Genomic DNA, 57,671 nt, shown 5'->3' on the forward strand with positions numbered 1-57,671 from the left:
CTTCAGTACTGGTCTGCTCGCCGAACATCATGGAGCCGAGAGTCAACGTAGAAACCCGCAGGCCGGATTGGCCAAGAATGCGATAAGTCATGCTCGATATCCTTTTCAATGAGTGGAAGGGAAAAACAGAATGTTTCCAAACATAGAACCTCGCCACGTCGCGGTCCATTACAAATGCAGGGTATTTATGAATGGCTCTGGGCCATTCGACACCCTTGACGGCCAGCACCGCTACCGTAGACTGCCGCCTTTAGTCGGGAGTAAAGGCTATGCGCCACTTGCGTTGTTGGGCTTACGGATTTGCCTGTCTTGCTGGCTTGGCACAGGCAGACACTTCCCAATCGAATGATCCATTGTTGGACAGTGCTCCCCCCAGCGCGCAGACCGTGACCACCGGCGAAGCCCGTGGCGTCTTGCGGGCTCGTGATCAGGCGGTGCTTGCCAGCGAATTGTCCGGGCGAATCGTCGACATGCCGTTCAGCGAAGGCGAGGCCTTCAACAAGGGCGATACCCTGGCGCGCTTCGACTGTGCCGCTTATCAGGCCCAGCTCAATGCCGCCCAGGCAGGCATTCGCGGCGCCAGTGAAGAGTTGGCGCACAACAAACAACTGGCCTCGCTCAACTCCGTTGGCCGTTTCGAAGTGGCGCGAGCCGAAGCCAAACTGGCTGAAGTGCAGGCTCAAGCGCAGGTCTATCAGGTTCAGGTCAAGCGCTGTAGCGTGGTCGCGCCATATGATGGTCAAGTAGTGCTACGCAAGGCGCAGCGCTATGAAAGCGTTTCGGCTGGCGCGCCGCTGATGGAAATTGTCGACAACCGCACCCTGGAAATTCACCTGTTGGTGCCGTCGCGCTGGATGTCACGACTCAAGCCTGGGCAAACCTTCAGCTTTACCCCCGATGAAACTGGTCAGCCACTGACCGCAACGGTCAAGCGATTGGGTGCGCGCATCGATGAGGGTAGCCAAACGCTGTTGCTGGTCGCCTCGCTGACTGACGTCAAGGGCCTGCTGGCGGGCATGAGTGGTACCGCGCATCTGGCGTCCGCCAAGTGAACGCTGCGGCGCCAGGCATAGCCGAACGGGTTTTCGCGCAATTTCTCGATCTGGAGCGTCAGACCCGCGCCGCCAAAGATATCGATCAACTGGCCTACAGCCTGGTCAATGACGGTCAGGCCCTGTTCAGTTTTCGTCACGCAGCGCTGTTGATCGCTGGCAAGGTGCGCGCAGTGACGGGCGTCAGCATGGTTGAACCCAATGCGCCCTTTGTCGCCTTCGTCGAGCACGCTGTGGCAGACCTGTTCAAAAAAAATCAGTTAAACCAGCCGGGTTCTGTCGCCATCGAACAGCTGGGTGGGCAGGACCAGGCGGAGGTGCAGGCGCTGTCGGCGACCCAAGTGTTCTGGCTCCCCTTGCTTGATCGCAAAGGCCTGGTATTTGGTGGGTTGTGGTTGGCCCGCGAACAAGCCTGGACACAGCCTGAGCAAATGCTTCTGGCGCGGTTGGGCGACACCTACAGTCACGCCTGGCTGGCGTTGCAACCGCGCAAGCCGTGGCGTTTGCATTGGTCCGGGAAAAAGCAGCTGGCGTTGGTCGGGGTGTTGTTGCTGTGTCTGTTGATACCTGTGCGTCAATCGGTGCTCGCACCCGCCGAAGTGGTGCCATTGGGTGGCCGCGTGGTGGCGGCACCGCTGGACGGAGTGATCGCCGAGTTCTTGGTCAAGCCCAACCAGCCGGTAAAAACTGGCGACCTGTTGCTGCGCTTCGAAAGTACCACGCTCAAAGCGCAGGCAGATGTTGCTGAGCGGACCTTGGGTGTGGCCGAAGCGGAGCTCAAGGCCAACGCACAGCGGGCCTTCGCTGATGCCGAATCCAGCTCGCGCATCGACCTGCTGGCGGCGCGCGCCGAACAAAAGCGCGCCGAGCGTGATTACGCGCGTGAGTTGCTCAAACGCAGTGAAGTGCGGGCCGAACGTGACGGCATCGCGGTATTTGCTGACGCAGAGCGCTGGACCGGAAAACCGGTGCAGACGGGCGAGCGCCTCCTGGATATTGCCGACCCGACCCAAGCGGAGCTGCGTATCGAACTGGCGGTTGGCGATGCCATTGAGCTTGAGCCTGGTGCAAAGGTGGCACTCTTTCTCGACAGCGATCCTTTGCACCGCTATGAGGCAACTCTGGAACGTGCGGCTTACGAGGCACAACCTACCGCTGCGGGGCAATTGGCCTACCGGCTGGACGCGAGCTTCAGCGAAGCGCCGCCGCGAATTGGTTTGCGTGGCACCGCCAAACTCTTCGGTGAGCGCGCGCCAGTGGGGCTCTATCTGCTGCGTCGTCCTCTGGCAGCGTTGCGTCAGAGCGTAGGCCTTTAAATGAACGTGCCCGCGCTGCGAGCGGATTTGCAGCTGTCGGCGGCTGCCCCGGCGCTGGACGGTTCGCCACGCTGGACCCTGGCTGACCCGGTGCGTGGGCGTTACTTCAAGCTCGGTGCGGCGGCAATTCGCTTGCTGCGCCATTGGTCGCTGGGTGATGCCAGCAAAGTTTTGGCTGCTGCCAATCAGGAACCTGGTCTTCCATTGGTCGGGCATGAGCTTGACGAGCTGCTGAGCTTTCTGCGCGCCCATGACCTGATTGCCGCACTGGATCAGGAGCAGCGCGACAGTTATATGCGCAAGGCGGCCGCCCAGCGTCAGGGCGTTTGGCAGATGCTGCTGCATCAATACCTGTTTTTCCGAATCCCGCTGTGGCGCCCCGATGCTTTCCTCAATCGCGTCTGGCCGTGGCTCGAACGTTATGGCTCGCGTCTGCTGCGCTATGGCTTACCCCTCACCCTGGGAACTGGCGTGTTTCTGGTGGCGCGTGATTGGGACCGTTTTCTGTCGACGTTTCCGCATTTGTTCAGTCTCGGCGGCGCGATGGCGTTCGGCATCGCGTTATTTTTCGCCAAACTGTGTCACGAATTCGGTCATGCATTCATGGCCAAGCGTGCCGGTTGCCGGGTACAAAGCATGGGCGTGGCATTCATGGTTATGCTGCCGTTGTTTTATACCGATGTCAGCGATGCCTGGCGGGTCAATGATCGCCGTTCACGGCTGCTCATTGGCGCGGGTGGCGTGCTGGCTGAGTTGGTCTTGGCCTGCATCGCCTTGCTGGTCTGGTCACTGCTGCCCGACGGCCCGGCGCGTACCGCTGCGTTCATGCTGGCCAGTGCGACCTGGCTGACCACGCTGGCGGTGAACCTCAACCCATTCATGCGCTTTGATGGTTATTTTCTGCTCAGTGATTTGTGGCAGGTGGACAACCTGCAAGGTCGCGCCTTCGCTCTGTGCCGCTGGCGCTTGCGTGAGGTCCTGTTCGGTTATCAGCAACCGGCACCGGAGCCGTGGTCTCCCGCCATGCAACGTCGACTGTTGTTGTGGGGGTATTTCTCCTGGCTGTGGCGCGCAGCGTTGTTCTTTGGCATTGCGCTGGCGGTCTATCACCTGTTCTTCAAGCTGCTCGGCATCTTCCTGATGATGGTCGAGTTGGTGTGGTTCATCTTCCTGCCGATTTGGAAAGAAATGCGCATCTGGTGGAAAAGTCGCGAATACGCCCATAACGCTCGCGCCCTGTTCAGTTTGCTGGGTTTGCTGGCAGTTATTGCCGTACTGGTATTGCCATGGCGCAGCAGTGTCGAGTTGCCGGCGATGCTTGAAGCCGGACGTGTCAGTGCGCTGCACACGCCTATCGCGGCGCGGGTCAAACGAGTGAACGTGCAGGACGGGCAGCGCATCGAGGCAGGGGCGGTTTTGATCGAGCTGGAGTCGCCGGATCTGGACTCGCGCCAGACCATCGTGCGTCGGGAGATAGATATTCTGCAGCTGCAATTACGGCGTCAGGCCGGACGTAGTGAAACGGTGGCCGATGTGGGCATCTTGGAGCAGCGGCTGGCTGAAGCGGTGGCTCAATACCGTGGACTGGTGGCGCAGCGTGAGCGTCTGCTGGTGCGTGCGCCGCAGGCCGGACAGGTGCGTGATCTGTTACCAGAACTGAGCGTCGGGCGTTGGGTATCGACCAAGCTGCCATTGGCGCGCGTGGTGGAGGACGGTGTCCGGCTGCGAGGCTATCTGGCTGAGGAAGCATTGTGGCGTGTTGCGTCGGGCGCGGAGGGACGTTTTATTCCTGATGACCCGATGCGCCAGGCTATCCCTGTGGCGCTCCTGGAGGTGGACGCCAACGGCGTGAACTATCTGGATCTGGAAGCCCTGGCCTCCGATCACCATGGGCCAATTGCCGTTCGCCGCGATGAAAGCCACCGCGCCGAACCTGTGCAAGCGCAATACGGCGCACGCTTGAGCATTCTGCAACCCACGCCTACCCCAAATCAGCCCCTGCGTGGTTTGGTGGTGTTGCAGGGGCGCAGTGAGTCGCTGCTGGGCAATGCCTGGCGTCGATTGGCGGCGTTGGGCGTGCGGGAAAGCGGTTTCTAAGAATAACGAGCGCACTGGGCTGGCAAGTGCTCATCGGCATACTGTTATAAAACGTTATTTTTTCAGGCCGTTACCGAGGGACGGCTCAAGTGTTTTTTCGTCGCCAGAAAACTGCCGAAGAGGCCTGTATTTACGGGGGGGTTCATCCCGAAAAAGTGCCAGGTGATATCAAAACAATACTAGGCGTATATTCCACGATCCGGTAATCTTGTCCTACAAATGGACTTCCGCAGTGGGTGAAGGGATTGGCAAGTTTTCATTTTATTTCAGGCTTGCCGCGTTCCGGGTCTACCCTGCTCTCCGCTATCCTTCTGCAAAACCCAAAATTCCACGCCGGCATGACCAGCCCGCTGGGTTCGTTGTTTTCTGGCGTGCTCGAACAATGCAGTGCGGGCAGTGAGTTCGGTGCGGTTATCGACACCGGCATGCGCCAGCGCCTGCTGCGTGGGTTGTTCGATTCCTACTACGCCGACAAAGCCGACAAGCCCGTTATCTTCGACACCAATCGCCAATGGTGTGCACGTTTACCTGCCCTCAAGGAACTGTTCCCCCAGGCCAAGACCATTGCCTGTGTGCGTAACGTTGCCTGGGTGATGGACAGCATTGAGCGGTTGTACCGCGCAAATCCGTTCGAGAACACCAAGTTGTTTTCCGACGCGAACGAGCGCAATACCGTTGAGAGCCGCGTCGAAACCCTGGCCCAACGCAACCGCCTGGTGGGGTTCGCCTGGTCAGCGCTTAAAGAAGCCTATTACGGTGAGCAAGCTGACTCGTTGTTGATCGTCGACTACGAGCTGCTGAGTCAGGCACCCGAGTTGGTCATGCGCCTGGTCTACGACTTTATCGGCGAGCCCTGGTTCGAGCATGACTTCGAGAACCTGGTCTATGACGCGCCGGAGTTCGATCAAGGTCTCGGCATGAGTGGCCTGCACAAAGTAAGACGCAAGGTCGAGATGACACAGCGGCGCACGATCCTGCCGCCAGATATTTTCGAGAAGTACGCAGAGTTGTCCTTTTGGAACGATGGTCGGTCCAGTGCCGCCAACGTCATCCGTATAAAAAACTGAAACCGCTATCAACTGATAGCGGTCATTCGTTTGAGAGTCTGAGTTTCGAGCGCAGGTGAGCCTCATGTGGTGGAATAAAGCTAAGTCGTCGAGTGCAAGACAGGTAGCGCCACGGGCGAAAGCTTTGGCTGCGCCATTGATCATGTCGCTTGAGCCGCGAATGCTGTTCGACGGTGCGGTCGCCGCGACAGTTGCGGACACCGCTCACGCCGACAGCCATGCCACCACGGACGCCGCCAAGCCAGCGGCGGCGACCGATCATGCTGCCAGCAACGATAGCCATCCCCAGACCGATACGGCCGCGACGCCGACACCGACACCGCCTGCAGTCCCAGGGCAGACCGTGGTGTTCGTCGACTCGCGGGTCAAGGATTCCGAAAGCCTGCTTAAAGGTGTCGCGGCCGGTACCCAAGTGGTCGAATTACAGGCCGGCAAGGACGGCTTGCAGCAAATTGCCGACTACCTCGACACCCACCACGGCGTGAGCACCGTTGAACTTATTGCCCACGGCAACTCGGGCGACCTGTGGTTGGGCAGCACCTACCTCTCGGCCGATAACGTCGCGGCACGGGCCGACGTATTGGCGCGCATCGGCAATGACATGAATGTCGGCGGCGATATCCTGCTCTACGCCTGCAACACCGCCGCGGGCGACAAGGGTATCGGCTTTGTCGACTCCCTGGCGCAATACACCGGGCGCGATATCGCGGCGTCGACCAACCGCACCGGCCTGGGCGGCGACTGGACCCTGGAAATAGCCACCGGCACCATCGAAAGCCACAATGTGCTGTCGGCCGATGCCGTGGCTGCCTATCAGTACGGTCTGGCGACCATTACTGTGACCAATGCCGCTGACAGCGGCGTCGGTACGCTGCGTGCGGCCCTGAATAATGCGGTGACGGGCGATATTGTCACCTTCAACGCCGCCGGCATGACGGTCAACCTGGTCTCGCAACTGACCATCACCAAGAACCTCACCGTCGAAGGCGACCTGAACCACGACGGCGTTGCCGATGTGACCCTTAACGGGCAGTACCAGACCCAGGTGCTCAGGGTCAATTCCGGGGTCACCGCGACCCTGGACGGTCTGATCATTACCAAGGGCCTGGCGGCCGGCAATGGCGCGAATGCCGGGGTCGACGGCACCTCGGTCATGGGTGGCGGTATCGTCAACGCCGGTAACCTGACCCTGAACAACGTCACGGTGACCAGCAACGCGGCCTCGGGTGGCGGTGGCGGTGGCGGGGTTACTGCGCCTTACGTCGGCGGTGCAGTCGGCGGTGGCGGTGGCGGTGGCGGTGCCCTTGGCGGGAAAATCGGTGGTCACGGCGGTACCGCAGGCTTCGGTACCGGGGTCTATGCTGGTACCGCAGGTTCTGCCAACCAAGGCGGTAACGGCGGTAGCTACGACCCCAACTACATGGGCGGTCGCGGTGGCAGCAGCACCGGCGCCGGCGGCTCGGGTGGCTTAGGCGCCTCCAACTACAGTAACGGCGGGGTTGGCGGCACGGCGAACAATGGCACTATCTCCATTGGCGGCGGCGGTGGCGGCTCCGGTTGGGACAAGCCGGGCCGGGCCGGCGCCTCGGCCAGCGGCGGTATCTACAACGCGAGTACGGGTACCCTGACCGTCGTCGGCACCTCGGTGATTTCCAATAACATCGCTGCCGGCGGTGGCGGTGGCGGTGGCGGTGGCTTGGGCGGCTCTGCCGACCCCGGTGGCGCGGCCGGTAAAGGTGTCGGCGCGATCTGGAACAAAGGCACGTTGTTGGTGACCGCCGCCAACTTTGCGGCGATGACCGGCAACGCCGGCGGCAGCGGCTCCGGCGGTTCGGCGCTGGGCGGCGGCAGCACCGGCGCCAGCGTGGCGTCCGTGAACAATATCTTCAATGACGGCGGCACACTGAACACCGCCTATGCCCCGGCACCGACCGCGACCATCGTGGTCTCCAACACCTCCCAGCACATCGGGAGCACCTCGCTGGTGACCTTCACCTTCAACCAGACGGTGGCGGGGTTCACCAACGCCGACCTGACGATTTCCAACGGTACCCTGGGCACCCTGACTACCAGCGACAACATCACCTATACGGCGACCTTCACTCCAAGTGCCAGCGTCACCAGCGCCACCAACCACATCGTCCTCGACAATACCGGGGTCAGCAGCGTGTCGGCAGGCACGGTGGGCAGCGGCACCACCGCGTCCAACAACTACGCCATCGATACCGTGCGCCCGACCGCGACCGTCACGGTGGTCGCGCCGACGTTGAGCACCACGGTCAACTCGACGGTGAACATTACCTTCAGCGAAGCGGTGAGCAGTTTCAGCCTGGCTGACATGTCGGCCTCCAACGGCACCCTGAGCAACCTGAGCACCAGCGACAATATCCACTGGACCGCGACCCTGACACCGACCGCCAGCAGCAACAGCAGCGGCAATGTCATTACTCTGGATAACACCCTCTATACCGATACCGCGACCAACGTCGGTACTGGCACGACCACGTCCAACACCTATGCGGTCGATACCGTGCGGCCGACCGCGACCATCGTGGTGGCCAATACTGCGCTGAACATCGGTGGAACCTCGCTGGTGACCATCACCTTCAGCGAGGCGGTGACCGGCTTCACTACCGCCGACCTGACGGTCGGCGGTGGGACCTTGAGCGGCTTGAGCAGCAGCGACGGCGGTACCACCTGGACCGCGACCCTGACGCCGACCGCCAGCGTGACCCAAACCGGCGATGTCATCACCCTGGATAACACGGGGGTCAGCGATGCGGCAGGCAATGCCGGCAGTGGCACCACCCACTCCAACACCTATGCCGTCGATACCCAGCGGCCGAACGCGACCGTCGTGTTCGCCAACACCAACCTGGGCGTCGGCCAGACGTCGCTGGTGACCATCACCTTCAGCGAAGCTGTGGTCGGTTTTACCAACGCCGACCTGACGGTCTCCAATGGCACCCTGAGCGCGGTGAGCAGCAGCGACGGCGGCATCACCTGGACCGCGACCTTCACCCCGACAGCGAGTATCGTCAGCGCGAGCAACCACATCACCCTGGACAACACTGGGGTCCAGGATACGGCGGGCAACGCCGGCAGCGGCACTACCACGTCGAACAACGTGGTCATCGACGGCGTGCGTCCGACCGCGACTGTGGTGGTTGCGAACCACTCCCTGATCATTGGCCAGACCTCGCTGGTGACCATTACCTTCTCGGAAGCCGTGGTCGGTTTCAGCAACGCCGACCTGACGATCGCCAACGGCACCTTGAGCGCGGTGAGCAGCAGCGACGGTGGCATCACATGGACCGCGAACTTCACCCCGACGGCGAGCATCACCAACGCCAGCAACGTCATCACCCTGGACAATACCGGCTATAGCGACACCAGCGGCAACGCCGGGACCGGCAGCACCAACTCCAACAACTACGCCATCGATACCCAGCGTCCGACCGCGACCATTGTTGTCGCCGATCCTGCGCTCACGGCCGGCGAAACCTCGTTGGTGACCATCACCTTCAGCGAAGCGGTGACCGGCTTCACCCTGGCCGACCTGAGTGTGAGTCACGGTAGCCTGAGTGGCTTGAGCACCGGCGATGGCGGTATCACCTGGACCGCGACTTTCACTCCGGGCACCAATACCAGCAGCGCGACCAACGCCATCACCCTGACCAATACCGGTATCGCTGACATCGCTGGCAACGCTGGCGCGGGCACCTCTAACTCGGCGAACTTCAGCATCGACACCGTGTTGCCCTCGGCGACCATCGTGATGGCGAACCCGTCTCTGAAAATCGGCGACACCTCGCTGGTGACCATTACCTTCAACGAGGCGGTGACCAGGTTCAGCAATGCCGATCTGTCGATTACCAACGGCACCCTGGGCGCGGTGAGCAGCAGCGACGGCGGCATTACCTGGACCGCCACGTTCACCCCGTCGGCGAGCATCACCGATGCCACCAACCAGATCACCCTGGACAACACTGGGGTTCAGGCGGCCGTTTCGGGCAATGTCGGCAGCGGCAGCAGCGTTTCCAACAACTATGTCATCGACACCCAGCGTCCGACGGCCACTGTCGTGGTCGCGACCGATCATCTGGGCATCGGCGGTACATCCCTGGTGACCATCACCTTCAGCGAGGCGGTGACCGGTTTCAGCCTGGCCGACCTGACGATCGACAACGGTACCGTGAGCAGCCTGAGCACCAGCGACAACATCACCTATACCGCGACCCTGACGCCAGCGGCGGGTATCACCCAGGGCAACAATCACATTGTCCTGGACAACAGTGGCGTGGCCGATGGTGCTGGCAACGCCGGCTCTGGCACCACCAACTCGAACACTTACGACGTCGACAGCGTGCGCCCGACGGCGACCATCGTGGTCGCCAACCCGACCCTGGCGGCCGGGCAGACCGCGCTGGTGACCATCACCTTCAGCGAGGCGGTGACCGGGTTCGACAACAGCGATCTGAGCGTGCCCAATGGTACCCTGAGCGCGGTGAGCAGCAGCGACGGCGGCATCACCTGGACCGGGACTTTCACCCCGACCAGCAACGTTCACGACACCACCAACCTGATCAGCCTGAACAACGCGGGCTATACGGACCTGACCAATAACGCCGGCACCGGCATCACCAATTCGGGCAACTTCACCATCGATACGGTGCGCCCGACCGCAACCATCGTGGTGGCGGACAACGCCCTGAACATCGGCGAAACCTCAGGGGTGACCATCACCTTCAGCGAAGCCGTGACCGGCTTCAGCAACGCCGACCTGACGATCAGCAACGGCACATTGACCGCCGTGACCAGCAGCGACGGTGGTATCACCTGGATGGCGACGTTCACGCCAACCAACGCCATCACCGACAGCAGCAACCTGATCAGCCTGGACAACAGCGGTGTGCAGAACGCCTCGGGCAATACCGGCAGTGGCACCACCGACTCCAACAACTTTGCCATCGATACGGCGCGTCCAACCGCGACCATCGTGGTGACCGACCCGGCCTTGGGCGTCGGCCAGACCACGCAGGTCACTATCACCTTCAGTGAGGCGGTGAGCGGGTTCGATAACAGCGACCTGACCATCGATAACGCCACCCTGAGCAATGTCACCAGCAGCGATGGCGGCATTACCTGGTCCGCCACATTGACGCCGTTAGCCGGCATCACCGACACCAGCAACATCGTCCGGCTGGGCAATGCCGGCGTTCAGGATCTGTCCGGCAATATGGGCAGCGGCACCACCGACTCCAACAATTACGCCGTCGACAGCCAACGCCCGACAGCGACTATTGTGTTGAGCGATACGCTCCTGAGAGCAGGGGAAACCTCGCTGGCAACCATCACCTTCAGCGAGGCGGTGAGCGGCTTCGACAACAGTGATCTGACCATCGCCAACGGCACTTTAAGTGCGGTGAACAGCAGCGACGGCGGCATCACCTGGACCGCTACGTTCACCCCGACCATGGGCCTGACTGATACCACCAACGTCATCACCCTGAATAACACTGGCGTCTCAGACCTGGCTGGCAATGCGGGTGTGGGCACCACCGACTCCGCCAACTATGTGGTGGAAACCCAGGTTCCGACCGCGACCATCGTGGTGGCAGATAACGCCCTTAAGGCCGGCGAAACCTCAGGGGTGACCATCACCTTCAGCGAAGCGGTGAGCGGTTTCACCAACGCCAATCTGACCATTGCCAATGGCTCCTTGAGCAACGTCAGCAGCAGCGACGGCGGCATTACCTGGACCGCGACCTTCATACCAACGGTTGACGTGACGGACAGTACCAACCTGATCAGCCTGGACAATCGGGGTGTGACCAACGCGTCGGGCAACAGTGGGGTCGGCGTGACCGACTCGAACAACTTCACCATCGATACGGTGCGCCCGACCGCAACCATCGTGGTGGCGGACAACGCCCTGAACATCGGCGAAACCTCGCTGGTGACCATCACCTTCAGCGAGGCGGTCAGCGGGTTCGACAACAGTGATCTCACGGTAGCTAACGGTTCCCTGAGCAACGTCAGCAGCCGCGATGGTGGCATGACTTGGACCGCAGCGTTCACCCCGACCGGTAACATCACCGGCGCCAGTAACCGGATCACCCTGAACAATAGCGGCGTCAGTGACCTGGCAGGCAACGCCGGAGTGGGCAGTACCGACTCGAACAACTACGCCGTCGACACCCAGCGGCCTACCGCCAGTGTTGTGGTCGCCAGTTCGGCGTTGACCGCAGGACAGACGTCGCAGGTGACCATCACCTTCAGCGAGGCCGTGAGTGGTTTCGATCTGTCCGACCTGAGCGCCACTAATGGCACGCTGTCGAACTTGTCCAGCCACGATGGCGGCCAGACCTGGACTGCCACCCTGACGCCGACGGCCAATATCAACGTCGCCAGCAATCTGGTCAGCCTGAACACCCTCGGCGTGACGGACCTGGCAGGCAATGCTGGCACCGGCAGTACAAACTCCAATAGCTTTGGCATCAACAGTATTTCCATGACCGGTGACCCGGAATTCCGCACCAGTATTACGCCAGCTGCGCTTCCGGGCGTGTCCAACGTGGCGCTGCAACCGAACGTGTTCGCTGCGCCGCCCGGCAATCTCGGCTCACCGTTGGCCTTCAACTCGCTGTTTCAGTCGCCGACCCTGGGCAGCGATGTACCGGCCCTAGGCAACATCTTCATCAATAATCAGGCGCTGGCGCCAAGTTATATTGCCCAGGTTTTCGGTAGCAGCGACAGCACGGGCAGCGTAACCAGTGGCTTTCATGGTGCTGGCGGGGGCGACGGTGGAGTGTTCGGTACTAGCACGATTTCCGGGGTATTTGGTCGGGACTCGGTGCCTGATGTTTCGCCGCTGAACGTGTTCGACGGTAAGCAATGGAACAGCAGTAGCAAAAATGCAGGCGAAGGGGTGCGCGGAATTTTTGGCGCGCCGACACTGAGCCAGCAATTGCATCAACTCAAAGAAAACGAGCAACGCCAGATTCGCGAATTGACGTTGGCGCTTGTGCAGATCGGCGCGAGTGAAGCGCAGGCCTGACTATAAAGAAGCTGTTTGCCGTACTAGGGGTTAGGGATGAATAAGGCTCAGAAGTTGTTCAGCGTCAGCTTGCTGGCGTTGATTGTGAGTGGTTGTGCGGTCACCAGTAAGCCGATCGATCGAAGTGAAAGCGAGCAGCGCGCCAAGAGTGATCTGGTCGATATGTACAAGGATCAGGAGCCGCTCAATGGTCCGCTGACCTTGCATGAGGCGATGGCTCGCGCGGTGAAATATAACCTCGAAGCCCGCCTTAAAGTCATGGAAGAGGCCATGGCTCAGCGTCAGGTCGATCTGGCCAGCTTTGACATGCTGCCACGCATGGCGATGAGTGCCGGTTACGCCGGGCGTAATAACGTCGGAGCCTCCAGCAGCCAAAGTATCCAGACCGGAACCCAGTCGTTGGAACCCTCGACCTCCCAGGACCGCGACCGCCGGGTTGCCGACTTGACCATGGTCTGGAACGTGCTCGATTTTGGTGTCAGCTACATCAGTGCCAAGCAACAGGGCGATCAGCGCCTGATCGTGCAGGAGCGTCGGCGCAAGGTGGTTAACACTATCGTCCAGGACGTGCGTTCTGCTTACTGGCGTGCTCTGGCTGCTGAACGGTTGCTCACGCAAATCGACAGTCTGATGGCGCGCGTCGAAAAGGCCCAGACCAACAGCGAGGCCATGAGCGACCAGCGCGTGGGTGACCCGGTTCAGGCCCTGAGTTATCAGCGCGCCCTGATCGAAGCGACCCGGCAACTGGAAGACCAGCGCCGCGCTTTATCCTTGGCCAAAACCGAGCTCGCAACCCTGATCAATCTGCCATTGGGTTCCGATCTGAAGCTGGCAGCGCAAAGTGATTACGAGGTCCCCGTGCTGAAAGTGGGCCTTTCTCGTTTGGAGGACGAGGCCTTGGCCAGCCGTCCTGAACTGCGCGAACAGGATTATCAGACGCGCATCAGCGCTGCAGAAACCCGTAAAGCCATGCTGCGCATGTTGCCGGGGCTTGAGTTCTCTGCTGGCGGGCATTACGACAGCAACTCCTTTCTGGTCAACCAGAGCTGGGCTGATTACGGCGTCAAGGTGACCTGGAACCTGTTCAACGTGATTTCGGCGCCCGCCGCCATCAACGTTGCCAAGGCAGGGGAATCCGTGGCTTCAGCTCGTCGGCAGGCCATGTCGATTGCGATTCTGGCGCAGTTGTATGTTGCCAACGCCAATTACCAAGAGGCCCTGCGTCAGTTCAAGACCAGCCAGCAATTGTCGAAACTCGACGGGCAGATTGTCGGCCAACTGCGCAATCGCTATAAGGCCAACAGCATTGGCGAACTCGATTTGATTCAGGGTGAACTCAATACTCTGCAAGCCGATTTGCGCCGTGACTTGTCCTACGCTGACTTGCGCAATGCCTATGGGCAAATCTTCGCCAGTGCCGGCCTTGATCCGCTGCCAGTGACGTTGGAATCGACGGAAATAAAATCCATTGCCAGCGCGTTGGCTACGCGTGAAGACGGCTGGGCGCAGGGTAAGATCTCGACGCCATGAGTGGGATGCGTTCGACGTCGCCTGACAGGCGCTCTGTCGGCGCGTTTGAACGCTGCGCTTTTCCATCGCCCAAAATTAAGCCCGGCAAAAGCCGGGCTGAAAGAACCTGCATAAGGTGTTAGCTCACACGGTTTGTACCGACGTGGTCATCGCTGATATTGATAGTCCGGAAAAATCATACTGATCATAGGATTAGCGATTTTTTTCCGGGCGATGCGAAGGAGTAGTGCGAGGGGTGTGGTTTTTTCGATGCTCGCAGCGTTCTATTTTTGACCGAAATCGGGGCAGGAAAGTGCAACAAGGTCGGCGCAACGGCCATTCATCATTAGCCGTTGCAGCCTGTTGTAACTATTCCACGACCGCAGTCAGCTCGGGTGTACCGAAGCCTTTGAGTTCGGCATGCGAGCGCTCGAAGTAACCCGTCCAGAAGCTTTGCAAGTTCTGGATCAGTTTGCCGGAGCGGTAGCCGTTCTTGTTGTCTTGAGGGACGAACGCAGCACCGTGAACATAGACGCGGGCTCCCGCGAAGTCGGCAAACAAATTCTGCTTTTCGACCTTGGCCAACTCGGCTGCGGGGTTGATATCGCGTATCCGATTAGCCGCATAGAAACTGCCGAAGTCGCTGTATTCGAGCATGTCGGACATCAAGAAAATGACCTGTTCGTTGGCGTCTTTGGCGTTGCGCAAATCGGCGGAAATTTCCCGCAAGCTGAACAGGATCTCACTGCGCGGAATGTCCGTGCTGGAGGTGCCCATGGTCGCTGCGAATGCCTTGCCGAAGTTCTGCCAGAGCACCTGCGGTTGAGCTTTCAGACAGTTGCCCAGTTTGCGCGCAGGCATCATCGGCACATCGCCAATGACACTGTCTTGCAACGGATTTTCCAGGGTTCCGGAGAATTGCAGTCGGGTGTAGTGCCCTTCCAGGTAGGCGCTGAAGCTGTAAAGCCGCAGCTTGTCCCCAGGCTGAATGAACCGCTTGATGTGGCTCCAGGCGGTTTGCTGCAGCTCCTTGGTCAGCGGCGTGGTCTGGTCGATGATAACCGTCAACAAGCGCCCCGAAGAGGGCGCCTTGAACTCGGTCAACTTGCTTTGCTCATAGCAGCTGGGCACGTCGTTGCGCTCAGCGCCCCATGCTATTAGCGGGACAAAGGCCAGCACAGCGATCAGTGTTTTGATCATCATCAGCTTTCCTGCTCGTCCAGCATCTGGAGTTTGTAAGCACGGCGGATCAGCGTTTCGTCCACGCCTTTTTTGCCCGCGACATAGGCTAGGTCTTCCTCCTCATAGCCGGTCAGCTTGCCCCAGGCGTGCGGGTCGAAACCGGCCGTCTTGGTGGAGACGTGTGCAATGGGTTCTGGCGTGACATCGACCGCGGAGGTCACCACAGCGGCTTGCCGTGTTTCGGCCGCGATGGGGTCAGGGATGGCCGACAGATTTTCGGACCTTTTGTTTTCGATGAAGCGCTCAAAGGTCCGCGCGTGTTTGTTCGATTCCTTCTCGCTGTGATCAGTGCCAGAGATATGGAACTGGGCCGACAGCAGCGCTTGCAGCGTGCTCAGTGCCTGTTGTGCGTCAACCGCAATGGAGCTTGCGAGGCGGCGGTGATAGGCCACATATTCATCGGCGTTGGCAAAACCGACGGTCTGCTCCCAGGCCTCTTTCGATTTGCTGCCAACAAAACCTCGGGAGTACGCCAGGTAAGTGCTGGTGAACTGAATGAACACGAACAGTGCGCTGAGCACGCCGAAAGTGATCATCGACGCGCGGTGCATCGAATCAATCTGGTCCTGAGCGCTTTTGGTTTTCGAATCGTTGCCCAGCGACTTCATGTCGTCGGTGATCGGGAAGTCATTCGAGGACGGGAAGTCATCGGCCGAAGCACTGATGGCCGGAGGGTTGGCGATCAACTCGGCCTCTTGGGCCTGCAGAGTTTCAGCCCGCACCCAGAAGGCTGCAACCGCCAGAATCAGGATGAAAACGCCATAGGCGACAGTGATGCCGAAGGACTTGGCTGGCGTTTGCTTGCTGTAGTTGACCTTGATGCGGTTGAGCATCTGCTGGTACGCCGGGCGGTCATTATCATCGTAGGTCTTGTCGATATTAAGCCGGTCTTTTTTGATGAAGTCGCCTTCCTCACCTTTCTTGCGCATGGTGGCGTAGGCCATGATCTGGCCGACCATGTGGTTCAGGTACAACTGGCGACCGGTCAGCTCAGACAGCAGCAAGGCGATGATCGAAATGACCAGACCAATACCAAACGCACCCGCCAGCGCGGTGTTGGGCGTGGCGAGTGTCATGGCGTATGGCGACAACGCGTAACCGAACGCAGAGGCTTCGATCACCATCAGCATGATCACCAGCATCCACAGCCACATGCTTTTTTCGATGCGGTGATCCTCGCTGACTTTCATCAGATAGTCTTCGCACTTCTGAAAGAACTGACCGTTTTTTACATGGCCCTCGTAGTAGTGGTAGTAGGCGCTGCACAGCTGGGTTTCGGCGTCGAGGAAGTGGGTTTTCGGGTTCTGTTCGCCCGGATGATTGACCCAATGTTTGATCTTCCCGAACAGCGGGACGTTGTGCCGGGCCAGCATTAAGCCGTAACGCACTTTGTTCCAGTAGATGACCACCGGAATCATGAGAAAGAGCGTCGCCAGGAGAGGCACAACGATGTACCAGTAGGCGATGAAGAACGCCTGAATTGTCTGCAGCATGTTATTTCCCTATTTCATCTGGTTAGCGACGAACCGGCTCGAATTCAGCGACGAAAGCCTCGCCTTGTTTTGGATAGAACAGTTCCCCGGCTGTCGCGGCGCCTGTTCTTTTGTCGAACACGATGTCCATGCAGGACACCGGCGACTTCGATGCATCGACTGCGAAAACCCGGTACAGCACCTTGGTTTCACCGTCGAAGGTATTGGCAATCGACTGAATCTTTTCCGACTGCTTTTTTGAAGTCTTGTAGTCAGGGATGAATTGCATGAACGGCTGTACTGCCACCGTCGCATCTTCTTTGAGAATGGCGACTGGCCCGACCAAGGCGACATGCCCGTTGATGGCCTGGCCCCAAGGGCGACCGTTCATCCCAGGCAGGTAGTCAGTGGTGGCGATATCCACCAGCGCTCGATCAGTGGCCAGGTTTTTTACTTCGCCCGCCATACGTGGCATATCGGCGACGCAGGAACCTACCGGAGCCGAGGCGTAGGCCGGAGAGATAACGCTGAATACCGATTTCTTGGGCTCGATACCGCGCGCCAGTGCCGACTCCATACTGACGACCTGATGGCCGCCAAAATCGATACCACCTTTGCCCTGAACCGGAATGCCTGTGGAAGGCGCAGGTTGGGCTGTCGCGGGCGAGGACTCGGCTTTGTCGGCTTTGCTCAGGGTCGGTGTTTTGACCGGTGCACTGGCAGCTGTTGCCGCCGGGCTGGTCCGGGTGCCGTGTTCCAGGTATTTGGGGTTGTTGCGCTCGGCGCGTACGCGGGCAACCAACAGTTGCTGGTTATCGACCTGGGTCAATTCCACTCGACGGTTTTGCGCCCGACCTTCGGTCGTGATGTTGGCCGCCACAGGTCGCGAGGCACCGGCACCCTGGTAATAGATGTCTGCGGGCTGCAAACCGGCCTGGGCGAGGATTGTGCTCACGGCGCGGGCACGTTGTTCCGAGAGCCGCTGGTTGAGCTCGGCGTTGCCGGTGGAGTCGGTATGGCCCACTACCAGGATTTTCTTCGGCGCCGTTTGTGTTCCGCTCTGGCCTTCCGCAAGTACCGCAGCCATCTTGCGCAACTGACGTTCCCCATTGGCGGTCAGCACGGCAGAGCCGGTGGCAAACATTGCACTGTCCTGCACCTGCGCCTCTATGCCCACGGGTTGCAATTGGGGGGCGCTTTTACCTGCAGTGGGAGCCTGGGCCGTTGCAAGCTCCTTGATCTGCATGCTCATGCCTTCCTCGGTGGCAATCGCCTGCAGACGCTTGACGCGTGCCTGATACGCCAACGTTGCACCGCATCCGACAGCGGCACCGGCAATCGCACCGCCCGCAGCGTTCTTGCCCAGGGCAACCGCCACACCCGCGCCCAGCACGGCACCCAACATGCCGCCAGCCACGCATGCTGAGGTCTTATCCATTCCGCCCAATTGGTTATCGACGCTGGCGCAACCGGTTACACCGAGAGCAATGGCCATAGCCAGTGCTGTCGGGCGCACATTCCTTGAGTTCAACATCCCTTGCTGATTCCTTTTTTGTCCTTGGCACCTGACAGACTTGTCGGTGTGCCATATCACGCAAAACGCGTTGCTATCCCGTGTCATTACACAACGAACGCCACCATGCCAGAGTGGGCGGCCCGACGGTTAATCAGGCTGGCGTCGCATCCGAGAGTGCGTGCTTTGACGGGTGTTACAAAATGTCGGGGGATAGTAGTAGCATTTCGATGTCAATAAAACAGTCGGCGACCACTTTCATTGAAGCCGGGGCAACGAAGTTGCCCCGCAATCGATGCCTGCCAGAAACACGTTCGAGGGGTGGCCGCAGACGCTCGCAGACGCAAGGGGCTGCGCATCAGAACGCCGGCAACCCCCATGCTTCAAGCGGGAAATCCAACAGCGACTCAAGGCGCAGATCGGCGTGAACGTATTGCTCGATTGGCATATGGGCGTCCGGCACGGCCACGGCGGACATGCCCGCAGCCTTGGCGGCCGTCACGCCGAAGGGCGAGTCTTCGAACACCAGGCAGTCCTTTGGGGCAACGCCCAGGCGGCGGGCGGCGACCAGGAAGATATCCGGTGCGGGTTTGGCGGCGCCCACTTCCGAGTCGTCAGCCGTTACCACGGTGTCGAACAGCTCGAACCATGCCCGATGCAGGGTGGTTTTGGCCTTGAAGTAGTGGATCGACGAGCTGGTGCCCACGGCGATGGGGATATTGTGCGCGGCCAAATGCCGGACCAATGCCTCGGCGCCTGGCATTGCGGGTGAACGTGGGAAGCGCTCATCCAGCATGGGTTCGCGAGTGGTCAGAAACTCATCGATGGACAGCGGCAACTCCAGCGCGCCGATCACGTAACCGGCGAAATCCCGCGCCCCACGGCCGATGGTGTTCTGCTTGATCGTCCAGTCAAACGTCCGACCGTAACGACTGGCAATAATATGAGTGACTTCGGTGTAGATACCCTCGGTATCCAACAACAAGCCATCCATATCGAAAATAACGGCCTTGATCGGGCCAAAAACGGTGCGTTGCTCACTCATCTCGTTTGATCCCGTTTTCAAATTCGAACATCAGCCTACCGTCTGAGGGAAGACCGTGGCTAGCGGCGGATGATAATCTCGGTCGATTATGGACAGCGAAGTGGGGCGGAAGATGAGCAAATCAGCAAACGTTGCAGTAGGCGTCGTCATTGCGGTGGCGGCACTGGGCACCGCTGGGGCGTGGTACACCGGGACTCAACTGGATGGTGTTTTGCGCGATTCGATCGACAACGCCAACCGACAGTTCAAGTCGTCTTTTAGCGGAACCGACGACAGTATGAGCGTCGAGCTGGTGTCGCTCGATCGCCATCTGTTCACCAGCACGGCGCACTATCGTGTGAATGTTCAAAGCAAAAGCCTGGGCAAAAACAACGAAAAGATCGAGCTGTTGTTCGTGGATAACATTGAGCACGGCCCGTTGCCTTTTTCGCGACTGAGGTCGTTGAAGCTGCTGCCGGTCATGGCTTCCAGCAATTATGAAATCGAGAAAAACGCTTTTTCCGAAAAGTGGTTTGCCATGACTAATGGTGCCGCGCCGCTCAAAGGCAGTGCGAGCATCGGCTACGACCGCGCTACCGAAGGCACCCTGCAATTGCTGCCATTGGATATCAATGACAAAGACGGCATGTTCAAGTTCTCCGGCCTCGACCTCGCTGTGGCGGCCAGTGCCGATGCAGAGAAGCTCAAGATCACCGGGAATATGGACAACCTGCAACTCAACGTAGCCTCGGAACAGGGCCCTGTGAGTGTTGAACTCCACGGCGTGACCTTCGACACCGGTGGCACCAAAGGCGCCTCGGGTTTCTATCTTGGGCATAGCAACCTCAAAGTGGCCAGCGCGTTGTTCCAGATCGGGGACAAGCCTCCGGTGCTGTTCAAAGACTTTGTGAACACCAGCTTGATGCAAGAGGCAGACAGTAACCTGTCGGCTCAAGTGACCTACGACATCGGCATGATCAACTACAACGGCAAGGACATTGGCGCCTCGCAGATGCTGTGGAAGTTCGGCAACTTCGACGTAGCGTCTACACAAGCACTGCTCCATTTCTTCCAGGAGAAAGTCCAGCCTCAACAACAGGCTGCCGCGCAGGCCGGTATACCGTTCAAGTTGAAGCTGAGCGATGCCGATCAGGCAAAAATGAATGCCGACCTGGCGAAACTGCTGAACGCCAAGCCGCACATCGAACTGGAAAAAATATCGCTCAAGACCGCCAACGGCGAAAGCCACTTCAGCCTTGCGGTGGACCTGAAAAATCCCGGGCCGCTCGATCAACCGCCTGCAGAAGTGGGCAGAAAAATGATCGGCGAACTGAACGCCAAATTGCTGCTGTCTCAACCCATGATCAAGGATGTCGCCAGTCTGCAAGCGAGCCTCAACGGTCTGACCGACCCCAAAGCGATCGCTGAACAGGCGCAGGGCGCGAGCGACATGGTCAGCGGCATGGCGGTGATGACCCAGTTGGCCAAGGTCGAGGGCGAGAACGTTGTCTCGGACCTTCACTATGCCAACGACATCGTTGACTTCAACGGCCAGAAAATGACCGTGCAGCAGTTCTTCAGCATGGTGACGAGCAGACTTGGCGGGCTGAGCACAACGGATCAGTAAGTCACCGAGTCAGCAAAGAGGGGCGAGTTTATTTATCGAAAATAAACTCGCCCTTTTTCTGCATGTTTACTGTCAGCGATGCCGACGAGATCAGCGCTCCGATGTATGCCATTCCATAGGGTTAGACGAAGGGCTGACCATGAAACCCTCGAGGGAGTCGCTGCGGTCCGGGCATATCCGTGAGCCGCTGTTGCCAAGAGGCACGCCAGTCGCTCGATGCATGAGCAGTCCTCGCTTTCCTCGCAGCTCTGCGTGCTGCGTTTCGCACGGTTTTCCTCGCCTCTTTGAAGGCATCGGTGTTACGGCAGTTGCGACACTTCACACGTCCAAGCTCAGTGGTGGAGATGATGTTGTCGCCGTGGCGGCCGCAGGCGATGTGCCCGGCGAGCCTGTAGTGAGTAACCATCGGTAAATCTCCTTCGCAGTGATTGCGGTACAGGAGTAAAAACAAGACGGATTTATCTATTAAAAGTAGATCCGTCTTGCTCAATTTGCAACGTACCGTTGGTCCCAACAATCTGCGCCACCCGCTCCAATGCGATCTTCAATTGTGCTCGATTGCTGGCTGCACACAGGCTGATGCGTACGGCATGGGTATCGTGTTCCTTGACTGCGAAAACCTCAGCAGGCACCACGTCGACCTGTGCTGCACGGCAGGCCTCGGCCAGCTTCATGGAGGGCAGTGAGCTGGTGACCCAAATGTGAGGAGACGGGCTTTGTGCCTGATACAACGCCGCGCCGAGTGTCTTTTTTGCCAAGCGCCAGCGCTGGGTGGTTTCTTCGGTCTGCCACGCCAGACGACGTTGTGCGGTTCCATCGTTGATCCATTGGCAGGCGATACTCAGGCAGAGCGGTGAAACGCCCCAGTGCGTGGCCTGCGCGTGGGGGTCGATACGTTCAAGCACGGACGGTTCGGCCGTGATCCAGCCAACCCGTAAACCGGGCGCGACCGTTTTCGACAGACTTGTCACCAACAGGCCATGCTTGCCCAACAGTCGCGTCAGTGGAGGTGAGGAGGTCAGCGCGCCATAGACATCATCTTCGATAATCAGCAGGTCATGCTGTCTTGCGACTTCCGCGATCTCGAATTGCCGCTGGGGCGACATGATCGTTGACGTCGGGTTCTGTAGCGTGGGCGTCAGCACGACGATTTTTGCCCCGGTGGCCCGCGCCATCCGGTCGAGTTCGTCAGGGAGGATGCCGCATCGATCAAGCGCAACGCCATGCATGGGCAAGCGCAATTGGCGGCAGGCCGCTTTGATTCCTGGCGCAGTGAAGGCTTCCACGATGACCGGCTCGCCGGGCTGACACAGCGACAGCAACGCCGTGAACAACCCCTGCTGGGCGCCGTTGCACAGCATGATGTTTTCTGTGGGCACGTTCAGGCCCCGGGCTTGCAGCCAGGCGGCACCCTGAGCCCGGCCAACTGCCAGGTCGTCAGCCGTGAGGTAGCGTTGCAGGCGCTGTGCTTGTCCGTTATTGATCAGCGTAGAGAGCGCCAAGACTTCGTCCTGACTGTCCTCATCGGTCACCGGCACATTGGTGCAAAGATCAATCAGGGCAGGGCGTTCGCTTGGTTGCTTGAGCCGGAACAACGTCGCCTCTTTGCTCCCGGCCAATACGTAAGTGCCGCGCCCCACTTCACCCGAAACCAAATGCCGCCGCGCGGCCTCACGATAGGCCTGCATCGTCGTACTTGGGTTCAGGCCCAGGTTCCAGGCGAGACGTCGTTGCGGTGGCAGCCGCTCGCCGACTTTTAACTCGCCGCTTTCTATCGCGCGCGTGATCGCTTCAACCAAGGCCAGGTACTTCGGCTGCGCACTGTCGTTGAGCGTCGGCGTCCACATTTATTGTTGCTCATGCAATATAAGGTTTAACCCATACAATGCCCCGGCCCTAAGATCAGGTCAAACCCACCCACAACCCGGTGACCTGATGTTTGACCTCGCCTCGTTACGCCACGCCGCGCAAACCATTCGCCCACTGGTTCCGCCTACCCCCCAATACGCATGGCCGCGCTTGGCCGAGCGTCTGGGTTGTGAGGTCTGGGTCAAACACGAAAACCACGCACCGACCGGCGCCTTCAAAATTCGTGGTGGCCTGCTGTACGTACAGGGATTGCTCAAGCGCAAACCTGACGTTACCGGGCTGGTGACTGCCACCCGAGGCAATCATGGGCAGAGCCTTGCAACGGCCGCACGCAACGCAGGGCTGCCGATTATCATCGTTGTGCCCCTCGGCAATTCGCAGGAAAAAAATGCCGCGATGCGGGCCATGGGCGCGCAACTTATCGAGTACGGGCAAGACTTCGACGAGGCGCGGATAGAAGCCGCGCGCCAAGCCGAAATGCAGGGCTACGAGAGTGTCCCGGCGTTTCATCCTGACCTTATTTTAGGTGTCGCGACCTACGCGCTGGAATTGCTGGAGGCGGTGCAGGGTCTGCAGACGGTCTACGTCCCCATCGGTATGGGTTCCGGCATATGCGGCCTGATCCAGACTCGCAACTTACTGGGCCTGAAAACCGAAATCGTCGGTGTCGTATCCGAACACGCCGACGCCTTTGCGCAGAGCGTCGAACAAGGCCGAATCATCACCACCGAAACCGCCAACACCTTCGCCGACGGCATGGCCTGTCGCCTGCCATTGCCGCAAGCATTCGACATCATCCGCCGAGGCGCAGCGCGAATCGTCCGGGTTAATGACGACGAAATCGCCAGCGCGATCCGGATCTTCCACGAAGACACCCACAACACCGCCGAAGGCGCCGGAGCTGCGGGCCTGGCGGCGCTGATCAAAGAGCGTGAGCGCCAACAAGGTGCCAAAGTGGCGGTGATTTTGAGTGGGGCGAATATTGATCGGCAGGTTTATGCGCGGGTGCTTGGGGGGTGAGTTTTCAGTGTTGGATTACGTCTTCTTGCGCCTACCAATAACCCTCTGAAATAGAACATCATCTGTGGGAGCTGACTTGTCTGCGAATAAGCCCGGTACGGGCTTCAGACATGCCCTAATGCACCCACATCACTGCATAGCCCAAGGTCATCAGACCCCAGGCTACCAGCGGATGAAACACCACTTGCCACACGCGTGCATGCGGGTCGAAGCCCACGCCGTGCACGTACCCCGCAGCCACGCCCCACATGACCAGCATCAGCAGGTTGTGGTTGTAGTGCCCTTGGGCGTTGAGGATGGTGATGGGGTTGATCAGTAGAATCAGGCTCAACGGAACGGCCAGCAGCAGGGACAAGACCCTGCTGCTGGCGCGTCGCAACCGCGGTGTTGCTTCAGAGGTCACCCGCTGGCTCCTTGTCCAGCGTGTCGGTGGCCTCGAGCCACATGACGTTGATGATGCCGAAGCTACAGGCCAATAAGACACCGAGGATCCAGGCGAAATACCACATAGTGTGTGCTCCTCAGTAAAGGCTGTGAGTGTTGGCGTCGATGTGTTTGGTGGTCACTTTGCCCCACATTTTGGCGTAGCACCAAAGGGTATAGCAGAGGATCAGTGGCACGAAAATCGCTGCCGCAACCAGCATGATATTGAGTGTCATGCGGCTGGAAACAGCATCCCACACGGTCAGGCTGGAGGCAGGGTCGATACTCGACGGCATGACAAACGGGAACAGGGCGAAACCGGCTGTGCAGAGGGTGCCAACGATGGCCAGGCTGCTGCCCAGGAACGCGCAGCGACTGTGACCTCCGCTGGCCGAGAGCAGGGCCAGCAGCGCGCCGACTATCCCCAAGACCGGCGCAATGATGGTTAGTGGGTATTTCCCGTAGTTCACCATCCAGCCCGGATTACTCGCGGCCACGGTTTTGCTCAGCGGATTCAAGGCTATGCCGGGATCGAAGGCTGAGGTGATGGTTTGACCTTCAATGCCGCCCAGCAAGAGCCAGACTCCGGCACCGATGAAGGTGAGCAGATAAACCGCCGCGAACAGTTGAGCAGCGCTGCGAGAACGCCGGGCGATGTCACCCTCTGTACGCATCATCAACCATGTGCCGCCGTGCAGGCAGAGCATGCTCAAGCTGACGACGCCAGCGAGCAGCCCGAATGGGCTGAGCAGTTGCCAGAAGCTGCCGTGGTAGCTGGAGCGCAGGGTATCGTCAAACTGGAAGGGCACGCCCAGGAGCAGGTTGCCGAACGCCACACCGAATACCAGCGAAGGCACCACGCCGCCAACGAACAGGCCCCAGTCCCAGCTTTGCCGCCAGCGGGTGTTGCTCAGTTTGCTCCGATAATCGAAGCCTACGGGGCGAACGAATAAGGCGAACAGTACCAGCAGCAGGGCCCAGTAGAAGCCCGAAAACGCGGCGGCATACACCAATGGCCAGGCGGCGAACAACGCCCCGCCGGCGGTAATCAGCCAAACCTGGTTGCCATCCCAATGCGGCGCGATGGTGTTGATCACCACGCGTCGTTCGTTATCGTTGCGGCCGACGAAGGGCATCAGCGCGGCGGCTCCGAGGTCGAAACCATCAGTCAAGGCGAAGCCGATCAGCAAGACGCCAACCAGTACCCACCAAATCAGTTTGAGGCTTTCATAGTCGAACATCATTTGCTCCTCAGACCAAGGTCGGCTGTGTGGCGTTGGCGGGTGTTGCCTCGCGTTCCAGGTGATAACGACCGGTGTGCAGACTGCTCGGCCCGAGTCGGGCGAACTTGATCATCAGGTACATCTCGATCACCAACAGCACGCTATAGAACGCGATCAGCGCCAGCAGAGAACCCCAGACATCACCGGTCGACACGCTTGAAGCAGACAGATGGGTCGGGAGTATTTCACCGACGGACCAAGGCTGACGACCGTGCTCCGCGACAAACCAGCCGGTCTGCGTGGCAACCCACGGCAGTGGCAGGCTGAACAGGGCCCACCTGAGCAGCCAGGGTTTGCTCATTTCGTTCTTGCGGGTAGACGCCCAGAACGCACAGACGAACAGGGCCAGCATCAGGAAACCGCTGAGCACCATCAGGCGAAAGGTCCAGAAAATCGAAGCCACGCCCGGGATAGAGTCCAGCGCGGCCTGCTTGACTTGTTGGTCGCTGGCATCGACCACCTTGTTCGTGTATTTCTTGAGCAGCAGACCGTAGCCCAGGTCCTTTTTCACCGCATTGAAGGCAGAGACCGTCTGTTCGCTTTTATCCCCGGCGCGCAGTTGCTGAAGCAGATCATAAGCAACCATGCCATTGCGAATCCGTACCTGATGCTGGGCAACCAGGTCCTTGATGCCTGTCACCTTCGTGTCCAGCGAGCGCGTGGCAATAATCCCCATGACATAAGGGATTTTTACCGCGTAGTCGGTACGTTGCTCGGCCTGATTCGGCAGCCCGAACAGGGTAAAGGCTGCAGGTGCGGACTCGGTATCCCACTCGGCCTCGATTGCCGCGAGCTTGGTTTTTTGAACATCGCCGATTTCATACCCGGACTCGTCGCCCAGAATGATCACCGAAAAAATCGACGCCATGCCGAAAGCCGATGCAATGGCAAAGGAGCGCCGCGCGAACCCTATATCGCGGCCCTTGAGCAGGTACCAGCTTGAAATAGCCAAGACAAAAATCGCGCCGGTCACGTAACCGGACGCAACGGTGTGGACGAACTTGACCTGTGCCACGGGGTTGAACAGCAAGGCGCTGAAACTGGTCAGTTCCATCCGCATAGTGGTGAAGTTGAACTCTGCGCCGACCGGGTTTTGCATCCAGCCGTTGGCGATCAAGATCCACAATGCCGACATGTTCGAACCGATGGCCACCAGCCAGGTAACCCCCAGATGCTGGACTTTGGTCAGACGATCCCAGCCAAAAAAGAACAGGCCGATGAAGGTCGATTCCAGAAAGAACGCCATCAAGCCTTCAATCGCCAACGGGGCGCCGAAAATGTCGCCGACGTAATGGCTGTAGTACGCCCAGTTAGTCCCGAACTGGAACTCCATGGTCAGGCCGGTGGTGACACCCAAGGCGAAGTTGATGCCGAACAGCTTGCCCCAGAACCGGGTCATGTCCTTGTAGACCTGCTTGCCGGTCATCACATAAACCGACTCCATGATGGCCAGGAGGAAGGTCAAGCCCAGGGTCAGAGGGACGAACAGAAAGTGATACAGCGCCGTCATAGCGAATTGCAGTCGAGATAAGTCGACGACTGATTCCGAGATCATTGGGGGTTCTTCTCAGGAAGTGCGGGAGGGGGGCCAAGCATGTGTTGGCCTACTTTGACGCCGTCATCCATGACCTCAACCGGAGCGCTGAACCAGATGCTTCGGATCCCCAACAACAAGACGAGCTTGATAAGCAATATCAGGCCAATTTCCTTCATTAATGGTTTTTTTAGAAAATCGAAGGGGCCTGGCATGACGGGTACTCGCAGGGATGGCGGAATTGTCCTGACGGCGACGGTGGCTAATATTGATCTGGATCAATATTTTCAACTGCAACGGGAGTGACGGAACGTCACACCCAGGCCGCGAGACGCATGAGCTGTCCGCACCGGGCAATGCTCGTCGGCCTGATCGTAGGGAACCGAGAACGGGTGTGATACACGACAGTATTGGGTACCGAACTAACGCTGATAAGCCACGTTGGCAGCTATGATGTTGTAGTCGGTATCCAGAATGATGGTCGACTGTTTTTCGTGTTCGAGATACGACACCCACTCGTGCTGTCCTTGGGTTGGCGTATGAAAACTCAATAAAAACAGTTGGTTGTAAGTTTGTTCAGATAATAGAAGATTGGCATGCTGATTAAGATGAATACAGGTCGCCAGTCGCGTGTCACCCAACTATCAGGAGAGCAGCTGTGATCATCGGTGACCAACTGCAGGTAGAAGCGTTCTTCGACAGCCATACGTGGACGGTCAGTTATCTGGTGCTGGACCGTGCGACGAAGCAATGTGCGCTGATCGACAGCGTGCTGGATTACGACCCCAAGTCAGGACGTACCCATACCGATTCGGCCGACCAATTGATCGCGCGGGTTCGTGAGTTGGGCGCATCGGTAGAGTGGATACTGGAAACCCATGTGCACGCCGATCATATTTCCGCTGCGGCCTACCTGAAGAAAACGCTCGGCGGAAAAATCGCCATTGGTAGCCTGATAACCGTTGTGCAGGACGTGTTCGGCAAGCTCTTCAATGCCGGCAGCGATTTTGCCCGTGATGGAAGTCAGTTCGATGTACTGCTCGATGATTGCGCGCACTTCAGCATTGGCTCGCTGCGGGCCAGGGCGATGCACACGCCGGGGCATACACCTGCGTGCATGACCTATGTTGTCGAAGTCGAGGGCGAAACCATCGCTTTCGTAGGTGACACCCTGTTCATGCCGGACTACGGCACTGCGCGGTGTGATTTTCCTGGTGCCGATGCGCGAACGATGTATCGCTCGATAAAAAAGATCCTGAGTCTGCCTCCACAGACCCATCTGTTCATGTGCCACGACTACTTGCCCAATGGCCGCGAACTCAAGTACCTGACAACCGTCGCGGAACAACGCGCCAGCAATATCCACATACACGACGGCATCGATGAAGACGCCTTCGTCAAGATGCGCGAAGCACGCGACGCTACCCTGGAAATGCCCGTCCTCATCTTGCCATCGGTGCAGATCAATATGCGCGGCGGTCTTCTGCCGGAGCCCGAAGACAACGGCGTCCGCTATCTGAAAATTCCGCTTAACGCGATTTGAATATGGGCTCAGGCGGAAAAATGAACGAACACAACCTGCTGCACCGGAGGGACGCAACGATGATCGACTGGTTAAATTTCACACCCTGGACTTCGTTGGCCGGAGGCGCGCTGATCGGGCTGGCCGCCAGCCTGTTTGTTCTGGCCAATGGACGGGTGTCCGGGATCAGCGGTCTGCTCGGCAGCCTTCTACAGCCCGACAGCGAAGGCCGTAGCGAAAAGGCACTTTTCCTGCTCGGCCTATTGATTGCGCCACTGGTGTGGGGACTGTTTGCTGCCTTGCCGCTAATAGCGTTCAAAAGCGGTTGGTTTGGCCTGGCAGTGGCCGGTTTGCTGGTGGGCGTCGGCACCCGCTACGGTTCGGGCTGCACCAGTGGGCACGGGGTGTGTGGAATTTCCCGGCGTTCCCCGCGCTCTATCGCGGCCACCATCACCTTCATGTTCGCGGGATTCATCACCGTCTTTGTCCTGCGTCATCTTCTCGGGAGCTAATCATGCGCAAACTGACAGCCTTCATTGCTGGCCTGCTATTTGGTATCGGCCTCTTGCTCGCCGGTATGGCCAACCCGGGCAAAGTGCTGGGATTTCTCGATCTGGCAGGCGCTTGGGATCCGTCGCTGGCGCTTGTGATGGTCGGCGCCATCGCCGTGGCGAGCGTGCCGTTCAACTGGGCCGGCAAACAATCGAAATCGTTGCTGGGTGCGCCGATGCAACTGCCCGTCAAACGCGAGCTGGATGCGCGCTTGATCGGTGGCAGCCTGCTGTTCGGTATCGGTTGGGGCATCGCCGGGATATGCCCGGGACCGGCAGTGGTCCTTCTGCTGACGGCCCACTGGCAAGCTTTTGTTTTCGTGTTGGCCATGCTGGTCGGCATGCTGTTATTCACCGCGCTGGAAGCCCGGCGCGCACATTGATCGGGAGATCACCATGAACGCAAACGTTGGAACCATCGACCGCGTCCTGCGCATCGCACTGGGCGTTATTCTCATCGGGCTGACCGTATTCGGGGTCATTGGCGTGTGGGGCTGGATTGGCGTAGTACCACTGGCGACCGGCATCTTCCGCTTTTGCCCAGCCTATTCACTGCTGGGCATCAAAACCTGCAAACGTGATTGATGCGTCGTCCGATGTGAAAGGAATCCCTTCAGGCCTTGAATCGCTCAAGTCGCTTTGATGGGATTTTTTTTTGAGCTCCGGGACTGACGCCAGGCGCCAGTCCTCAGCTTCAAAAAGTTACCGGGGAACCGCAGCCTCCAGAGCTTGGGCGAGGTCGCTGAGGATGTCATCGCAATGTTCGATGCCGATGGAGAGTCGGACCATATCCCTTGGCACGCCGGCCTTTTCCAGCTCTTCGTCGTTCAACTGGCGATGAGTGGTGGACGCAGGATGGCAGGCCAGTGATTTGGCATCGCCGATGTTGACCAGGCGCACCACCAGTTTCAAGGCATCGATAAAGCGTGCCCCGGCCTCCTGTCCGCCCTTGATACCGAACGACAGGATCGATGCGGGTTTACCAGCGGTATAACGCAAAGCAAGTGCATGCTCTGGATGGTCGGGTAACCCGGCGTATTTCACCCACGCGACGTTTTCATGAGCCTTGAGATAGTGCGCGACTTTGAGCGCATTTTCTGTGTGGCGCTCCATGCGTAGCCCAAGCGTTTCCAGGCCTTGCAGGATCAGGAAGGCGTTGAATGGCGACAGCGCCGCCCCCGTATTGCGCAGTGGCACTACCCGGCAGCGGCCGATGAAGGCGGCTGGGCCGAAGGCTTCGGTGTAGGTCACGCCATGGTAGGACGGGTCGGGCGTGTTAAGCAGGGGGAAACGTTCTTTGTTGTCAGCCCATGGGAATTTGCCGGAGTCGACGACGATGCCGCCGATGCTGGTCCCGTGTCCGCCGATGTACTTGGTCAGCGAGTGCACAATGATGTCGGCACCGTGCTCGAAGGGGCGGCAAAGAATTGGCGTGGCAACGGTGTTATCGACGATCAGCGGCACACCATGCCGGTGGGCAGCGTCGGCGAGTGCCTGAAGGTCAATAATATTGCCGGCCGGGTTGCCAATGGATTCGCAGAAAACCGCCTTGGTCTTGTCGTCGATCAGCGCCTCAAGCGCCGCGATGTCGTCATGGGCAGCGAAACGCGTCTGGATACCAAAGCGCGGCAGGGTATGCGCCAGCAGGTTGTAAGTCCCGCCATAAAGCTTGGCCACCGAGACGATATTGTCACCCACTTCGGCCACGGTCTGGATCGCATAGGTAATCGCGGCCATACCTGACGCAACCGCCAACGCACCTACACCGCCTTCCATGGCTGCAACGCGCTTTTCGAGCACGTCATTGGTAGGGTTCATGATGCGCGAGTAAATATTGCCTGCGACTTTCAGGTCAAACAGGTCGGCACCATGCTGGGTATCGTCGAACGCGTAGGACGCGGTTTGGTAGATCGGCACCGCTACTGCTTTAGTTGTCGGGTCGGGGCTATAGCCTGCGTGGATAGCCATGGTTTCCAGTTTCATGCGCTCTCGTTCCTTCAGGAGTTGTAGGTGTCCCCGAAGAATGTGTCGAGCAAAGGCGGGAGTCAAGTCAGGGGACGGCGCTTGATTTCAGTGCGCATCACTGCGTGCATGCGTCCATTTCAAGGCATTGCAAATGCATACGAAGGGGGCATACATGGTTTGAAGTTATGGGGCGAGACAGGGAGGGATAGCCAGAAACAACAAAGCCCGCATAGGGCGGGCTTCTTGGGGTGTTTCGTAGGCTGTCAACGACAGGTCGAAACAGCTATTTGGTGCACCAGGCGGGATTCGAACCCACGACCACTGCCTTCGGAGGGCAGTACTCTATCCAGCTGAGCTACTGGTGCAATGCGGGCGCCATGATACTCATCTGGCTGGCGGGCGTCCATGCTGGTGAGTGCTGTTGTTGATTTCGCACGTAACAGGGTGTGAACGTGACGTTGATCTGAAACTAATCGGCTAAACTCCGTTTTCGTTCTTTTTTTCGAACAGACTATTGTCCTTTACCCCCGCAGACCCTAGGATTCGTTTGAGATTTCAAACGCTTTTGGCTGGGTGCTGAACCGCACGTTCTACGATCAGTGCGCTATTTGTGCTTGAGTACGGTGAATGATTTCCTGACGGCAGCCTTTTATAGGCGCCTTTGAACAAACAAAAAAATTCGCTCCGCGCGTGCGCGGTGCTGTTTAGGAGACCGACATGCAGCTTAAAGACACCCAATTGTTCCGTCAGCAAGCCTTTATCGATGGCGTTTGGCTGGATGCGGACAATGGTCAGACGATCAAGGTGAACAACCCGGCTACCAATGAGATCCTCGGGACTGTTCCGAAGATGGGTGCTGTTGAAACCCGTCGCGCGATCGAAGCTGCTAACAAGGCGCTGCCGGCCTGGCGTGCGTTGACCGCCAAGGACCGTGGGAACAAGCTGCGTCGTTGGTTTGAACTGATTATTGAAAACCAGGACGACCTCGCTCGCCTGATGACCCTGGAACAGGGCAAGCCGCTGGCTGAAGCCAAGGGCGAAATCGTTTACGCCGCTTCGTTTCTCGAGTGGTTCGCTGAAGAAGCCAAGCGCATCTACGGTGATGTGATTCCTGGTCACCAGCCAGACAAGCGTTTGATTGTGATCAAGCAGCCAATCGGCGTGACGGCGGCGATTACGCCGTGGAACTTCCCTGCAGCGATGATTACCCGTAAAGCGGGCCCGGCGTTGGCTGCTGGCTGCACCATGGTTCTGAAACCGGCTTCGCAGACTCCGTTCTCGGCTCTGGCGTTGGCTGAGCTGGCGCACCGCGCGGGTATCCCGAATGGTGTGTTCAGTGTTGTCACCGGCAGTGCTGGCGACATCGGCGGCGAACTGACCAGTAACCCTATCGTGCGTAAATTGTCCTTCACAGGCTCGACTGAAGTCGGTCGCCAACTGATGGCTGAATGCGCCAAGGACATCAAGAAAGTGTCCCTGGAATTGGGCGGCAACGCGCCCTTCATCGTGTTCGACGACGCCGATCTGGATAAGGCGGTCGAAGGTGCGATCATCTCCAAGTACCGTAACAACGGTCAGACTTGCGTTTGCGCCAACCGCTTGTACGTGCAGGACGCAGTCTATGACGCGTTCGCCGAGAAGCTGAAAGTCGCGGTGTCCAAGCTCAAGATCGGTAATGGCCTGGAAGTCGGCACCACTACCGGCCCGTTGATCGACGGAAAAGCCGTGGCCAAGGTCAAGGAACATATCGCTGACGCCATCAGCAAAGGCGCGACCGTACTGGCTGGCGGCAACAGCATGGAAGGTAACTTCTTCGAGCCGACCATTCTGGTCAACGTGTCTAAAGATGCGGCTGTCTCCAAGGAAGAAACCTTCGGTCCGCTGGCTCCGCTGTTCCGCTTCAAAGATGAAGACGAAGTGATCGCGATGGCTAATGACACCGAATTCGGTCTGGCGTCGTACTTCTACGCCCGCGACCTTAGCCGCGTATTCCGTGTTTCCGAGGCACTGGAATACGGCATGGTTGGCGTTAACACAGGCCTGATCTCCAACGAAGTCGCGCCGTTTGGCGGGATCAAGGCGTCGGGTCTGGGCCGTGAAGGCTCGAAGTACGGCATCGAAGATTATCTGGAAATCAAGTACCTGTGCCTGGGCATCTAATTCTGTCAGCACAGTAGCGACACGTAATTCCACCTGTAGTTGGAACGTTGCAGCAGTCGATCATCGTATGCTGCTGCAACTGCCACCCGACTGCTTAATCCTTGAACTACGCCGCCCGATGAGCGGTGAATGAGGACATTATGAGCCAGACCAACGAATCCTTGATGAAACGCCGCAATGCCGCTGTTCCGCGCGGCGTGGGCCAGATCCACCCGATCTTCGCGGCTTCCGCGAAAAACGCTACTGTTACCGACGTTGAAGGTCGTGAGTTCATCGACTTCGCGGGCGGTATCGCGGTACTCAACACCGGTCACCTGCACCCGAAAGTTATCGCGGCCGTGCAAGAACAACTGACCAAGCTGACCCACACCTGTTTCCAGGTGTTGGCCTACGAACCGTACGTTGAGCTGTGCGAAAAGATCAACGCCAAGGTGCCAGGTGATTTCGAGAAGAAAACCCTGCTGGTCACCACCGGTTCCGAAGCGGTAGAAAACGCTGTGAAAATTGCCCGCGCCGCCACTGGCCGTGCCGGTATCATCGCGTTCACTGGCGCTTACCACGGCCGGACCATGATGACCCTGGGTCTGACCGGTAAAGTCGTGCCTTACTCGGCCGGCATGGGCCTGATGCCAGGCGGCATCTTTCGCGCGCTGTACCCATGTGCACTGCACGACGTGACGGTTGACGACTCCATCGCCAGCATCGAGCGCATCTTCAAAAATGACGCCGAGCCACGTGATATCGCCGCAATCATCATCGAACCTGTTCAGGGCGAAGGTGGTTTCTACGTTGCGCCGAAAGAGTTCATGATTCGCCTGCGTGCCCTGTGCGACAAGCACGGCATTCTGCTGATCGCGGACGAAGTTCAAACTGGCGCTGGTCGTACCGGTACGTTCTTCGCGATGGAACAGATGGGCGTATCTGCCGACCTGACCACCTTCGCCAAGTCGATTGCTGGCGGTTTCCCGTTGGCTGGCGTTTGCGGCAAAGCTGAGTACATGGATGCCATCGCTCCAGGCGGCCTGGGTGGCACTTATGCAGGTAGTCCGATTGCATGCGCTGCTGCACTGGCCGTATTGGACGTGTTTGAAGAAGAGCACCTGCTGGAGCGTTGCAAAGCGGTTGGCGAGCGTCTGGTGACGGGCCTGCGCGCGATTCAAGCCAAGTACCCAGTAATCGGTGACGTTCGTGCCTTGGGCGCAATGATCGCGGTCGAGCTGTTTGAAGGCGGTGATCCGCACAAGCCTAACGCGGCTGCTGTGGCTCAGGTTGTAGCCAAAGCGCGCGACAAGGGTCTGATCCTGCTGTCGTGCGGTACTTACGGCAACGTGTTGCGCGTTCTGGTGCCTCTGACTGCTCCTGACGAGTTGCTGGACAAAGGCCTGGCGATCATGGAAGAGTGCTTCGCTGAACTCGCATAAGTGTGAGTAAGTAAGCAAAAAAACCCGCTTCGGCGGGTTTTTCTTGTTTTAGGACAAGCATTTGCGCTTAGCGCCTATATCCCCACGGTTTGTTTGGATAGAGTGCGGGTATCGCTGTCGGAGAGCCCGGAATGACTGTTCTTGAACCGCCCACTGCACCCCGTGTTTTGATCGCTGAGGCTGACCCTTGGGTGCGCGACATGCTGACCGAATTAGTCCTGAGCGTGCGCGGTGATGCTGATCTGAAAGTGTGCTCCGAAGGGCTGGAGGCGCAAGACTGGTTGAGTCATCACCACCCCGATCTGGTGATTGCCGGTTGGGAACTGCCGGGCTCCGATGGCTTGAACCTGCTGCGCGGGGTGCGTCAACAGCGTCGTCAGCCGACGTTGCCTTTTATCCTGCTGAGTAGCCGCAATGACAGCGCCAGCGTGCGCGAGGCATTGCCGCTGGCGCCCACCGCTTACTTGACCAAGCCCTTGAATATGGACGGTCTGCGCCAACGCCTGGAAGATTTGCTGCTTCAGTCGAGTGAGCCGGTCGCTGTCGAAATTCCGGCATTGGCACCTGGTTTGAGTCTGTCGCAGTTCCTTGAAAGTCGCCGGGAAACCGCAGATGGCGCGCCCTTGCGGGTGGATGTGCATCAGGCGCTGAGGAGCAGTCAGGGTGCGACCGGCGCGGATTTGAGGCTGCTGGAGCAGGAACTGCGAGCTGACCCGCATATCACGGCAGTATTGATCGCTGCGGCCAACAGTGCGGCGCAGCACTTGGGCAAAGGCGTGCAGACCTTGTCGCAGGCGCTGCAGGCGCTGGGCCCGACGCAGAGTGTCAATCTGCTCCTTGGCCTGGCCATGAAGCGCGGGGCGAGGCTGACGGACAAAGGGCTGATCACCCACGCCCAGCGTTTTTGGGAGCAGTCGAGCCGCGCGGCTGAATACGCGCGCTCGCTTGCGCGTTTGCTGGATCTGGACCAAGAGCGTTGTTTCTGTGCCGGATTGCTGCACCGTCTGGGTGATTTGACGGTGTTGCGTTGCTTGCAGGACTGGATGCTGGCCGGTGGTGAGCTGGATGAGAAGGCGGTCAGCGAGTCGTTGGCGCAATTCGGTGCGGGGTTCGGTTCGGCTCTGCGCACGCGCTGGCGCTTGCCACTGGAACTGCGTGAGTTGATCGCGGCGGTCTATCACTTCGGCGGAGGCGTGTACTCGCGCGAGGCCCTGGCTATGAATGTGGCGGCGCAACTGGCGCTGCTCGGCCCGGAAGAGGGCGTTGATGCACTGGCCAACAGCAAACCGGCCCGTCTCTTGAAGATCGGGGCATCAGAGCTGGGGCGGTTGCGCAAGACGTAAATCTTCGTTGGCCAATAGGCCATTTTTCGCGAAAAAATCGCGAAAAGGCTGCATCAGGGACAGAAAACCTTCAGACCAAGACAATCTGATTCTTGCCCTGACGTTTGGCTTGGTACATCGCGGCATCGGCCCGAGCGTAGAGAACTTCCAGGCCAAGGTCATCGTCGCGGAGGTTGGTCAGGCCCTGGCTTACGGTGATGCCGAATGCCTGGTTGTTGCACTGGAAGCTCAGGCGCTGGATTTCCCGCTGCAGCCGTTCGGCGATTTGCTTGGCCATGTCCGGTGCGCACCCAGGGAGCACGGCGGCAAACTCTTCCCCGCCGATACGTCCGAACACATCGCCTCGACGAAGAGCTGAACGTCCACTCTCGGCGATGCGTTGCAACACCTGATCGCCTTCCTGATGGCCGTATGTATCGTTGACCAACTTGAAATCATCGATGTCCAAGAGCAAAAACGCCAAGGGCAAGCCCTGCAAGCGAGCCTGTTCGAACTCATGCTGAGCGCATTCGAAAAAGTGCCGACGGTTACTGCTCTGGGTCAGCACATCAGTGGTGGCGAGACGTTGAAGTTCGCCTTCAAGCTGCTTCTTTTCGGTGATGTCTTCGGCGATACCCACCACAATCAGACGCTGTCCGAGTTCCTGGCGACTGATAAAGCATTTGTCGCTCAGCCAGCGAACCTGCCCGTCTGAACGGATGATCCGGTATTCGCGGTCTTCGATGGCGCCCTTGTCCAGCACCTGGGTCAGGCTGCGTTCGGCATAGTCCAGGTCGTCGGGGTAAATGCTGTCGCGCCACTCGTTGTAGTCGGCGAGCAACAGGCCGGCCGAGCGCCCGAAAATCTGCTCATAGGCCGGGCTGACGTAAATCATTTGCTGGGTTTCCCAGTCGAACGCCCATAACACCGCGTTGACGCTGACCAGCAGCGAACTGAAAAGCTGTTCTCGTTCGCTCAGGCGTGCGACTTCTGCTTGGGCGTGCATCAGCGCCAGGAGGGTTTCCGCGGAAGGCGGCAGGTCGGTGGGAGAGGGCTGGTTAATGGGTGTCTGTCTGTCCATGAGCACTGCATCTCTAGAAGATGTGCGGCGCACAGCCACAAGTGAGCCCACCGAAATAGTGAGCTATTCATTCAGATAGAAAGTAGGACATGAAGTTCCAGCAGGCGCGCTCCCGGGCGGGGCGCGCCGATCAACGGTGTCAGACGGCGACAGGCCGTAGCGAGTAGGTTTTCAGTTGGCTGGCGAAATCACGCAGTGACTGGATACCACTGGCTTCGGCTTCATGAACCCACTCTTTGATCGCGGCGAGCATGTCGTGACCGTTGGTGCTGGTTTTTAGCCAGATATGTTGCAATGCCAAGCGCTTCTCGTAGATCACTTTCAGTGCTTGGCTGTGTTCAAGCATGGTCTGGATGTGCAGATGGTGCTTGTCATCAAGCAGGCTGGTTTCTCGAGAGAGCAGGCGCTTGGCGCGATGGAACTGATGGCGTACCGACACATCGGCCTTGGTCAGTTCTTGTTTCACCAGCGGCGCGATCACCAATTTGCGGTACTGAGCCATGATCTGAAAGCGATTGTTGAGGATTGCCATGGCGGTATCCATGTCAACATGGCCCTTGCCTTCAACCCGGTGGGCGATAGGCGCAACGCGTTGAACCTTAGCCAGACGGAAGAAGCTGAAAACCTTGATCCAGGCCCAGCCCATGTCGAACTCCCACTTCTTGACCGACAACTTGGCCGAGTTCGGGTAGGTGTGATGGTTGTTATGCAGCTCTTCGCCGCCGATCAGGATGCCCCATGGCACCAGATTGGTCGCCGCGTCACGGCATTCGAAATTACGGTAGCCCACGGCATGACCAAGACCATTGACGACGCCTGCGGCCCAGAAGGGAATCCACATCATCTGTATCGCCCAGACGGTGATGCCGATCACGCCGAACAACGCGAGGTCGATCACCGCCATTATCGAGATCCCGAGGAGAGGGAAACGAGTGTACAAGTGGCGTTCGATCCCGTCGTTCGGACAATTTTTGCCGTAGATGCGAAGTGTGTCCGGATTTTCCGCTTCAGCGCGATACAATTCGGCGCCTTTGCGCAGTACAGTAGACAGCCCTTTGATCACAGGACTGTGTGGATCATCGACGGTTTCGCATTTGGCGTGATGCTTGCGGTGAATGGCGGTCCACTCACGGGTGTTCTGGGCAGTGGTCAGCCACAGCCAGAAACGGAAAAAGTGTTTGAGCCCAGCGTTGAGTTCCAACGAACGATGGGCGGAGTAGCGATGTAGATAAACCGTGACGCCGACAATGGTCACATGGGTCATCAACAGGATGGCTACCACCAGTTGCCAAACTGATAAATCAAGAAGACCGTTGTTCCACATAAAATGTGTTGCCCTCAAAAATGCTCGATGAATATAAAAGCAGCAGCAGGCATTATCACTGACTCAGCTGATAAAACCAGTCGCACTTTTAGATAAGAGTCGCCGGATGTTTCTACTCTATAATCCGCGCCTTTCGTAAGGTTTTTTTAATTTTATGTCACTTTCTTCTCGCAATGCGCTGCGGACGGCCCTGCTCTACGCGCTGGTGTCGGCTTTGTGGCTTGAGATCAGCAATGCCTCGCTTCGGCATCTGATCCAGGATCAGGCTAGTTTCGACCAATGGCAGTTGGTAAATGCCTATGCATGGCTGATTTTCAGCGCCGTGCTGATTTTTTTCGCCCGCACCCGGCTCCTCGGCTGCATGGCCGCCGCTGCCCGAGCCGGGCTGAAAAAGCAGGACCAGGAGCGCTTGAGCCAAGCGGAGGCGGTGTTCGATTGCACGTGCGAAGGCGTCGTGGTCACTGACAAGCAGGGTTTGATCGTGCATGTGAACCGGGCCTTCATGGAAATTACCGGTTACCAGGCAAACGAAGTGCTCGGGCTTAACCCGAAAAAATTCAAGTCTGGCCGCCACGGACCTGAATTTTACCAGACCATGTTTCAGGCGTTGAACGCCAGCGGTCAATGGAGCGGTGAGATCTGGAACCGTCGTAAAAACGGCGAGATTTTTCCGCAATGGCAAAGCATCCGCGTCATCAAGGATGAGAACAGTGAAATCAGCCATTATGTGGCGGTATTTTCGGACATCTCCGCCATCAAGCGTTCGCAGCGCGAACTGGTGCACCTGGCGCACTTCGATCCGCTGACCAGTCTGCCTAATCGTCTATTGTTTACCGACCGTACCGAGCAAGCTCTGGAGCATGCCCAGGCCAACAAGCGTGGCTGTGCGTTATTGCTGATCGATCTGGATCACTTCAAGAACATCAACGACAGTCTTGGGCATAACGTTGGCGATCAGGTGCTCAAAATTGTGGCTGAGCGCCTGAATACATTGCTCGGCAACGGCATCACCCTGGCTCGGCTCGGGGGGGATGAGTTCGCCGTGTTGGCAGAAAACTGCCAGCAGGTGGCACAGGCCGCAGAACTGGCTCAAAGAGTCATCGAGGGTTTGAAGAAACCGTTCGTGTTCGAGGGCCATCAGCTGTTTATCAGCGCAAGCGTGGGCATCAGCCTGTTCCCCAGTGATGCCCTGAATGCCGAGCAACTGCTGCGCAACGCGGATTCGGCGTTATTCAAGGCTAAAAGCGAAGGCCGCGAAGGGTATGCCTTGTATACCGAAGAGCTGACCGCGCATGCGCAGCAGCGGGTCGAATTGGCCAGTGAGCTCCGTCGCGCCATAGCGCACGAGGAGTTGCGGGTGTTTTATCAGCCGATACATGACCTTTCCAGCGGCCGTATGTCCGGGGTCGAAGCGCTGGTCCGCTGGCAGCATCCTGAACGGGGGCTGGTGTCCCCGGGCGACTTTATTCCGGTTGCCGAACAAAGTGGCTTGATCGCCGATATCGACATTTGGGTGCTCAAGCACGCCTGCCAGCAGATGAGTGATTGGCGCAAAGCCGGGGTCGGCCTTGAATTTGTCGCGGTGAATGTTTCTAGTCGGATGTTTGGTCGCAGCGATATGTATCAGCACGTCGCGCAGGCTCTTCGCGACACGGGGCTTGATTCGCGTTTTCTAGAACTGGAGGTCACTGAAAGTGCGGTGATGGAAGATCCGGACATGGCCATCGAGCAACTGCATCGCCTGCGCGAGTTGGGCCTGCGACTGGCCATTGATGACTTTGGCACGGGCTATTCATCGTTGCTGCGGCTCAAACGCATGCCGGTGCAGAAACTGAAAATCGATCAGGGCTTTATCGCCGGTTTGCCCCATGACGAGGATGATGTCGCCATCGTTCGAGTGATCATCGCCCTTGCGCAAACATTGGGCATGCAGGTGTTGGCCGAAGGCATCGAGCGTCCCGATCAGGCGAGTTTCCTGCTGGAAAACCATTGCGAGCAGGGCCAGGGCTACTGGTTTGGCCGTCCACAGCCGGCTGAAAAGCTGGATTTACACCATGTGGTGACGTTGTCCTGAGCACCCGAATGTCACGTTGCTGGAAACGCGCAATACGTTTCCTTGCCGGGAAATATCTCTAAATTCTTTTTGGTTATATCTGCATTCTTAAATAGTCTTTTTAAGAATAACTGCGCCTCTCTAAGATTACCTCCACGCCACAAGCAGTTGCCCGCGAATCGCTACTGCAGGCACCTCTTATCAAGGAGAAGAATCATGAGCGCATCTCTACGCAGTGTTGACGGCCAGGACGAAGCAAGCATCCTGCGCGAAATTCAGAGTGCGTTGCGCGACCTGCGCTTCGGCGCAGTGGAAATCACTGTGCATAACGCGCAAGTGGTTCAGATCGAACGCAAAGAAAAATTCCGCCTGCAGACCCCGAGCAACAAGACCAGTTGACCTGCGGATCCAGGCGTCCGCCAGCTCCCACAGGGAGATGAGTTCGACCCATCAAGCAAAAGCCAACAATCAAAGAATTGTCCAGGAGCTTCACCATGTCTATTCGTCGCTTTGCCTTGGCCGCGCTCGCCAGCGCTGTTTTTGCAGGTTCCGCCGTTGCCAAGGACATTGAGCTGCTGAATGTGTCCTACGACCCGACGCGCGAGCTGTACCAGGATTACAACGCTGAGTTCATCAGTTTCTGGAAGAAGACCCACGCTGACGATACTGTGAAAATTCAGCAATCCCATGGTGGTTCAGGCAAGCAGGGGCGTGCGGTGATCGACGGTCTGCGCGCGGATGTGGTGACTTTGGCCCTGGCTGGCGACATCGACGAAATTGCGAAAATCGGCAAAACCTTGCCCGAGAACTGGCAAACCCGCCTGCCGGATGCCAGCACGCCATACACTTCAACCATCGTGTTCCTGGTACGCAAGGGCAACCCTAAAGGCATCAAAGACTGGGGCGACTTGATCAAGAATGACGTGTCGGTCATCACCCCTAACCCGAAAACCTCTGGCGGCGCACGCTGGAACTTCCTTGCCGCGTGGGCTTATGGTCTGAAGGCCGGTGGTAGCGAAGCCAAGGCGCGGGAATACGTGCAGGCCTTGTTCAAGCATGTGCCGGTTCTCGACACGGGCGCTCGCGGTTCAACCATTACCTTCGTCAATAATGGTCAGGGTGACGTGTTGCTGGCATGGGAAAACGAAGCGTTCCTGGCACTGAAAGAAGACGGTGGCGCTGACAAGTTCGACATCGTCGTACCTTCGCTGTCGATTCTGGCCGAGCCGCCGGTATCGATTGTCGACAAGAACGTCGACAAGAAAGGCACCCGTGAAATTGCCACTGCTTACCTGGAGCATCTGTACAGCCCGGCCGGTCAGGAAATTGCCGCAAAAAACTTCTACCGCCCACGTAACGCAGAAGTGGCGGCCAAATATGCCAGGCAATTCCCTAAACTGGACCTGGTGACTATCGACAAAGACTTCGGTGGCTGGAAAACTGCGCAACCGAAATTCTTCAATGATGGCGGCGTGTTCGACCAGATTTACCAGGCGCAATAGCCTGTGCAGCGCTACGTTGAAAAGCGTATCGCCTAGTTTGGCCTTTAGCCCGGATTCATTTCCGGGCTTCGTGCGTTAACCAAGGACTTTTATGTCGCGTCGTATTTCCCCCGTCATACCCGGCTTCGGGCTGACGCTGGGCTACACCTTGGTGTACCTCAGCTTGATTGTGTTGATCCCGCTGGCTGCCATGTTCATCCATGCTGCCCAGCTGACGTGGGATCAATTCTGGGCCATCGTCACTGCCCCGCGTGTGGTTGCCGCCTTGAAGCTGAGTTTTGGCACCGCATTTTATGCCGCCATCATCAATGGCGTGATTGGCACACTGCTGGCCTGGGTGCTGGTGCGTTACACCTTCCCCGGGCGCAAGATCATCGATGCGATGATCGACCTGCCGTTCGCGCTGCCGACTGCTGTTGCCGGTATCGCCCTGACGGCGCTGTATACGCCGACAGGCCTGGTAGGGCAGTTCGCCGCCGACCTGGGCTTCAAGATTGCTTACACCCCGCTTGGCATCACCCTCGCCCTGACCTTTGTCACGCTGCCGTTTGTGGTGCGCACGGTGCAGCCGGTGTTGGCCGATATCCCGCGTGAAGTCGAAGAGGCCGCCGCCTGCCTGGGCGCGAGGCCGTTGCAGGTGTTCCGCTATATTCTGGTGCCGGCCCTGCTTCCCGCATGGCTGACCGGGTTCGCCCTGGCCTTTGCGCGTGGCGTAGGCGAGTACGGATCGGTGATTTTCATTGCCGGCAACATGCCGATGAAAACCGAGATCCTGCCGCTGCTGATCATGGTCAAGCTCGATCAATACGATTACACCGGCGCCACTGCCATTGGCGTGATGATGCTGATGGTTTCTTTCGTCCTGCTGCTGCTGATCAACTTGTTGCAGCGTCGCATCGAAACCCCATCCTAAGGAGGCGCGTATGTCTTACTCAACTGTTTCTGCTGCCGCCTCCGCCAACGCTGCCCGTCGTGGCAGCGCAGTGTCTCGAAGGATTCTGATCGGTCTTGGCTGGCTGGTTTTTATCCTGTTTCTGGGGCTGCCGTTGTTCATTGTGGTCTCTCAAGGCCTGAAAAACGGACTGGGTGCGTTCTTCACCGCGATCTTCGAGCCGGACGCATTGTCGGCGCTCAAACTCACCGTGATCGCCGTGCTGATTTCGGTACCACTCAATGTCGTGTTCGGCGTCAGCGCTGCCTGGTGCGTGAGCAAGTATTCGTTCCGTGGCAAAAGTATGCTGGTGACCCTGATCGACTTGCCGTTTTCGGTGTCACCGGTAATCGCCGGTCTGGTCTACGTCCTGATGTTTGGTGCTCAAGGCTTGTTCGGGCCGTGGTTACAGGATCATGACATCCAGATCGTGTTTGCCTTGCCGGGTATCGTGCTGGCGACTATTTTCGTGACCGTGCCGTTTGTTGCTCGCGAGCTGATCCCGTTGATGCAGGAGCAAGGCACGCAGGAAGAAGAGGCGGCGCGGCTGTTGGGGGCCAACGGTTGGCAGATGTTCTGGCACGTCACGGTCCCGAACATCAAGTGGGGTTTGATCTACGGCGTGGTGCTGTGTACCGCGCGGGCCATGGGTGAGTTCGGCGCGGTCTCGGTGGTTTCAGGACATATTCGCGGCGTCACCAACACCCTGCCGTTGCACGTCGAGATCCTTTATAACGAATACAACCACGTTGCAGCGTTTGCCGTGGCGAGCCTGTTGCTGATCCTGGCGCTGTTCATCCTGCTGCTCAAGCAGTGGAGCGAGTCGCGCATTACCCGTCTGCGCCAAAGTGCGGCGGAGGAATAATTCATGTCGATCGAAGTCCGTAACGTCAGCAAGCGTTTCAACGCCTTCCAGGCCCTGAACTCCATCAATCTGGACATTCAAAGCGGTGAGCTGGTGGCCCTGCTGGGCCCGTCAGGCTGTGGCAAAACCACCTTGCTGCGTATTATTGCCGGCCTGGAAACCCCTGATGAGGGCAGCATCGTTTTCCACGGAGAAGACGTCTCCGGGCACGATGTGCGTGATCGCAATGTCGGGTTCGTGTTCCAGCACTACGCACTGTTTCGCCACATGACGGTGTTCGACAACGTCGCGTTCGGTTTGCGCATGAAACCGAAGAACCAGCGTCCGACCGAAAGTCAGATTGCGGTCAAGGTTCATGAACTGCTGAACATGGTGCAGCTCGATTGGTTGTCGGACCGTTATCCGGAACAGTTGTCCGGCGGTCAGCGTCAGCGTATCGCGCTGGCCCGTGCGTTGGCGGTCGAGCCCAAAGTGCTGCTGCTCGATGAACCGTTCGGCGCACTGGATGCCAAGGTCCGTAAAGAGCTGCGCCGCTGGTTGGCGCGCCTGCACGAAGACATCAACCTGACCTCGGTCTTCGTGACCCACGACCAGGAAGAAGCCATGGAAGTGGCAGACCGCATCGTGGTGATGAACAAGGGCGTGATCGAGCAGATCGGTTCACCGGGCGAGGTGTATGAAAACCCGGCCAGCGACTTCGTTTACCACTTCCTGGGTGACTCCAACCGTCTGCACCTGGGCGACGATAACCACGTGCTGTTCCGCCCGCATGAGGTGTCGTTGTCGCGGCATGAACTGGAAGACCACCACGCGGCCGAAGTGCGTGATATCCGGCCGCTGGGCGCCACCACTCGCGTGACCTTGAAGGTCGAAGGTCAAAGCGAACTGATCGAAGCCGAAGTGGTGAAAGACCACGACAGCCTGATCGGTCTGACACGTGGTGACACCTTGTTCTTCAAGCCGAAGGTCTGGCAGAAACTGGCGGATAGCTGATCTTTTTGACGCGGTGTGTTCGGCACACCGCGTCAAACCATTCGCCTGTGCCGGCTGTGTGGAGCGAACGCATTCGCGAATGACGTCAATCAAACCAGCGCTTTCTTCCCGCGAATACCGGTAGGCCCGACACGCTCTTCCATGGCGTGCTTGAGTGACTGTCGCAGCCCCAGCAAAAACGCCACTTCGGCCACCACGAACAGTGGCCCGACGATCAGCCCCGACACATCGTCAACGAACGCCGGTTTACGCCCTTCGTAAAAATGGCCGACAAATTGAATCGCCCAACCGACGACAAACAAACCGACGCCGCTGCTCAGCCAGACCAGCGTCGACTGCACGGCAAGCGTGTGTCCTGTCCAAAGGGATAGGCCGAGCAGGGCGCCCATCACCACACCGAACCGCATATCCAGGCGCAAGTAGAACCCTGTAGACCCCAGTGCCAGCAGGGTTGCGGGCGAAAGCCATATGCCGCCTATCACGGCGCCGGGACGCGAAAGGAGCACGGCCACCGCAATGACAATCAGCGGAATGCCGATAAAGTGACTGACGATGTTGCGTGTGTCGCGATGGTAGGCGGCGTATTGACTAAGATGATCAACGAGGTTTTTCATTGTTATTCCTCCTGTGGAACGATGATCATGCCTCGGGATTTGAAAGAGCTTTGTCCGTTACCCGACAAAGTCTGCAATTAAGGAGTTCATATGAGCGGAGCCGTATGGCGGACCCGACTGCTGACCGGGTACTGGTTCAGCAATCTGCCGGCTGGTTTACAGGATAGCTTGCTCAATGCCGCGAAAACGCGACGCCTGACGCCAGGTAAGCCGTTGTTCCGGCGCGGCGATCCGCCGTGCGGGTTGTATGCGGTGCTCGAAGGCGCGATTCGTATTGGCTCGGTCAGCGAGCAAGGCAAGCAGACGTTGCTGTCGCGGATCGAGCTGCCTTACTGGTTTGGCGAGGTGTCGTTGTTCGATGGCCTGCCGCGCACCCATGACGCATTTTCCGAAGCCCACAGCATTCTGTTGCAGGTCCCGCAGTCGGCGCTGGTGACTCTGCTGGAAAAAGAGCCTCAGTATTGGCGCCATTTCGCCTTGTTGATGAGTCAGAAACTACGCCTGACGTTCGTTCATCTCGAGCAGCAAAGCTTGTTGCCTGCCGCCGCGCGCGTGGCCTGTCGCTTACTGTTGATCGCCGAAGGGTATGGCGAGATCAATCGCTCGCGAGAGGTGATCGAGCTGCCTCAGGAGCCGTTGGCGCAAATGCTGTCGATGTCTCGCCAGACCATCAACAAAATCCTCAACGATTTTCAGACTCAGGGTGTCCTGGACATCAGTTATGGCGAAATCAGGATTCTTGACCTGGATAAACTGCGTGCGGCGGCCTCGCAATCAGCCTAGCCTAGACGCACGATAAATGAGGTGCACCATGCGTTTGCTGTTAGTGGAAAACGATCTCAGTACCGCCAATCAGTTGGCCAAGGGGCTTGGCGAGTCGGGGTTTAGGGTCGACGTCGCGGATAACGGCCTGTCCGGCCGCCATTTCGTCGAAGAGAATGCCTACGACCTGATCATTCTCGATGCCATGTTGCCGGGCCTGAATGGCTGGCAACTGCTGCAACTGGTCCGTCAGCGCGGCAATACGCCCGTGTTGTTCCTGACCGCCCGCGATACCATGGAAGACCGGTTGCGCGGGCTGGAGCTGGGTGCCGATGATTACCTGCTCAAGCCCTTTACCCTTGAGGAACTGTTGGTCCGGGTTCGGACCTTGCTGCGGCGTGGGCCAACCGGTACTGCCGACAGCTACTCTATTGCCGATCTGGAAATCGACGTACCACTCCAGCGCGTTAGTCGTGGCGGGCAACGGATCTCGTTGAGCGATCAGGAGTTCGAACTGCTGCAGTTGCTGGTCAGCCGTCAGGGTGATGTCATTTCACGCGCGCTGATCGCTTCGCAGGTGTTCAACAATGACATGGACAAGGTCGAAATCGCCATCCATCGCCTGCGCTCTAAAATCGATGAGCGCTACTTGCCGAAACTGATTCATACCGTGGGTGTTGTGGGCTATCAGTTGGAGGTGCTGGAAGACTGATTGAGCTCTGTTGGCTGACTCCAACATGCACTATAGGCAGCTTGCTGCCCGGTAACGTTTCTGTCACAGCGTTTGGATAAGCTCGAATTGTAAGTTTTTTATGGGCCGCTCCTTAGGCAGGGGGCGGTCCTTTTTTTTTGCCTGCCGAATCTATAATCCTTATATTCTTTTAAGGTCTTAATAAATAGCTTCTTATTCCTTAACGAATATATGTCGCGTCCTTATACTTTGCCCATGAACGCAAACAGGCAGGAGGCGCACCCCATGCGTAACGAGTCGATCCGCTATCTGATCGTGCCAGGCTGGCAAGGGTCGTCTGACGACCATTGGCAAACGCATTGGCAGAACAGTTTGCCCAACAGCGCGCGCGTGGAGCAGGCCGACTGGCTCAAACCACGGCGCGAGGATTGGGTCGGTGAATTGCAGCGCGCGATTGTCGCTGACAGCACGCCGGTGATCCTGATCGCTCATAGCCTGGGGTGCATCACCGTTGCGCATTGGGCCGAACTCGCGCCTTTGCAGTCGCTGCGTCAGGTGCGCGGTGCCTTGCTGGTGGCGCCTGCTGACGTTGAACGGCCGAACTGCTCGCCTGCGTTACGTAATTTCGCACCGATTCCTGGGCACCTGCTGCCGTTTCCGACCCAAGTGGTCAGCTCGGATAACGACACGGCGGTCAGTACTCAGCGCGCGCTGGAGCTGGCTCATAACTGGGGCGCAGAAGCAGGCATTCTCAGGGGGGCGGGGCACATCAATGTGAAGTCCGGCCATCAGCGCTGGGAGCAGGGCTTCGCCTATCTGTACCGCCTGCAAAACCGAATGGAACACCACGCTCGGCGTCGCGCCTGAATTCGATCGGCGCGGCAGACGCCATGCTTTACTCATCGACCTCAATAATTTTCACGCCGGACCCTCGGGCCCTATTGTCTATTTTTAACGCGTGAGTCGTCGCAAGGGCTCAGGCGGGAGTTTGCCATGAGCCTTCACGAAACCTTTGGTCAGCCGTTACTGACCTTCCCCGATGCGGAAAAAAGCCCGCTGAGCATTCGCGCCAAAGCGCTGGTGTTCGTCGACCCGCGCTCGCGTCAGTTGCGCGAAGAGCTGGAGCAACTGGCTCCGCGCTCGTTACCGGTGCTGATCCGTGGCGAAACCGGCAGCGGCAAGGAACTGCTGGCCCGGCATATCCATCGCGCCAGCGACCGTGGGGGCTTATTCGTGTCAGTGAACTGCGGAGCGATCAGCCCGACGTACGCCGATGCCGAGCTGTTCGGCTATGCCGCCGGCGCTTACAGCAGCTCCGCCAGCAGTCGTGCGGGATGGTTCGGTTCGGCCAATGGCGGGACCTTGTACCTGGATGAAATCGGCGATTTGCCGCTGCCGATACAGATCAAGCTGTTGGCGGCGCTGGAGAACCATGAAGTGACCCGCGTTGGCGCCCAGCAACCCAGCCCGGTGGACGTGCGTCTGGTGGCCGCCACCAGCATCGATCTGGCGCAGGCGGTGGCCGTCGGTAAATTTAACGAGCGGCTTTATCACTACCTCAGCGAAGGTCGACTGGACCTGCCTGCGTTACGCGAGCGAGTGGGTGACATCCTGTCTTTGGCCGAATATTTTCTCGGCATTTACAGCCAGCGTTTGGGCTTGCCGGTGCCACTGATCAGTGAAACTGCGCAACAGGTATTGGAGCGGCACAGTTGGCCGGGCAATACTCGCGAGCTGGAGAACGTTATTCATTTCGCGCTGTTGGTCAGCAGTGGCGATGAAATTTTGCCCGAACACCTTAATCTGCCCGACAGCGCGAATCCTCTGGCGCAGATCGAGCAGCAAGCGGAGCACTTGCTCGCTTTCGCGCATCCCGGGCAACTGTCGGAATTGCAGCGATTGCTGGAGCGCCTGAGCCAACGCGTGTCGCAAACCCCGCGTTAGACGCTGTGTTTCGCGGAGAGAGTGGCGCTTAATGCTAGTCAGCACAAAAAAGCATAACCATTGACGTAAAAAGTATTGTCATGGAATAAGAAATATCGGTAATGTCCGTTTCACGCCGCTGAGTCATAAGGTTCAACCGATGATCAGCGGCAACTCACTGATAAGCCGTCGTTTGTGACGACCGCGACTTTCGCTAAGGACACCGCATGAAAAAGACGTTGTTGTTGACCGCCCTCGCTGCTGCGCTTTCGATTGGCCTGGCCCACGCGGGTGAAAAACTGGTCGTCGGCGCTACGCCTGTTCCGCACGCCGAGATTCTTGAGTTGATCAAGCCTGAGCTGGCAAAAGAAGGCGTGGACCTGGAAATCAAAGTCTTCAACGACTACGTGCAGCCGAACCTGCAGGTTTTCCAGAAGAAGCTCGATGCCAACTACTTCCAGACCAAGCCGTACCTGGATGGCTTCAACAAAGGCAAGAAGGCTGATCTGGTTACCGTCGTCGGCGTTCACGTCGAACCGTTCGGTGGCTACTCGTCCAAGTACAAATCCCTGGCTGACCTGCCGGACGGCGCAACTGTTGCCATTCCAAACGAAGGCAGCAACGCTGGCCGTGCACTGCTGCTGTTGGAGAAAGCCGGTCTGATCACCCTGAACGACCCGACTGACGCACTGGCAACGGTAAAGGACGTCAAGACCAACCCCAAGAACCTGAAGTTCAAGGAGCTGGAGTCGGCCATGTTGGCGCGCGCTTACAATCAGGTTGATCTGGACATGATCAACACCAACTATGCGTTGGAAGCCAAGCTCAACCCGAAGAAGGATGCACTGATTCTCGAAGGCGCTGATTCGCCTTACGTGAACTTCCTGGTGGCGCGTCCAGACAACGCCCACAGCGATGCAATCCAGAAACTGGCCAAGGCGCTGACCAGCCCTGAAGTCAAAGCATTCATTGCCAAGAAGTACGACGGCGCGGTACTGCCGGCGTTCTGATCTGAATTCAAGCGTTAACGTTTTTTACGCCGGCGGTTTTCATTAGCGTCGGCGTTTTTGCGTTTGGAACTGACCTGCCCGGCGGATCGCTAGTGTGTTCAGTGATATCTATATTCCTCAACGGTATTTAAATTAATTTTCTTATACCTATAAAGTTCTGACTCTTGTTACCCAGCACACCCGGAGTCGGAGTTCTCATGCCAGCAGCCTCCCAAGCGTCCTCATCTGTATACATAGCCGATCAAGCATTCGACATACGCTCGTTCGCCGAAAAAGTGGGTGCGGAAATCATCGGCCTGGATCTGTCCCGGCCTCTCAGCGATGCGGACTTCGCCCGTGTCCATCAGGCGCACCTGGACTACCACGTCGTGGTGTTTCGCGATCAACACATCACCCCGCAGCAGCAGATTGATTTCAGTCGGCGTTTCGGCATCCTGCAAATCCATGTACTCAAGCAGTTTCTGCTAAAAAACCATCCGGAAATTCTTATCGTTTCGAACATCGTCGAGGACGGTCAGCCGATTGGCTTGGGCGATGCCGGCAAGTATTGGCACTCGGACCTGTCCTACAAGGAACTGCCGAGCCTCGGTTCGATGCTGCACGCCCAGGAGCTGCCTGACGAAGGTGGTGACACGTTGTTCGCCAATCTGCACGTTGCCTGGGATACGTTGCCGCACGCCCTGCGTGAGGCGGTCGAAGGCCTCTCGGCGGTGCATTCCTACACCTCGCGCTACAGCGACGGCAAAAATGCCGCCAACTGGCGCCCGGCGCTGACGTCGGAGCAGCTTGCACAAGTGGCTGAAGTGACTCACCCGATTGTGCGCACCCATCCAGAAACCGGGCGCAAGGCGTTGTTCGTCAGCGAAGGATTCACCACGCGCATCGTCGGCCTGCCGGAAGACGAAAGTCGCCAGTTGCTGGATCAACTCTATGCCCACAGCGTGCGTCCAGAGCATGTCTATCGGCACCAATGGCAGCCCCATGATCTGGTGTTCTGGGACAACCGCTCGCTGATCCATTTGGCTGCGGGTTGCCCCACTGAACTGCGCCGCAAGCTGTTCCGTACCACGATTCAAGGTGATGCGCCGTTCTGATCGAGGGAGTTGTTTCATGAACGCTGTTTTGCAGGACCACACGGCCAGCGATAGTTTTATCGCACACAAGGTCAATCAGCAGACGGCTGAGCCTTTGTTGCAAGTACAGGGCGTGAGCCTGGAGTACCGCACCCCCGAGCGGGTGGTGCGGGCGACTCATCAAGTGAGTTTTGAAATCGATCCTGCGGATCGCTTCGTGCTGCTGGGGCCCTCGGGCTGCGGCAAATCCACCTTGCTCAAAGCTGTGGCCGGCTTCATTCAGCCCAGTGAAGGGCAGATCCGTCTGGCGGGCGTGCAAATCAAAGAACCTGGCCCGGACCGGATAGTGGTGTTCCAGGAGTTCGATCAGTTGCCTCCCTGGAAAACCGTGATCCAGAACGTGATTTTCCCGTTGGTGGCGTCTCGCACTCTCAAGCATCGCGAGGCCGAAGAGCGTGCGCGTTACTACCTGGACAAAGTCGGCTTGAGCGCGTTTGCCGACGCCTACCCGCACACCTTGTCCGGCGGTATGAAAGCGCGGGTGGCGATTGCTCGCGCCTTGGCCATGCAGCCAAAAATCCTGTTGATGGACGAACCCTTTGCCGCCCTCGATGCACTGACCCGACGCAAGATGCAGGAAGAACTCCTGGCGCTGTGGGACGAGGTGCGTTTCACCTTGTTGTTCCTCACCCACTCCATCGAAGAAGCGCTGGTGGTCGGTAACCGAATTTTGCTGCTTTCGCCCCATCCAGGCCGCGTTCGGGCTGAAATCAACAGCCATCAATACGACCTGAACAGCCTCGGCGGTGCCGGTTTTCAAAACACCGCGCAACGCATTCATCGCCTGTTGTTCGATGAGGGTGGGACCGAACCGGTGGACCGCGAACTGAGCTTCCAGGATGTGCGCATAGCGTACTGACCATGACCCCGACTCCCAGAAAAACGCTAACCCCTGTAGGAGCTGACTTGTCTGCGAAAGGCTGGGGTCGCGGCCGCCCCGGAGGACCTTCATACGGGGATGAATCCAGCCATTTTGCGACTGCTGCGCAGCCGATTCGCAGACAAGTCAGCTCCTACCTGGACATGATCCACCAAGAGAATTCGAGCATGAGCATCCGAGAGGAATACGAAATCACGCTGACGCCTTTTACTCAGGCGGCACTGGCGCGTGATATCCCGCTGACGCAACGTATCTGGCAACTGAGCTGGGTGCGCAAAAGCGTGATCCTGATCGCCCTGGCGGTGATCTGGGAACTGGCTGCGCGTGTGCAAAACAATGACCTGCTGCTGCCGAGTTTTTTGCAGACCGCCGCTGCTTTCTACGACGGCATCATCACCGGTGAGTTGCTGAACAAGGTCTGGATTTCCCTGACCGTGCTGGTCAAGGGCTACCTGATCGGGATCATCCTTGCGTTCGGCTTGACGACGCTGGCGGTATCAACGCAATTGGGCCGCGACCTGCTCAGCACGCTGACCGCGATGCTCAACCCGTTGCCTGCGATTGCCTTGCTGCCGTTGTCGCTGCTGTGGTTTGGCCTAGGCGAGAACAGCCTGATTTTCGTGCTGGTGCATTCGGTGCTGTGGGCGCTGGCACTGAATACGTATGCGGGCTTTCTCGGTGTCTCGGAAACCCAGCGCATGGCCGGGCGTAACTATGGCCTCAAGGGGCTGCGCTTCGTCTGGTTCATTCTGATCCCTGCCGCGCTGCCATCGATTCTGGCCGGGCTGAAAATTGGCTGGGCCTTCGCCTGGCGCACGTTGATCGCCGCAGAGCTGGTGTTTGGTGCGTCGTCGGGTAAAGGCGGGTTGGGTTGGTACATCTTTCAGAATCGCAACGAGCTGTATACCGACAAAGTATTCGCCGGGTTGGCCGCCGTTATTTTGATCGGCTTGCTGGTGGAAAACCTGCTGTTCAACAACATCGAACGCCTGACCGTAAAACGCTGGGGCATGCAGCGCTGACAACACGCGTAACCTTCTTATCTGCATTGCGAGGATCACATGGCCACTTCTTTCAAGCGTCCGGCGCTGACAGCACTTGCGACGGCATTCGGTTTATTCGGGGCACTCCTGAGCAGCGGCGTGCAAGCAGAAGGCAAGATCAGCATCGCCCAACAATTCGGTATCGGTTACCTGATTCTCGACGTGGTGCGCGATCAGCAATTGATCGAGAAACACGGTAAACAGCAGGGCCTGGACATCAAGGTCGACTGGAACAGCATCTCGGGATCTACGGCCATGAACGAAGCATTGCTGGCCGGTGCGCTGGATGTGGTCTCGGCCGGGGTTCCTCCGATGTTGACCCTCTGGGATCGCACCAAGGGCAAACAGAACGTCAAGGCCATCGCTTCGCTGGGTTCGATGCCTAACTACCTGCTTAGCAACAACCCGGACGTGAAGAGCTTGAAAGACTTCACTGACAAGGACCGTATCGCCGTGCCTGCCGCAGGTGTCGGCTTCCAGTCACGCACGTTGCAGATCGAAACGGCCAAACAGTTTGGCGATGCCGACTTCAAACGCTTCGATACGATCTCCGTCAGCCTGCCGCACCCGGATGCTACCTCGGCGTTGATCGCCGGCGGGTCTGAAATCAGTTCACACTTTTCCAGCCCGCCGTTCCAGTATCAGGAGCTGGAAAACCCGAAGGTGCATAAGGTGCTCAGCTCCTATGACGTGCTCGGCGGTCAGGCCACGTTCAACGTGCTCTACACCACTGAAAAATTTCACGACGAAAACCCCAAGACCTACAAAGCGTTCTATGACGCCCTGGCTGAAGCCGAGCACATCATCAAGGCCGACAAGCCTGCCGCTGCTCAGACCTACATTCGTGTGGAGCAATCGAAATTGCCATTGGCCTTCGTCGAAAAAATCGTCGCCGACCCGGAAATCGATTTCACCATCACCCCTCAGCGCACCTTCATCTACGCCAGCAAATTGCAGGAATTGGGCGTGCTGAAAAACAAGGCTGACAGCTGGAAAGACTTCTTCTTCGAAGAAGCACATGGCGCGCCGGGAAGCTGATTTCTACTCATAGATGGTGGCTGCGATCTTTTAGGATCGGTACTACAGACAGTTTTTTTGTTTTCCACTAATTTCTGCTACTTCGAGTCAGTTGCCGATTTTCGGGCGCGCGGGGGCAGCATGTTTTACATGAACCGATGTTTGTATTCAGGGCTGCTGATCTGCGCCCTGTTAATGGCGCCATGGGCCGCCGCCGATACCTGGTTGGAAAACGACTATTGGCGAATAGAGATAGACCCGGCAACACTGGCGATTCGTGCCATTCCTGCCCGGGGTGCAGCAGTGCAAGCCTCCGCCGGAGTGGTTGCGCATCGGGTCAGCGCTCTGGATAAGCATGCGGAGCGCATCAACTGGCTGTGGGATGACGGTGCCTGGCAGCTCAGCGCAACGCTGGATCAGCGTGAACTCTCTCTGACTATTCAAGCCCGAGACCCCGGTGAGCTGGTTTTTCTCCGGCAACCCGGTCATGCGATGGGGAAGGGCTTGATATGGCCGCTTGCTGAAGGGCGTTACGTCCCGGCAGGTGATCCAGTGTGGCAGCGGTTCCTGCTGGATCAGGGCGAATTCAATACCACTCAGGACCTCAGCTTGCCGCTGTGGGGTATCGATCATGGCGGTTTCACCCTGAACTGGCTGATGACGAATCCCTACAATAACCGCCTGACATTGAGCGCCGAAGGCCTGGGGTTGGCGATTGCGGCCAGTCATGAATTCACCTCGCTGGCCCCGTTGACGCCGCTGACCTTTAGCCTCTATTTGGGCGAGGCCGACCCGCTGGCTGGCGCCAAACGCTATCGACAGGGGCTGATTCAAGCTGGACGCTATGAAACCTTCAGCGACAAACTGCGGAAGACCCCAGAAGCCGCGAAGTTGCTGGGAGCCAGTCACATCTATTTATGGGGCAATGATTTACTCGGGCCGGATGATGTACGCAGTTGGCCGCGCTTGCTTGAACTACTGCGCGGCAAAGGAACATTGGCTACAGCGTTGCGCGGTTATCTTGATGCTGCAGCCACGCAGATGCTGGAAATCGCCCAGCCCCCGCTTAGCCGTTACCAACAGGCCACCCTGTTGAGCGGCCTTAATCAAGCCCTGAACACCAAAGCGCGAGAAAGTTGGCAGGGGGCGGCCAGACCGGATATGCAGGCGTTGGCCAATCGCTACGGCGAACTGCGCGAGGAGTTCGCGAAGGCTTTCGTCACGGCGCTGACACCGCAGCCTGAGCGGTGGGGCAGCATCATGTCCGAGACGACGATCAAGCAACTCCAGGCCGCCAAGCTGACGCGTTTGTGGCTGGGAGTGGCCGAAGGTTGGGAAGGCGGCCTGTGGCATCCCGAGGCGATACGCGCCGGCGTACAGGCTGGCTATCTGATGGCCCCATACGACTCTTATCAAACGGCATTGTCGTCGACGGAAAACCCGGACTGGACTACCGCGCATCTGGGAAACGACGCCTATCGCGATTGCGCCATATTATTGAAGCGCGGCGAGTTCAAGAGTGGGTTCCAGCAGTCAGGACATTACACCGACCCGCGCTGCGTGCGGCCTTTACTTGAGGCTCGAATAAAGGCGATTCAGGCTAAAGCCGGGTTCAACAGTTGGTTCCTCGATGCCTACGCGACCAGCATGTTGTTCGACAGCTATCGTCCTGACGCCAGCATGACCCAAGCGCAAAATGCCGCTGGCAATATTGATGCCTCACGCTGGATCGCTGAAACCTTGAAGCTGGTCGCAGGCTCTGAAGACGGAAATGCTGTCACCGCCCAAGGCATCCTGTTCGCTCATGGTATGCAGACGCCGGTTATTGGTTGGGGCGATCCGGACCTCAGCAAAAACAAACAGTCACCGTACTATCTGGGTGACTGGTACCCACCAGAACAGCCGAGCGTATTCTTCAAGCAGGTTCCGATCAAAGAACCCTATCGAACCGTCCATTTCGATCCCGCTACGAGGCTCCCCCTGTATCAGGCCGTGTTCCATGGCTCGGTGATCACCACTCATCACTGGCTGTTCGACAACGTCAAGCTGAGTAACGTGAGAGCGGAGAACGAGTTGATACAACTGCTCTACAACGTGCCGCCGCTTTACCACCTGAGTGCTGACACGCTGAAGCATCGGTTGCCGCTGATTGAGCGCCAGAACGCTTTTTTCCAACCTTTGCACCAACGTTTGGGGACTCAGTCTTTGACGGAATTCCGCTGGCTGACGCCCGATCGGCAAGTTCAGCAGACCACGTTTACCGATGGCACGCGATTGGTGGCCAACTTTGATCGCCAGGTGCGGGAGGTCGTCGGCAAGCGCTTTGCCGGGCAGTCTATTACAGCGTTTGAGGCGGACGGGCAGGTGACGGAATATATTGCCGACCAAAATCTCTGTGGGAAGTCCTTCAAGCCTTGCGCCACACACTCGCCAGCCACGGCTGTTTCTCGCGGGGCAGTCCTTCGGGGCGGTAATAGTGTTCAAGCTCGGTGAAGCCCGCGTCATTGAGCAGTTCGCGCCAGGCTTCCAGGTCGTGATAGGAGCCATAACGGCTGCCGTTCCAGCCTTCCTGATTTTCGCCCCTTGGATTGGAGCTGAACAGCACGCCGCCCGGCTTCAGCGTTGCGTGCAGTTCGCGCAGGACCCGTGGCAGTTCCTGGCGGGGGACGTGGAACAACACTGCGTTGGCGAAGATGCCGTCGAAGCGCTCGGCCGGTAGATCGAGTTCGAGAAAGTTCTGCTGCAAGACTTCACAGCCGGTCTCGGCACGGGCCATGTCGGCGAAACGCTCGGCGCCGTCCAGACCCACCGCACTATGACCCATGGCGCTGAAGGTCTTCAGATCGCGTCCCGGCCCGCAGCCAAAATCCAGAATATGCCACGGCGCCTCGCCTTCGATATGTCGCAGCAGCGCGGCTATGTTCTGGCTGACGTCGTGGTCACGGGTGCCTTCGCGGAAGTCGTCAGCCACTTCGTTGTAGTGGCCGACGGTGGTGGTGGTGATTTTGGCGAGGTCCTGCGGGGCGAGTTTCATTGCGGGTCTGTCTGGGCGTGGGTAAGTGATGAATATACCCCCGCCCAGCCGTTGTTCAATCACTCAACGCTTGTTCAGCACCTGAGCCAGTCGATCACCGCCAAACTGAATCACTGCGACCAGCACCACTAACAAGGCAATCACAGTGAGCATCACCTGGCTGTCGAAGCGCTGATAACCGTAGCGGTAGGCGATGTCACCCAATCCACCTGCGCCGATAGCCCCGGCCATGGCCGACGAGTTGATCATCGTCACCAGTGTAATGGTGAAGCCGCCGACGATACCCGGCAACGCTTCGGGCAGCAGCACATGCCAGATGATGTGCCATCGGCGGCAGCCCATGGCTTGCGCGGCTTCGATCAGGCCATGGTCGACCTCTCGCAGGCTGACTTCAGCGATGCGCGCAAAAAACGGCGTCGCTGCGATGGTCAGCGGCACCACGGCCGCCCAGACGCCGTAGGTGGTGCCGACGATCAGCCGGGTGAACGGAATCAGCGCGACCATCAGGATCAGGAACGGAATCGAGCGGAACAGATTTACGAAGGCGCCCAGCACGCGATTCAGAGTGGGCGCTTCGTAGATTCCGCCTTTGGCGCTGGTGACCAGAATCACTGCCAGCGGAATGCCCAGCAGCAGGGCAATCAATGACGATACACCGACCATCAAAAACGTATCGATGACACCTTGAAGCAGTCGATCAAACCACATAACCCAATACCTCCGCGCGTTGCGCCAGTGTGCGGGCGCGATTGAGTAATTCGTCCAA

49 protein-coding genes, 1 tRNA gene and 1 pseudogene (1 of these 51 running past the window's edge) are annotated in these 57,671 nt (G+C 58.3%); 31 read left to right on the forward strand and 20 right to left on the reverse strand.

Annotated elements, in window-relative coordinates; genetic code table 11:
- Positions 1 to 269: 269 nt before the first annotated feature.
- From QN399_RS21500 to QN399_RS21525, 6 genes are all read left to right on the forward strand, one after another.
- The gene (locus tag QN399_RS21500) at positions 270 to 1,052 is read left to right on the forward strand and encodes an efflux RND transporter periplasmic adaptor subunit (protein WP_322177232.1); all 783 of its coding nucleotides are present in this window, start codon (positions 270 to 272) and stop codon (positions 1,050 to 1,052) included.
- Positions 1,049 to 2,368: an HlyD family efflux transporter periplasmic adaptor subunit gene (locus tag QN399_RS21505; RefSeq protein WP_322218810.1), complete on the forward strand. Its 1,320-nt coding sequence runs from the start codon at positions 1,049 to 1,051 to the stop codon at positions 2,366 to 2,368. Before QN399_RS21500 ends, QN399_RS21505 begins: the two co-directional genes overlap by 4 nt.
- Entirely contained in the window at positions 2,369 to 4,465 is a 2,097-nt protein-coding gene (locus QN399_RS21510) for a site-2 protease family protein (RefSeq protein ID WP_322177234.1), read from the forward strand.
- 236 nt (positions 4,466 to 4,701) lie between these two features.
- Positions 4,702 to 5,532: a sulfotransferase gene (locus tag QN399_RS21515; RefSeq protein ID WP_322177235.1), complete on the forward strand. Its 831-nt coding sequence runs from the start codon at positions 4,702 to 4,704 to the stop codon at positions 5,530 to 5,532.
- A gap of 160 nt (positions 5,533 to 5,692) precedes the next feature.
- Entirely contained in the window at positions 5,693 to 12,592 is a 6,900-nt protein-coding gene (locus tag QN399_RS21520) for an Ig-like domain-containing protein (RefSeq protein ID WP_330201621.1), read from the forward strand.
- Positions 12,593 to 12,628: 36 nt separating this feature from the next.
- The gene (locus QN399_RS21525) at positions 12,629 to 14,122 is read left to right on the forward strand and encodes a TolC family protein (RefSeq protein ID WP_322177236.1); all 1,494 of its coding nucleotides are present in this window, start codon (positions 12,629 to 12,631) and stop codon (positions 14,120 to 14,122) included.
- 348 nt (positions 14,123 to 14,470) lie between these two features.
- Here the strand turns inward: QN399_RS21525 and QN399_RS21530 are convergent, their stop codons facing one another.
- The 4 genes from QN399_RS21530 to QN399_RS21545 all read right to left on the reverse strand — a co-directional run bounded on the left by QN399_RS21530 (position 14,471) and on the right by QN399_RS21545 (position 19,373).
- On the reverse strand, positions 14,471 to 15,304 hold the full coding sequence (locus QN399_RS21530) for a hypothetical protein (protein ID WP_322177237.1): 834 nt from the start codon (positions 15,302 to 15,304) through the stop codon (positions 14,471 to 14,473).
- Entirely contained in the window at positions 15,304 to 16,836 is a 1,533-nt protein-coding gene (locus QN399_RS21535) for a hypothetical protein (RefSeq protein ID WP_322218817.1), read from the reverse strand. The genes QN399_RS21530 and QN399_RS21535 overlap by 1 nt, the downstream gene beginning before the upstream one ends.
- Positions 16,837 to 16,858: 22 nt before the next feature.
- Positions 16,859 to 18,349, reverse strand: coding sequence for an OmpA family protein (locus tag QN399_RS21540; protein ID WP_323569261.1), 1,491 nt, complete (start codon positions 18,347 to 18,349; stop codon positions 16,859 to 16,861).
- 337 nt (positions 18,350 to 18,686) lie between these two features.
- Complete coding sequence (locus QN399_RS21545) at positions 18,687 to 19,373, reverse strand: HAD-IA family hydrolase (RefSeq protein ID WP_322177240.1); 687 nt, start codon at positions 19,371 to 19,373, stop codon at positions 18,687 to 18,689.
- A gap of 112 nt (positions 19,374 to 19,485) precedes the next feature.
- On the opposite strand from QN399_RS21545, the gene QN399_RS21550 reads away from it, so the two are divergent.
- The gene (locus QN399_RS21550) at positions 19,486 to 20,979 is read left to right on the forward strand and encodes a YdgA family protein (protein WP_330201611.1); all 1,494 of its coding nucleotides are present in this window, start codon (positions 19,486 to 19,488) and stop codon (positions 20,977 to 20,979) included.
- 121 nt (positions 20,980 to 21,100) lie between these two features.
- Here the strand turns inward: QN399_RS21550 and QN399_RS21555 are convergent, their stop codons facing one another.
- Both QN399_RS21555 and QN399_RS21560 read right to left on the reverse strand, forming a co-directional pair.
- Positions 21,101 to 21,385 carry a hypothetical protein gene (locus tag QN399_RS21555; RefSeq protein ID WP_257604449.1) on the reverse strand — a complete coding sequence of 95 codons (285 nt, stop codon included), beginning with the start codon at positions 21,383 to 21,385 and terminating at the stop codon, positions 21,101 to 21,103.
- Positions 21,386 to 21,437: 52 nt separating this feature from the next.
- Positions 21,438 to 22,826, reverse strand: coding sequence for a PLP-dependent aminotransferase family protein (locus tag QN399_RS21560; RefSeq protein ID WP_322177242.1), 1,389 nt, complete (start codon positions 22,824 to 22,826; stop codon positions 21,438 to 21,440).
- An 88-nt stretch (positions 22,827 to 22,914) separates the two neighbouring features.
- Between QN399_RS21560 and QN399_RS21565 the strand changes: the two genes are divergently transcribed.
- The gene (locus QN399_RS21565) at positions 22,915 to 23,868 is read left to right on the forward strand and encodes a threonine dehydratase (RefSeq protein ID WP_322177243.1); all 954 of its coding nucleotides are present in this window, start codon (positions 22,915 to 22,917) and stop codon (positions 23,866 to 23,868) included.
- 115 nt (positions 23,869 to 23,983) lie between these two features.
- Here the strand turns inward: QN399_RS21565 and QN399_RS21570 are convergent, their stop codons facing one another.
- The 6 genes and pseudogenes from QN399_RS21570 to QN399_RS21595 form a co-directional block, all read right to left on the reverse strand.
- Positions 23,984 to 24,271 carry a cyd operon YbgE family protein gene (locus tag QN399_RS21570; RefSeq protein ID WP_330201612.1) on the reverse strand — a complete coding sequence of 96 codons (288 nt, stop codon included), beginning with the start codon at positions 24,269 to 24,271 and terminating at the stop codon, positions 23,984 to 23,986.
- Positions 24,261 to 24,377: a cytochrome bd-I oxidase subunit CydX gene (cydX, locus tag QN399_RS21575; protein ID WP_219063702.1), complete on the reverse strand. Its 117-nt coding sequence runs from the start codon at positions 24,375 to 24,377 to the stop codon at positions 24,261 to 24,263. Before cydX ends, QN399_RS21570 begins: the two co-directional genes overlap by 11 nt.
- A 12-nt stretch (positions 24,378 to 24,389) precedes the next feature.
- The gene (gene cydB / locus QN399_RS21580) at positions 24,390 to 25,532 is read right to left on the reverse strand and encodes a cytochrome d ubiquinol oxidase subunit II (protein WP_322218829.1); all 1,143 of its coding nucleotides are present in this window, start codon (positions 25,530 to 25,532) and stop codon (positions 24,390 to 24,392) included.
- A gap of 10 nt (positions 25,533 to 25,542) precedes the next feature.
- A complete protein-coding gene (locus QN399_RS21585) occupies positions 25,543 to 27,129 on the reverse strand; it encodes a cytochrome ubiquinol oxidase subunit I (protein WP_322218832.1) in 1,587 nt (528 codons plus the stop codon).
- Positions 27,126 to 27,323 (reverse strand): cytochrome oxidase putative small subunit CydP, encoded by a 198-nt coding sequence (cydP, locus tag QN399_RS21590; RefSeq protein WP_330201613.1) that lies wholly within the window; start codon positions 27,321 to 27,323, stop codon positions 27,126 to 27,128. The genes QN399_RS21585 and cydP overlap by 4 nt, the downstream gene beginning before the upstream one ends.
- Positions 27,324 to 27,446: 123 nt before the next feature.
- A pseudogene (locus QN399_RS21595) lies at positions 27,447 to 27,668 on the reverse strand (AAA family ATPase); the annotation flags it as partial.
- A 98-nt stretch (positions 27,669 to 27,766) separates the two neighbouring features.
- On the opposite strand from QN399_RS21595, the gene QN399_RS21600 reads away from it, so the two are divergent.
- Genes QN399_RS21600 through QN399_RS21615 form a run of 4 tightly spaced genes read left to right on the forward strand, consistent with a single transcriptional unit; the run spans position 27,767 to position 29,766 of the window.
- Positions 27,767 to 28,651, forward strand: a complete 885-nt coding sequence (locus QN399_RS21600; protein ID WP_322218834.1) for an MBL fold metallo-hydrolase — start codon at positions 27,767 to 27,769, stop codon at positions 28,649 to 28,651.
- A gap of 20 nt (positions 28,652 to 28,671) precedes the next feature.
- Complete coding sequence (locus QN399_RS21605) at positions 28,672 to 29,142, forward strand: YeeE/YedE family protein (protein WP_322177249.1); 471 nt, start codon at positions 28,672 to 28,674, stop codon at positions 29,140 to 29,142.
- A 2-nt stretch (positions 29,143 to 29,144) separates the two neighbouring features.
- A complete protein-coding gene (locus QN399_RS21610; protein ID WP_322218836.1) occupies positions 29,145 to 29,564 on the forward strand; it encodes a DUF6691 family protein in 420 nt (139 codons plus the stop codon).
- Between the two features lie 13 nt (positions 29,565 to 29,577).
- Positions 29,578 to 29,766 carry a DUF2892 domain-containing protein gene (locus QN399_RS21615; RefSeq protein WP_322177251.1) on the forward strand — a complete coding sequence of 63 codons (189 nt, stop codon included), beginning with the start codon at positions 29,578 to 29,580 and terminating at the stop codon, positions 29,764 to 29,766.
- Between the two features lie 117 nt (positions 29,767 to 29,883).
- On the opposite strand, the gene QN399_RS21620 is transcribed toward QN399_RS21615, so the two are convergent.
- Complete coding sequence (locus QN399_RS21620) at positions 29,884 to 31,164, reverse strand: bifunctional O-acetylhomoserine aminocarboxypropyltransferase/cysteine synthase (protein ID WP_322177252.1); 1,281 nt, start codon at positions 31,162 to 31,164, stop codon at positions 29,884 to 29,886.
- A 270-nt stretch (positions 31,165 to 31,434) separates the two neighbouring features.
- A tRNA-Arg gene (locus tag QN399_RS21625) sits at positions 31,435 to 31,511 on the reverse strand.
- A 352-nt stretch (positions 31,512 to 31,863) separates the two neighbouring features.
- Here QN399_RS21625 and gabD point away from each other — a divergent pair.
- The 3 genes from gabD to QN399_RS21640 all read left to right on the forward strand — a co-directional run bounded on the left by gabD (position 31,864) and on the right by QN399_RS21640 (position 36,070).
- On the forward strand, positions 31,864 to 33,306 hold the full coding sequence (gene gabD / locus QN399_RS21630; RefSeq protein ID WP_322177253.1) for an NADP-dependent succinate-semialdehyde dehydrogenase: 1,443 nt from the start codon (positions 31,864 to 31,866) through the stop codon (positions 33,304 to 33,306).
- Positions 33,307 to 33,446: 140 nt separating this feature from the next.
- Entirely contained in the window at positions 33,447 to 34,727 is a 1,281-nt protein-coding gene (gene gabT / locus QN399_RS21635) for a 4-aminobutyrate--2-oxoglutarate transaminase (RefSeq protein WP_322177254.1), read from the forward strand.
- A 131-nt stretch (positions 34,728 to 34,858) separates the two neighbouring features.
- The gene (locus QN399_RS21640; protein ID WP_330201614.1) at positions 34,859 to 36,070 is read left to right on the forward strand and encodes an HDOD domain-containing protein; all 1,212 of its coding nucleotides are present in this window, start codon (positions 34,859 to 34,861) and stop codon (positions 36,068 to 36,070) included.
- Between the two features lie 70 nt (positions 36,071 to 36,140).
- On the opposite strand, the gene QN399_RS21645 is transcribed toward QN399_RS21640, so the two are convergent.
- Positions 36,141 to 37,130: a sensor domain-containing diguanylate cyclase gene (locus QN399_RS21645; protein ID WP_322177256.1), complete on the reverse strand. Its 990-nt coding sequence runs from the start codon at positions 37,128 to 37,130 to the stop codon at positions 36,141 to 36,143.
- A 139-nt stretch (positions 37,131 to 37,269) separates the two neighbouring features.
- On the reverse strand, positions 37,270 to 38,454 hold the full coding sequence (desA, locus tag QN399_RS21650; RefSeq protein ID WP_322177257.1) for a delta-9 fatty acid desaturase DesA: 1,185 nt from the start codon (positions 38,452 to 38,454) through the stop codon (positions 37,270 to 37,272).
- 154 nt (positions 38,455 to 38,608) lie between these two features.
- Here desA and dibA point away from each other — a divergent pair, with 154 nt between their 5' ends.
- From dibA to QN399_RS21680, 6 genes are all read left to right on the forward strand, one after another.
- On the forward strand, positions 38,609 to 40,528 hold the full coding sequence (gene dibA, locus QN399_RS21655; protein ID WP_322177258.1) for a phosphodiesterase DibA: 1,920 nt from the start codon (positions 38,609 to 38,611) through the stop codon (positions 40,526 to 40,528).
- Between the two features lie 195 nt (positions 40,529 to 40,723).
- Entirely contained in the window at positions 40,724 to 40,906 is a 183-nt protein-coding gene (oscA, locus tag QN399_RS21660; protein ID WP_322218840.1) for a sulfur starvation response protein OscA, read from the forward strand.
- Positions 40,907 to 41,001: 95 nt separating this feature from the next.
- A complete protein-coding gene (locus tag QN399_RS21665) occupies positions 41,002 to 42,009 on the forward strand; it encodes a sulfate ABC transporter substrate-binding protein (RefSeq protein ID WP_322177260.1) in 1,008 nt (335 codons plus the stop codon).
- A gap of 91 nt (positions 42,010 to 42,100) precedes the next feature.
- Positions 42,101 to 42,922 carry a sulfate ABC transporter permease subunit CysT gene (gene cysT, locus QN399_RS21670; RefSeq protein WP_219063721.1) on the forward strand — a complete coding sequence of 274 codons (822 nt, stop codon included), beginning with the start codon at positions 42,101 to 42,103 and terminating at the stop codon, positions 42,920 to 42,922.
- 10 nt (positions 42,923 to 42,932) lie between these two features.
- Positions 42,933 to 43,805 (forward strand): sulfate ABC transporter permease subunit CysW, encoded by an 873-nt coding sequence (cysW, locus tag QN399_RS21675; protein ID WP_322177261.1) that lies wholly within the window; start codon positions 42,933 to 42,935, stop codon positions 43,803 to 43,805.
- A 3-nt stretch (positions 43,806 to 43,808) separates the two neighbouring features.
- Positions 43,809 to 44,798, forward strand: coding sequence for a sulfate ABC transporter ATP-binding protein (locus QN399_RS21680; RefSeq protein ID WP_323565803.1), 990 nt, complete (start codon positions 43,809 to 43,811; stop codon positions 44,796 to 44,798).
- A gap of 89 nt (positions 44,799 to 44,887) precedes the next feature.
- Here the strand turns inward: QN399_RS21680 and QN399_RS21685 are convergent, their stop codons facing one another.
- Entirely contained in the window at positions 44,888 to 45,412 is a 525-nt protein-coding gene (locus QN399_RS21685) for an Mpo1-like protein (RefSeq protein ID WP_322177263.1), read from the reverse strand.
- A 90-nt stretch (positions 45,413 to 45,502) separates the two neighbouring features.
- Here QN399_RS21685 and QN399_RS21690 point away from each other — a divergent pair, with 90 nt between their 5' ends.
- From QN399_RS21690 to QN399_RS21735, 10 genes are all read left to right on the forward strand, one after another.
- Positions 45,503 to 46,195, forward strand: coding sequence for a Crp/Fnr family transcriptional regulator (locus tag QN399_RS21690; RefSeq protein ID WP_322177264.1), 693 nt, complete (start codon positions 45,503 to 45,505; stop codon positions 46,193 to 46,195).
- 28 nt (positions 46,196 to 46,223) lie between these two features.
- The gene (locus tag QN399_RS21695) at positions 46,224 to 46,886 is read left to right on the forward strand and encodes a response regulator (protein ID WP_330201615.1); all 663 of its coding nucleotides are present in this window, start codon (positions 46,224 to 46,226) and stop codon (positions 46,884 to 46,886) included.
- Positions 46,887 to 47,150: 264 nt separating this feature from the next.
- Complete coding sequence (locus QN399_RS21700) at positions 47,151 to 47,732, forward strand: alpha/beta hydrolase (protein ID WP_322177266.1); 582 nt, start codon at positions 47,151 to 47,153, stop codon at positions 47,730 to 47,732.
- Between the two features lie 126 nt (positions 47,733 to 47,858).
- Entirely contained in the window at positions 47,859 to 48,809 is a 951-nt protein-coding gene (locus QN399_RS21705; RefSeq protein ID WP_330201616.1) for a sigma 54-interacting transcriptional regulator, read from the forward strand.
- Between the two features lie 206 nt (positions 48,810 to 49,015).
- Entirely contained in the window at positions 49,016 to 49,798 is a 783-nt protein-coding gene (locus tag QN399_RS21710; protein WP_219063730.1) for a MetQ/NlpA family ABC transporter substrate-binding protein, read from the forward strand.
- A 197-nt stretch (positions 49,799 to 49,995) separates the two neighbouring features.
- Positions 49,996 to 50,892, forward strand: a complete 897-nt coding sequence (locus QN399_RS21715) for a TauD/TfdA family dioxygenase (protein ID WP_322177268.1) — start codon at positions 49,996 to 49,998, stop codon at positions 50,890 to 50,892.
- A 16-nt stretch (positions 50,893 to 50,908) separates the two neighbouring features.
- Positions 50,909 to 51,790: an ABC transporter ATP-binding protein gene (locus QN399_RS21720; protein ID WP_330201617.1), complete on the forward strand. Its 882-nt coding sequence runs from the start codon at positions 50,909 to 50,911 to the stop codon at positions 51,788 to 51,790.
- Positions 51,791 to 51,978: 188 nt separating this feature from the next.
- Positions 51,979 to 52,833, forward strand: a complete 855-nt coding sequence (locus tag QN399_RS21725; protein WP_322218861.1) for an ABC transporter permease — start codon at positions 51,979 to 51,981, stop codon at positions 52,831 to 52,833.
- 39 nt (positions 52,834 to 52,872) lie between these two features.
- On the forward strand, positions 52,873 to 53,892 hold the full coding sequence (locus QN399_RS21730) for an ABC transporter substrate-binding protein (RefSeq protein WP_322177271.1): 1,020 nt from the start codon (positions 52,873 to 52,875) through the stop codon (positions 53,890 to 53,892).
- 129 nt (positions 53,893 to 54,021) lie between these two features.
- Entirely contained in the window at positions 54,022 to 56,364 is a 2,343-nt protein-coding gene (locus tag QN399_RS21735; RefSeq protein ID WP_322182971.1) for a glycoside hydrolase, read from the forward strand.
- On the opposite strand, the gene QN399_RS21740 is transcribed toward QN399_RS21735, so the two are convergent.
- The 3 genes from QN399_RS21740 to QN399_RS21750 all read right to left on the reverse strand — a co-directional run.
- Positions 56,279 to 56,905: a methyltransferase domain-containing protein gene (locus tag QN399_RS21740; protein WP_330201618.1), complete on the reverse strand. Its 627-nt coding sequence runs from the start codon at positions 56,903 to 56,905 to the stop codon at positions 56,279 to 56,281. The two genes, QN399_RS21735 and QN399_RS21740, sit on opposite strands and share 86 nt — an antisense overlap.
- Before the next feature lie 63 nt (positions 56,906 to 56,968).
- On the reverse strand, positions 56,969 to 57,613 hold the full coding sequence (locus tag QN399_RS21745) for a methionine ABC transporter permease (RefSeq protein WP_322177273.1): 645 nt from the start codon (positions 57,611 to 57,613) through the stop codon (positions 56,969 to 56,971).
- On the reverse strand, positions 57,603 to 57,671 hold the final stretch of the coding sequence (locus QN399_RS21750) for an ATP-binding cassette domain-containing protein (RefSeq protein WP_322177274.1). The gene runs 1,053 nt beyond the window's last position; the window shows 69 of its 1,122 coding nt (coding positions 1,054-1,122); the start codon falls outside the window, past its right edge; its stop codon occupies positions 57,603 to 57,605. Before QN399_RS21750 ends, QN399_RS21745 begins: the two co-directional genes overlap by 11 nt.

It is taken from the genome of Pseudomonas sp. 10C3 (assembly GCF_036346185.1).
Taxonomy (GTDB): Bacteria; Pseudomonadota; Gammaproteobacteria; order Pseudomonadales; family Pseudomonadaceae; genus Aquipseudomonas.

Excerpts from the sequence above, each read along its gene's own strand:
- QN399_RS21500 (WP_322177232.1), top strand. The coding sequence starts at position 270 with ATGCGCCACTTGCGTTGTTGGGCTTACGGATTTGCCTGTCTTGCTGGC.
- QN399_RS21510 (WP_322177234.1), top strand. The coding sequence starts at position 2,369 with ATGAACGTGCCCGCGCTGCGAGCGGATTTGCAGCTGTCGGCGGCTGCC.
- QN399_RS21520 (WP_330201621.1), top strand. The coding sequence starts at position 5,693 with ATGCTGTTCGACGGTGCGGTCGCCGCGACAGTTGCGGACACCGCTCAC.
- QN399_RS21525 (WP_322177236.1), top strand. The coding sequence starts at position 12,629 with ATGAATAAGGCTCAGAAGTTGTTCAGCGTCAGCTTGCTGGCGTTGATT.
- QN399_RS21530 (WP_322177237.1), bottom strand. The coding sequence starts at position 15,304 with ATGATGATCAAAACACTGATCGCTGTGCTGGCCTTTGTCCCGCTAATA.
- QN399_RS21535 (WP_322218817.1), bottom strand. The coding sequence starts at position 16,836 with ATGCTGCAGACAATTCAGGCGTTCTTCATCGCCTACTGGTACATCGTT.
- QN399_RS21540 (WP_323569261.1), bottom strand. The coding sequence starts at position 18,349 with ATGTTGAACTCAAGGAATGTGCGCCCGACAGCACTGGCTATGGCCATT.
- QN399_RS21545 (WP_322177240.1), bottom strand. The coding sequence starts at position 19,373 with ATGAGTGAGCAACGCACCGTTTTTGGCCCGATCAAGGCCGTTATTTTC.
- QN399_RS21550 (WP_330201611.1), top strand. The coding sequence starts at position 19,486 with ATGAGCAAATCAGCAAACGTTGCAGTAGGCGTCGTCATTGCGGTGGCG.
- QN399_RS21555 (WP_257604449.1), bottom strand. The coding sequence starts at position 21,385 with ATGGTTACTCACTACAGGCTCGCCGGGCACATCGCCTGCGGCCGCCAC.
- QN399_RS21560 (WP_322177242.1), bottom strand. The coding sequence starts at position 22,826 with ATGTGGACGCCGACGCTCAACGACAGTGCGCAGCCGAAGTACCTGGCC.
- QN399_RS21565 (WP_322177243.1), top strand. The coding sequence starts at position 22,915 with ATGTTTGACCTCGCCTCGTTACGCCACGCCGCGCAAACCATTCGCCCA.
- cydX (WP_219063702.1), bottom strand. The coding sequence starts at position 24,377 with ATGTGGTATTTCGCCTGGATCCTCGGTGTCTTATTGGCCTGTAGCTTC.
- cydB (WP_322218829.1), bottom strand. The coding sequence starts at position 25,532 with ATGTTCGACTATGAAAGCCTCAAACTGATTTGGTGGGTACTGGTTGGC.
- QN399_RS21585 (WP_322218832.1), bottom strand. The coding sequence starts at position 27,129 with ATGATCTCGGAATCAGTCGTCGACTTATCTCGACTGCAATTCGCTATG.
- cydP (WP_330201613.1), bottom strand. The coding sequence starts at position 27,323 with ATGCCAGGCCCCTTCGATTTTCTAAAAAAACCATTAATGAAGGAAATT.
- QN399_RS21605 (WP_322177249.1), top strand. The coding sequence starts at position 28,672 with ATGAACGAACACAACCTGCTGCACCGGAGGGACGCAACGATGATCGAC.
- QN399_RS21610 (WP_322218836.1), top strand. The coding sequence starts at position 29,145 with ATGCGCAAACTGACAGCCTTCATTGCTGGCCTGCTATTTGGTATCGGC.
- QN399_RS21615 (WP_322177251.1), top strand. The coding sequence starts at position 29,578 with ATGAACGCAAACGTTGGAACCATCGACCGCGTCCTGCGCATCGCACTG.
- QN399_RS21620 (WP_322177252.1), bottom strand. The coding sequence starts at position 31,164 with ATGAAACTGGAAACCATGGCTATCCACGCAGGCTATAGCCCCGACCCG.
- gabD (WP_322177253.1), top strand. The coding sequence starts at position 31,864 with ATGCAGCTTAAAGACACCCAATTGTTCCGTCAGCAAGCCTTTATCGAT.
- gabT (WP_322177254.1), top strand. The coding sequence starts at position 33,447 with ATGAGCCAGACCAACGAATCCTTGATGAAACGCCGCAATGCCGCTGTT.
- QN399_RS21640 (WP_330201614.1), top strand. The coding sequence starts at position 34,859 with ATGACTGTTCTTGAACCGCCCACTGCACCCCGTGTTTTGATCGCTGAG.
- QN399_RS21645 (WP_322177256.1), bottom strand. The coding sequence starts at position 37,130 with ATGGACAGACAGACACCCATTAACCAGCCCTCTCCCACCGACCTGCCG.
- desA (WP_322177257.1), bottom strand. The coding sequence starts at position 38,454 with ATGTGGAACAACGGTCTTCTTGATTTATCAGTTTGGCAACTGGTGGTA.
- dibA (WP_322177258.1), top strand. The coding sequence starts at position 38,609 with ATGTCACTTTCTTCTCGCAATGCGCTGCGGACGGCCCTGCTCTACGCG.
- oscA (WP_322218840.1), top strand. The coding sequence starts at position 40,724 with ATGAGCGCATCTCTACGCAGTGTTGACGGCCAGGACGAAGCAAGCATC.
- QN399_RS21665 (WP_322177260.1), top strand. The coding sequence starts at position 41,002 with ATGTCTATTCGTCGCTTTGCCTTGGCCGCGCTCGCCAGCGCTGTTTTT.
- cysT (WP_219063721.1), top strand. The coding sequence starts at position 42,101 with ATGTCGCGTCGTATTTCCCCCGTCATACCCGGCTTCGGGCTGACGCTG.
- cysW (WP_322177261.1), top strand. The coding sequence starts at position 42,933 with ATGTCTTACTCAACTGTTTCTGCTGCCGCCTCCGCCAACGCTGCCCGT.
- QN399_RS21680 (WP_323565803.1), top strand. The coding sequence starts at position 43,809 with ATGTCGATCGAAGTCCGTAACGTCAGCAAGCGTTTCAACGCCTTCCAG.
- QN399_RS21685 (WP_322177263.1), bottom strand. The coding sequence starts at position 45,412 with ATGAAAAACCTCGTTGATCATCTTAGTCAATACGCCGCCTACCATCGC.
- QN399_RS21690 (WP_322177264.1), top strand. The coding sequence starts at position 45,503 with ATGAGCGGAGCCGTATGGCGGACCCGACTGCTGACCGGGTACTGGTTC.
- QN399_RS21695 (WP_330201615.1), top strand. The coding sequence starts at position 46,224 with ATGCGTTTGCTGTTAGTGGAAAACGATCTCAGTACCGCCAATCAGTTG.
- QN399_RS21700 (WP_322177266.1), top strand. The coding sequence starts at position 47,151 with ATGCGTAACGAGTCGATCCGCTATCTGATCGTGCCAGGCTGGCAAGGG.
- QN399_RS21705 (WP_330201616.1), top strand. The coding sequence starts at position 47,859 with ATGAGCCTTCACGAAACCTTTGGTCAGCCGTTACTGACCTTCCCCGAT.
- QN399_RS21710 (WP_219063730.1), top strand. The coding sequence starts at position 49,016 with ATGAAAAAGACGTTGTTGTTGACCGCCCTCGCTGCTGCGCTTTCGATT.
- QN399_RS21715 (WP_322177268.1), top strand. The coding sequence starts at position 49,996 with ATGCCAGCAGCCTCCCAAGCGTCCTCATCTGTATACATAGCCGATCAA.
- QN399_RS21720 (WP_330201617.1), top strand. The coding sequence starts at position 50,909 with ATGAACGCTGTTTTGCAGGACCACACGGCCAGCGATAGTTTTATCGCA.
- QN399_RS21725 (WP_322218861.1), top strand. The coding sequence starts at position 51,979 with ATGAGCATCCGAGAGGAATACGAAATCACGCTGACGCCTTTTACTCAG.
- QN399_RS21730 (WP_322177271.1), top strand. The coding sequence starts at position 52,873 with ATGGCCACTTCTTTCAAGCGTCCGGCGCTGACAGCACTTGCGACGGCA.
- QN399_RS21735 (WP_322182971.1), top strand. The coding sequence starts at position 54,022 with ATGAACCGATGTTTGTATTCAGGGCTGCTGATCTGCGCCCTGTTAATG.
- QN399_RS21740 (WP_330201618.1), bottom strand. The coding sequence starts at position 56,905 with ATGAAACTCGCCCCGCAGGACCTCGCCAAAATCACCACCACCACCGTC.
- QN399_RS21745 (WP_322177273.1), bottom strand. The coding sequence starts at position 57,613 with ATGTGGTTTGATCGACTGCTTCAAGGTGTCATCGATACGTTTTTGATG.